At 65.2% G+C, this 57,671-nt stretch carries 47 protein-coding genes (1 of these 47 running past the window's edge); 21 read left to right on the top strand and 26 right to left on the bottom strand.

Annotated features, from left to right (window positions below; translation table 11 throughout):
- Positions 1-211, bottom strand: a 211-nt coding sequence (locus tag XH98_RS21525; protein WP_442868622.1) for a flagellin N-terminal helical domain-containing protein, incomplete at its 3' end; no start/stop codon positions are given.
- 322 nt (positions 212-533) lie between these two features.
- Between XH98_RS21525 and flbT the strand changes: the two genes are divergently transcribed.
- Positions 534-959 (top strand): flagellar biosynthesis repressor FlbT, encoded by a 426-nt coding sequence (flbT, locus tag XH98_RS21530; RefSeq protein ID WP_237864948.1) that lies wholly within the window; start codon positions 534-536, stop codon positions 957-959.
- Positions 960-1,029: 70 nt separating this feature from the next.
- Here flbT and XH98_RS21535 read toward each other — a convergent pair whose 3' ends face one another.
- The 9 genes from XH98_RS21535 to XH98_RS21575 all read right to left on the bottom strand — a co-directional run bounded on the left by XH98_RS21535 (position 1,030) and on the right by XH98_RS21575 (position 15,150).
- Positions 1,030-2,532: a pyridoxal phosphate-dependent decarboxylase family protein gene (locus XH98_RS21535; RefSeq protein ID WP_271619841.1), complete on the bottom strand. Its 1,503-nt coding sequence runs from the start codon at positions 2,530-2,532 to the stop codon at positions 1,030-1,032.
- The gene (locus tag XH98_RS21540) at positions 2,529-3,776 is read right to left on the bottom strand and encodes a hypothetical protein (protein WP_271619842.1); all 1,248 of its coding nucleotides are present in this window, start codon (positions 3,774-3,776) and stop codon (positions 2,529-2,531) included. The genes XH98_RS21535 and XH98_RS21540 overlap by 4 nt, the downstream gene beginning before the upstream one ends.
- 16 nt (positions 3,777-3,792) lie before the next feature.
- Positions 3,793-5,397, bottom strand: coding sequence for a hypothetical protein (locus XH98_RS21545; RefSeq protein WP_271619843.1), 1,605 nt, complete (start codon positions 5,395-5,397; stop codon positions 3,793-3,795).
- 10 nt (positions 5,398-5,407) lie between these two features.
- Positions 5,408-6,187 (bottom strand): hypothetical protein, encoded by a 780-nt coding sequence (locus XH98_RS21550; protein ID WP_271619844.1) that lies wholly within the window; start codon positions 6,185-6,187, stop codon positions 5,408-5,410.
- Between the two features lie 70 nt (positions 6,188-6,257).
- Positions 6,258-8,639: a flagellar hook associated protein gene (locus tag XH98_RS21555; protein ID WP_271619845.1), complete on the bottom strand. Its 2,382-nt coding sequence runs from the start codon at positions 8,637-8,639 to the stop codon at positions 6,258-6,260.
- An 18-nt stretch (positions 8,640-8,657) separates the two neighbouring features.
- Entirely contained in the window at positions 8,658-10,532 is a 1,875-nt protein-coding gene (gene flgK / locus XH98_RS21560) for a flagellar hook-associated protein FlgK (RefSeq protein ID WP_271619846.1), read from the bottom strand.
- A gap of 34 nt (positions 10,533-10,566) precedes the next feature.
- On the bottom strand, positions 10,567-12,819 hold the full coding sequence (locus tag XH98_RS21565; protein WP_271599925.1) for a flagellar hook-basal body complex protein: 2,253 nt from the start codon (positions 12,817-12,819) through the stop codon (positions 10,567-10,569).
- A 268-nt stretch (positions 12,820-13,087) separates the two neighbouring features.
- Complete coding sequence (gene msrB, locus XH98_RS21570) at positions 13,088-13,600, bottom strand: peptide-methionine (R)-S-oxide reductase MsrB (protein ID WP_271619847.1); 513 nt, start codon at positions 13,598-13,600, stop codon at positions 13,088-13,090.
- A gap of 86 nt (positions 13,601-13,686) precedes the next feature.
- Positions 13,687-15,150 (bottom strand): NAD(P)/FAD-dependent oxidoreductase, encoded by a 1,464-nt coding sequence (locus tag XH98_RS21575; protein WP_271619848.1) that lies wholly within the window; start codon positions 15,148-15,150, stop codon positions 13,687-13,689.
- 154 nt (positions 15,151-15,304) lie between these two features.
- On the opposite strand from XH98_RS21575, the gene XH98_RS21580 reads away from it, so the two are divergent.
- The 3 genes from XH98_RS21580 to XH98_RS21590 are packed head-to-tail and all read left to right on the top strand — an operon-like array spanning position 15,305 to position 16,791.
- Entirely contained in the window at positions 15,305-15,841 is a 537-nt protein-coding gene (locus XH98_RS21580; protein ID WP_271599922.1) for a SixA phosphatase family protein, read from the top strand.
- A gap of 50 nt (positions 15,842-15,891) precedes the next feature.
- The gene (locus XH98_RS21585) at positions 15,892-16,317 is read left to right on the top strand and encodes a universal stress protein (RefSeq protein WP_057749171.1); all 426 of its coding nucleotides are present in this window, start codon (positions 15,892-15,894) and stop codon (positions 16,315-16,317) included.
- A 15-nt stretch (positions 16,318-16,332) separates the two neighbouring features.
- Positions 16,333-16,791 (top strand): hypothetical protein, encoded by a 459-nt coding sequence (locus XH98_RS21590; RefSeq protein WP_271599921.1) that lies wholly within the window; start codon positions 16,333-16,335, stop codon positions 16,789-16,791.
- A gap of 211 nt (positions 16,792-17,002) precedes the next feature.
- Here the strand turns inward: XH98_RS21590 and XH98_RS21595 are convergent, their stop codons facing one another.
- Positions 17,003-17,239 (bottom strand): DUF1127 domain-containing protein, encoded by a 237-nt coding sequence (locus XH98_RS21595; protein WP_271599920.1) that lies wholly within the window; start codon positions 17,237-17,239, stop codon positions 17,003-17,005.
- Between the two features lie 186 nt (positions 17,240-17,425).
- Here XH98_RS21595 and XH98_RS21600 point away from each other — a divergent pair, with 186 nt between their 5' ends.
- Complete coding sequence (locus XH98_RS21600; protein WP_271619849.1) at positions 17,426-18,769, top strand: aminotransferase-like domain-containing protein; 1,344 nt, start codon at positions 17,426-17,428, stop codon at positions 18,767-18,769.
- A 10-nt stretch (positions 18,770-18,779) separates the two neighbouring features.
- Here XH98_RS21600 and XH98_RS21605 read toward each other — a convergent pair whose 3' ends face one another.
- Positions 18,780-19,379 carry a YdcF family protein gene (locus XH98_RS21605; RefSeq protein WP_271619850.1) on the bottom strand — a complete coding sequence of 200 codons (600 nt, stop codon included), beginning with the start codon at positions 19,377-19,379 and terminating at the stop codon, positions 18,780-18,782.
- Positions 19,380-19,444: 65 nt separating this feature from the next.
- On the bottom strand, positions 19,445-20,032 hold the full coding sequence (locus tag XH98_RS21610) for a hypothetical protein (RefSeq protein WP_271619929.1): 588 nt from the start codon (positions 20,030-20,032) through the stop codon (positions 19,445-19,447).
- A 60-nt stretch (positions 20,033-20,092) separates the two neighbouring features.
- Here XH98_RS21610 and XH98_RS21615 point away from each other — a divergent pair, with 60 nt between their 5' ends.
- On the top strand, positions 20,093-20,536 hold the full coding sequence (locus XH98_RS21615; RefSeq protein WP_271599916.1) for a hypothetical protein: 444 nt from the start codon (positions 20,093-20,095) through the stop codon (positions 20,534-20,536).
- On the opposite strand, the gene XH98_RS21620 is transcribed toward XH98_RS21615, so the two are convergent.
- On the bottom strand, positions 20,533-22,932 hold the full coding sequence (locus XH98_RS21620) for a bifunctional diguanylate cyclase/phosphodiesterase (protein WP_271619851.1): 2,400 nt from the start codon (positions 22,930-22,932) through the stop codon (positions 20,533-20,535). The two genes, XH98_RS21615 and XH98_RS21620, sit on opposite strands and share 4 nt — an antisense overlap.
- Before the next feature lie 361 nt (positions 22,933-23,293).
- Positions 23,294-23,800 carry a YciE/YciF ferroxidase family protein gene (locus XH98_RS21625; protein WP_057749098.1) on the bottom strand — a complete coding sequence of 169 codons (507 nt, stop codon included), beginning with the start codon at positions 23,798-23,800 and terminating at the stop codon, positions 23,294-23,296.
- A 426-nt stretch (positions 23,801-24,226) separates the two neighbouring features.
- On the opposite strand from XH98_RS21625, the gene XH98_RS21630 reads away from it, so the two are divergent.
- From XH98_RS21630 to garD, 8 genes are all read left to right on the top strand, one after another.
- Positions 24,227-25,309 (top strand): lysylphosphatidylglycerol synthase transmembrane domain-containing protein, encoded by a 1,083-nt coding sequence (locus XH98_RS21630; protein WP_271619852.1) that lies wholly within the window; start codon positions 24,227-24,229, stop codon positions 25,307-25,309.
- A 111-nt stretch (positions 25,310-25,420) separates the two neighbouring features.
- Positions 25,421-27,373 (top strand): hypothetical protein, encoded by a 1,953-nt coding sequence (locus XH98_RS21635; RefSeq protein WP_271599912.1) that lies wholly within the window; start codon positions 25,421-25,423, stop codon positions 27,371-27,373.
- 398 nt (positions 27,374-27,771) lie between these two features.
- A complete protein-coding gene (locus XH98_RS21640) occupies positions 27,772-29,124 on the top strand; it encodes an MFS transporter (protein ID WP_271619853.1) in 1,353 nt (450 codons plus the stop codon).
- Between the two features lie 125 nt (positions 29,125-29,249).
- Positions 29,250-30,155 (top strand): LysR substrate-binding domain-containing protein, encoded by a 906-nt coding sequence (locus XH98_RS21645; RefSeq protein ID WP_271599910.1) that lies wholly within the window; start codon positions 29,250-29,252, stop codon positions 30,153-30,155.
- 136 nt (positions 30,156-30,291) lie between these two features.
- On the top strand, positions 30,292-31,236 hold the full coding sequence (gene kdgD, locus XH98_RS21650) for a 5-dehydro-4-deoxyglucarate dehydratase (protein WP_271619854.1): 945 nt from the start codon (positions 30,292-30,294) through the stop codon (positions 31,234-31,236).
- Between the two features lie 26 nt (positions 31,237-31,262).
- Positions 31,263-32,606 carry a glucarate dehydratase gene (gene gudD, locus XH98_RS21655; RefSeq protein ID WP_271619855.1) on the top strand — a complete coding sequence of 448 codons (1,344 nt, stop codon included), beginning with the start codon at positions 31,263-31,265 and terminating at the stop codon, positions 32,604-32,606.
- A gap of 82 nt (positions 32,607-32,688) precedes the next feature.
- Positions 32,689-34,137 (top strand): aldehyde dehydrogenase family protein, encoded by a 1,449-nt coding sequence (locus XH98_RS21660; protein WP_271619856.1) that lies wholly within the window; start codon positions 32,689-32,691, stop codon positions 34,135-34,137.
- 110 nt (positions 34,138-34,247) lie between these two features.
- A complete protein-coding gene (garD, locus tag XH98_RS21665) occupies positions 34,248-35,789 on the top strand; it encodes a galactarate dehydratase (protein WP_271619857.1) in 1,542 nt (513 codons plus the stop codon).
- 16 nt (positions 35,790-35,805) lie between these two features.
- Here the strand turns inward: garD and XH98_RS21670 are convergent, their stop codons facing one another.
- A complete protein-coding gene (locus tag XH98_RS21670) occupies positions 35,806-36,510 on the bottom strand; it encodes an outer membrane protein (protein WP_271619858.1) in 705 nt (234 codons plus the stop codon).
- 20 nt (positions 36,511-36,530) lie between these two features.
- Positions 36,531-38,225: a hypothetical protein gene (locus tag XH98_RS21675; RefSeq protein ID WP_271619859.1), complete on the bottom strand. Its 1,695-nt coding sequence runs from the start codon at positions 38,223-38,225 to the stop codon at positions 36,531-36,533.
- A gap of 347 nt (positions 38,226-38,572) precedes the next feature.
- Between XH98_RS21675 and XH98_RS21680 the strand changes: the two genes are divergently transcribed.
- Together XH98_RS21680 and XH98_RS21685 are read left to right on the top strand one after the other, a co-directional pair.
- Positions 38,573-39,478: an AraC family transcriptional regulator gene (locus tag XH98_RS21680; RefSeq protein ID WP_271619860.1), complete on the top strand. Its 906-nt coding sequence runs from the start codon at positions 38,573-38,575 to the stop codon at positions 39,476-39,478.
- 215 nt (positions 39,479-39,693) lie between these two features.
- Positions 39,694-39,963 (top strand): hypothetical protein, encoded by a 270-nt coding sequence (locus tag XH98_RS21685; RefSeq protein WP_271619861.1) that lies wholly within the window; start codon positions 39,694-39,696, stop codon positions 39,961-39,963.
- A 51-nt stretch (positions 39,964-40,014) separates the two neighbouring features.
- Here the strand turns inward: XH98_RS21685 and XH98_RS21690 are convergent, their stop codons facing one another.
- The 3 genes from XH98_RS21690 to XH98_RS21700 all read right to left on the bottom strand — a co-directional run bounded on the left by XH98_RS21690 (position 40,015) and on the right by XH98_RS21700 (position 42,373).
- Positions 40,015-40,371, bottom strand: a complete 357-nt coding sequence (locus XH98_RS21690; RefSeq protein WP_271619862.1) for a hypothetical protein — start codon at positions 40,369-40,371, stop codon at positions 40,015-40,017.
- 237 nt (positions 40,372-40,608) lie between these two features.
- Entirely contained in the window at positions 40,609-41,220 is a 612-nt protein-coding gene (locus XH98_RS21695; protein ID WP_220003052.1) for a DUF2147 domain-containing protein, read from the bottom strand.
- A gap of 124 nt (positions 41,221-41,344) precedes the next feature.
- On the bottom strand, positions 41,345-42,373 hold the full coding sequence (locus tag XH98_RS21700; protein ID WP_271619863.1) for an NAD(P)/FAD-dependent oxidoreductase: 1,029 nt from the start codon (positions 42,371-42,373) through the stop codon (positions 41,345-41,347).
- 182 nt (positions 42,374-42,555) lie between these two features.
- Between XH98_RS21700 and XH98_RS21705 the strand changes: the two genes are divergently transcribed.
- Positions 42,556-43,023 (top strand): acyl-CoA thioesterase, encoded by a 468-nt coding sequence (locus tag XH98_RS21705; RefSeq protein WP_271619864.1) that lies wholly within the window; start codon positions 42,556-42,558, stop codon positions 43,021-43,023.
- An 84-nt stretch (positions 43,024-43,107) separates the two neighbouring features.
- Here XH98_RS21705 and XH98_RS21710 read toward each other — a convergent pair whose 3' ends face one another.
- Both XH98_RS21710 and XH98_RS21715 read right to left on the bottom strand, forming a co-directional pair.
- On the bottom strand, positions 43,108-43,428 hold the full coding sequence (locus tag XH98_RS21710; RefSeq protein WP_011088626.1) for a 2Fe-2S iron-sulfur cluster-binding protein: 321 nt from the start codon (positions 43,426-43,428) through the stop codon (positions 43,108-43,110).
- Between the two features lie 177 nt (positions 43,429-43,605).
- Positions 43,606-43,980, bottom strand: coding sequence for an Hpt domain-containing protein (locus tag XH98_RS21715; RefSeq protein ID WP_271619865.1), 375 nt, complete (start codon positions 43,978-43,980; stop codon positions 43,606-43,608).
- 397 nt (positions 43,981-44,377) lie between these two features.
- Between XH98_RS21715 and XH98_RS21720 the strand changes: the two genes are divergently transcribed.
- Positions 44,378-50,092, top strand: coding sequence for a negative regulator of septation ring formation (locus XH98_RS21720; protein ID WP_271619866.1), 5,715 nt, complete (start codon positions 44,378-44,380; stop codon positions 50,090-50,092).
- Positions 50,093-50,255: 163 nt separating this feature from the next.
- Here the strand turns inward: XH98_RS21720 and XH98_RS21725 are convergent, their stop codons facing one another.
- Genes XH98_RS21725 through XH98_RS21735 form a run of 3 tightly spaced genes read right to left on the bottom strand, consistent with a single transcriptional unit; the run spans position 50,256 to position 53,072 of the window.
- The gene (locus XH98_RS21725) at positions 50,256-51,137 is read right to left on the bottom strand and encodes an MlaD family protein (protein ID WP_271619867.1); all 882 of its coding nucleotides are present in this window, start codon (positions 51,135-51,137) and stop codon (positions 50,256-50,258) included.
- A 16-nt stretch (positions 51,138-51,153) separates the two neighbouring features.
- Entirely contained in the window at positions 51,154-51,936 is a 783-nt protein-coding gene (locus XH98_RS21730; protein ID WP_271619868.1) for an ABC transporter ATP-binding protein, read from the bottom strand.
- Between the two features lie 2 nt (positions 51,937-51,938).
- The gene (locus XH98_RS21735) at positions 51,939-53,072 is read right to left on the bottom strand and encodes an MlaE family ABC transporter permease (RefSeq protein ID WP_271619869.1); all 1,134 of its coding nucleotides are present in this window, start codon (positions 53,070-53,072) and stop codon (positions 51,939-51,941) included.
- Between the two features lie 137 nt (positions 53,073-53,209).
- On the opposite strand from XH98_RS21735, the gene dgcA reads away from it, so the two are divergent.
- The gene (dgcA, locus tag XH98_RS21740; RefSeq protein WP_271619870.1) at positions 53,210-54,205 is read left to right on the top strand and encodes an N-acetyl-D-Glu racemase DgcA; all 996 of its coding nucleotides are present in this window, start codon (positions 53,210-53,212) and stop codon (positions 54,203-54,205) included.
- Here the strand turns inward: dgcA and XH98_RS21745 are convergent.
- Complete coding sequence (locus tag XH98_RS21745; protein WP_271619871.1) at positions 54,175-55,371, bottom strand: MFS transporter; 1,197 nt, start codon at positions 55,369-55,371, stop codon at positions 54,175-54,177. The two genes, dgcA and XH98_RS21745, sit on opposite strands and share 31 nt — an antisense overlap.
- A 75-nt stretch (positions 55,372-55,446) precedes the next feature.
- Between XH98_RS21745 and XH98_RS21750 the strand changes: the two genes are divergently transcribed.
- Positions 55,447-56,814 carry a hypothetical protein gene (locus XH98_RS21750; protein WP_271619872.1) on the top strand — a complete coding sequence of 456 codons (1,368 nt, stop codon included), beginning with the start codon at positions 55,447-55,449 and terminating at the stop codon, positions 56,812-56,814.
- A gap of 269 nt (positions 56,815-57,083) precedes the next feature.
- Positions 57,084-57,671, top strand: partial view of a caspase family protein gene (locus tag XH98_RS21755; RefSeq protein WP_271619873.1) — the 5' end (the start) only. It continues 1,155 nt past the right edge of the window; only the first 588 of its 1,743 coding nucleotides appear in the window; the start codon lies at positions 57,084-57,086; its stop codon lies beyond the right edge, outside the window.

The following is a 57,671-nucleotide window of genomic DNA, read 5'->3' on the forward strand; positions in this document are numbered from 1 at the left end:
CGCCGTTGGCGATGCCATCGAGCAAATTGTTGATGTCGCTGGCGCGGTTGTCGAGCGACTGTGCGGTGAAGAAGTTGGTGGGGTTGTCCAGCGCCGAGTTCACCTTCTTGCCGGTCGACAGACGCGACTGGGTGGTGGCGAGGAGATCGGCGGTAGACTGGAGGGAGAGCAGGTTCTGGCGAACCGAAGAGGAGAGGACGATACCGGACATACTGTTACCTTTCTGGTAGCTACGCGTCCTGTTTGACCGACATTGATCAAACGACCGGCGGACGGTGCCTCCGAGCCTCTAACAATCCGTGAAATGAAACCGGTGGTTTCTCCGCGTCGGACGGAAACGCCTCGCTGCAAAGGTTCTGACCGGCGTCGTCGCAGGGGCGCAACGCATTGGCACCGCTTGATTTTTCGGCTGCCGCGAAAATGTTAACGACCCGTTAACCACATTCAGCAAGGATTGGACCCAAATCAGGGCGGGCAGCCGTTATTCGGGAAGGGTGCGCCGCTCGTTACAAAAGCGTTGATGGAGAACAGGCATGGCCCTCAAGGTCGAGCTCAGACCGCACGAACGCATCATCGTCGGGAACTGCGTCATCACCAACACCGACCAGCGGGCCCGCCTTCTGATCGACGGCGACAACGTGCCGATCCTGCGTGAGCGCGACATCCTCACGCCCGAGACCGCCGATACCCCGGCCAAGCTCGTCTATCTGGCGGTCCAGCTCATGTACATCTCGCCGGACCCGCAGACCCAGCACGGCACCTATTTCAACCTGGTGCGCGACATCGTCACCGCCGTACCGAGCTCCTGGCCGATCATCGAGGGCATCAACAACAACATCCTGAACGGCGACCTCTACAGGGCGCTGAAGGACGCTCGCAAGCTGATCGCCTATGAAGAGAAGCTGCGCGACCAATACAACGCTGCGCATCCCGAGGGTCACGTCAGCACGGCGGCCTGATCTCCGCAAGAAGTTCGCGCAAACGACAACGGCCCCGGATCATCTCCGGGGCCGTTGTCGTTTCAGCTGATCACGAACACTGCGCCGCGAGCGGCGGCGCCTCGACCTCGATCAATCCGCCGGTCCGCTGCATACCGAACCTGATCACGGCCGCCACCAGCGCATCGATATCGCTCTCGGCGGTACGATGGTTGACGATCGCGGCGCGGATCGCGAACTTGCCGTCCAAAATCGTGCTCGACGGCGCAGCGATGCCGGATTCCTGGACATCGGCGACGATCTCGCGATTGACCGCGTCTGCGGCGCGGTAGCGGAAGCAGACGATATTGAGATTGACGGGCGCCAGCAGCTCGAGCCGAGGCTCGGCGAGAACACGCGTCTCCAGATATCTTGCGAGCGCACAGCTTCGCGCGATCACCTCGCCAAGTCGGTCAGTGCCGAACGTCTTCAGCGTGAACCACGTCTTCAGCGCACGGAAGCCGCGCGACAGATCGGGGCCGAGATCGCAAGGCCAGACAGTGCCGGCCGCAAGCCCCCTCGCCTCGCGGCTCAGATAGGCCGCCGGCTGCGCAAACGCCTGCTTGTGACGTTCGCCGTCGCGCACCAGCAGGAAGCCGGCGTCGTAAGGCACCTGTCCCCATTTGTGGAAGTCGAGTGCGATCGAATCCGCAAGCGCGATGCCATCGAGCAACGGCGCGAGCTCCGGCGACAGGATCGCGAGCGCACCGAAGGCGCCGTCGACGTGAAACCAGATGCCTTCCTCGCGACACAGCTCCGCGATCGCCCTGAGATCGTCGATCGCACCGATGTCGACAGTGCCTGCCGACGCCGTGACCAGGAACGGCTTGAAACCGACTTCGCGATCCACGGCAATCCTTGCGCGCAGAGCAGCGACATCGATCCGATGATCGGCATCGACTTCGATCTTGCGCAGCGCATCGGTGCCGAAGCCGGCGATGTCCATGGCGCGAGAGATGCAGCCATGCGCGGCCTTCGACGCATAGGCCGTGAGCAGCGCACCGTCGCTGCTGATGCCGTGCTGCCGTGCCAGCGTGCCGAGCGCATTCGTGCGCGCCACCAGCACCGCCATCAGATTGGCCATCGACGTGCCGGTGACGAAGATGCCGCTCGCACCTTGCGGAAAGCCAAACAGGCCGCGCATCCACTCGACGATCTGGCGCTCGATCTCGATCGGCATGTGATCGCGCCCGCCGAGATTGGCGTTGAGGCCAGCTGCAAGCATCTCCGCGACCATGCCGACGGCGGTGCCGCCGCCGTGCACCCAGCCCATGAAGCCGGGATGAACGTTGCCCGTCGCGTAAGGGGCGACGTGCTCGGAGAACTCGCGATAGACGTCAGCGAGATCGGTTGCCTCGCGCGGCACGTCGGTTCGAATAGCCGCACGGACCTCGTTGGGGATCGGCTGCCAGACTGGCCGCGCGCGGACATTGGCAATGCCGTCGATCGCCTCGTCCAGCATCTGATGGGCGAGGTCGCGAAACGCGCTCCAGTCCTGCGGATCGAGCGACCCGTTCGTGGCGCCGGCCTTCGGATTGCGGATGATCTCGTTCATGCTGCGCTTCCCACGCCCGCCGTTGCGGTCCCCGCGGCATGCCGCGACAGCATCGCTGTGAATGCGGCAAAGATCTTGCGCATCTGCGGCGGCTTGTATGGAAACACGACAGGCGAATCCATGTTGTGCACGACGGCGGTGTTGTCGGCTTCGAACACCAACAGCTCGCCTTTCTGGTTCTCGGCGCAATCGACGATGAAGTAATCAAGCCCGACGCGCCGGCTCATTTCGTCAAGCGCGGATCTGTGGCGCGCGGCGAAAGCGCGATCGAAGTCCTGCATGAAGATGGCCTCTTCAGCCCGCTTCTCTTCGCTAAACGCCATGTAGGCGTTGAGATACCAGATGTCCCAGCGATCGGCGATCGCCATGTGGCAGGCATAGGGCTTACCGTCGACCACGGTGAGCCGGATTTTTCGATAGAGCCCGTCGGGGCTCGCGTAGTTGACAAAACGCGCCACGAAGAAGTCCTGCTCCTGTCGCTCGGTGAGATAGGCCGCGAGCGCGGCGGCATCGTCGAGCTTGGCAAGTCCAACGCCGGCATGCGTACCGCGCGGCCGCACAATCATCGGAAAGTGCAACTCGCCCGTGATCTCCGAGCAGGCAATCCGGCCTTCCGCCAGAGCGGTCAATTGTGCACGGGTCGCATGGGCGGTCACGGGAATGTCGAGACCGGGAATACCGGCGAGCAGCCGGAATAATTTGTCGCGATCGAGATTGCCGATCAGCTCGGGGCGATTGAGCAACGGCCGCGGCCAGTTCGGCGCAGCCTTTGCGATCAGCGCAAGCGCTTCGCGGCATTCCTCGGAATCAGATGCGACCACGATGGCAACGTCGTGCTCGGGCAGCGTTTCCGGCAGGCCTTTGTCCTTGGTCACATAAAGCGTCAGGAGCTCGATGTCGGAACCTTCGAGCAGGAATTCGATCGGCGTGTTGCCGCCCATGTCGATGTCCGCTGCCAGAGCCAGCACGCGCAGGCCCGGCTTCGGCGCAGCGGTAGGAGTCCGAAACAGCTGGTGGAACGAGAGCACCTCGGACTGGATGACGAGCCCGGCTTCCTTTTCCCCCATCAGCTGGGCGATCAGGGACAGATCCAGGCCCTCGCCAGCCTGCGCCGTCCCTTCGGCAATTCGCGCCAGCAGATGCTCGCGCAGCGGGTGCAGGTCGACACCCTCGAAGGCCTGGCGCGTCAAATGCGCAAAGCCGATACGGTCGGCATAGTCGGGCGCGGCAAGCGGATGCAACATTTCACACCTATACGGGCTACGCCGGCACAGCGGCGGTACGGTCAAGCAGCAGCTCGATCTTCACCAGGACGTGGGCGATGCGATCGAGAATGTGCTGCACATTACGTTGCGCTTGCGCGCTGTCGGCCGACCAGGCCTCGGTGACGTCTCGCGCGCCGACACAGAGCCGCAACGCAGCCTGCGGCGCACCGTCCGGCTGCTGCAGCCGCACCGGCTGGCCGACGAGGCAGCGTTGCGCCGCGACCTGCCGGTCCGCGGCGCTGCCGCCGATGTCATCGTTCATGGCGCGCGCGAGCGCGCGATGGACGGTGCTGGTATCCGAGATCGACACCGGCCTATTGTGGCGCATCAGGGTGAACGGAAAGATCGATCGCTGCATAAATTCTTCATCATCGGCATCAGCAGTGCCGACGGGTTGCGGGACGGCACGCAGCGACGGCGACAGCGCGATCATGCTGTCGATGCCGGCTGCCAGCTCGGCCATCGCCTTGGTGCGGAAGGCGCCGGGCACAGCATAATAGGTGCCGATCTCGGCCAGGGCCGCTTCCCAGCGCAGCCATTGACCGAAATTCGGACGGCGTTCGAAGCGCGAGCGCAGCGCCGTCCACGCCATCGGCCAGTCACAGCGGCCGGCATAATCGAAGAAATCAGGCGCGATCCGGTCGATCCGGTCGAGCGCCCGCGACAATCCCTTCGGCAGCAGCAGCGCGCCGCTGAAGGCGGGGCCGCCGAAGAACTTGGAGCCTGTTATCAGCACCATGTAGCCGCGATCGAGATAGAGGCGCAGCCGGCGGCGGCCGAGTCGCGCCTGGCAGGCATCGACGACGATCTGAACCTCGCGCGGCCAGCGCCGCGCGATCTCGTTGAGACAGGCGAAACTTGGCGCGCGCCAGCCGAGCTTTGACGAATCCATGATGTGCAACAGAACGCGCCGGCCTTGCGCGAGGCTGGCTTCGATTGCACGGATGACAGCATCATCCGCGTCAGGACGCATGGCGAAGCCGGAAGCGGCGTCAAGCAGCGGCACCGCGATCGTGTCGCCGGCAAGGCCCGAGATCGCTGCGTCCTTGCGCACCGCAACGCCGCTCGCCGTCACCGTGCTGAAATGGTGCCCGCGCGCGGTATGAACAGTGCCGCTGCCGGTCTGGTCGGCACCCACCACGATCGTCACCGGCGGCGTGCCGAGCACCGCGTGGGCAAGGAACAGAGCGTGCAGCTGGGAATCCGTACCCGATGGCGAGAACACGACGTCGACGCTCGGCGCGAGCAGGAAGTGGCCGCGCAGCTCCGCGCGCATGTCCTCGCAGCGCCGGTCGAAGGCGATCTCGACCTCGTCGAACAGCGATTTGTGGACCAGTTCCTCGCGCGCCAGCGCGGCGCGATCATAGGCTCCTTGCGAGATCGTCGATGCGGTCGAAGAGGCGAAATTCCAGATCTCGGGCTCAGGCGAGGATCCGCAGCCATAGGCGTTGACGCACTGTTTCGGATCAAGCGCCAGCCGCCCGTCACCGCCGGAGACGAGCAGCGTATCCAGCGGCGTGAACAGATCGCGCAGACGATAGCGCGAGCCGCCTCCGGATGCGCGCGCGATGTCTGCCGGGCGGGATGCGCCGATGCTCATCCCGACAAGCTCACGCCGCGCCGGCCGCCGCAGGCACGGCAGCGAATTGCGAGGCGATGTCGCCGTGGAACACCGAGGGACCGACATGATCGAGCGGGCTCTGGATGTCGGCCCAGATCTCGCCACCGATATCGGTCCAGCGCTTGCAGAAGGCGAAGTCCTCGGAGAGGTAAGTGCCGGTCGCCGGATCGATCATGCATTCGAACAGCGCGAACCGGTTCCGACTCGCGGCCAGCGTATCGTGCGAATGCTCGCGGAAGAACTGCAGATTGGCGTAATCAGGATGGCGGCACATCGCCTCCAGCGCCTGGCGGCGGATCATGAGGAAGCCGGTGCCCGCATAGCGCACGCGGGTAAAACCGTTGACCACCACGATACGATCGGGGTCCTCGATCTCGAGGACGTAGTCGAGCGAGGCCGCCGGCACATCGATGCGTCCCGACTGGATCGCCCGCGCAGCCTTGCCCCAATTGACGCGCTTGATCGGATAGCAGCCCGCGACGACATCGGCGCCACATTCGATCAGGCGGAACACCTGCTCCGGCCTGAAGCCGATATCGGCATCGATGAACAGGAAATGTGTCGCGTCGGGGTCGTCCAGGAACATCGCGACCAGATTGGCCCGTGCGCGCGTGATCAGCGCATCGCCGTCGCGCAAATGTACCTTGAGGGCGAGGTTCGACATGCCGTGCAAGGCGCGCTGCAGCGCGAAGATGGAGCTCGCATAGATGCTCGAAACCTGCCCGCCGAAGCAGGGCGTCGCCACCACCAATTGCATCTTGTCCGACATTGACGGCTCCGCCCGCTCCAATCCTCTCCAAGAGGTAAACAGGCATGGTTAACGGCGCCTTAATGCGCCGTTACAGGAACTTGACCAGCGAGAGCTCCGCGAGCTTGGCGGTCGTCTGGTAGGACGCCTGTAGCGCGTTCTGGAGCGACAGGATCTCGCTCGCGACCTGGTCGGGCGAAGCCGATTCCGCCTGGTCGACGATGGTCTGGAGTTGCGCCTTGGCCTGGGTCTGGCGCGTGGTCGCGTCCTTCATCGTGTTCTGGGCCATCGCGATGTCGGTCTGGATGTCCTCGATCTTCTGTTGCCCGGCCTGCGGCGTCAGCGCCTGCGTGGTGCGCAAGGCCAACGCGGCCACCTGCCCGCCCGCATACTGCCCGGTCGGCGAGGTCGAGAACGTGCCGAACACGGCGATCGCCTGCAACTGCTTGCGGATCGCGGTCTCGTCGGCCTGCGCGCCATATTGCACGGTGACGGAGTCATCCACCCGCGCCACCGCAGTCGAGCGCGCCGAGCCCGGCCCGTCATTGCCGGTGTACCATTTCACTGTGGTGGCCGAGCCGTTCACCAGCGTCGTCGCCGAGCCTAATGGCGAAGAGCCGACGCGCAGCGGGGCCTTTGCCGCCGTGACCGGGGACGTCGTGAAGCCGAGCGCCCCGAACGCCGCGCTGTTGGAGCTCGTGATGTTGAGGCTGCCGGGATCGTCCGTGTTGATCGTGATCACGCCGCCATGGATGGTCGACGGCTTCGTGGTGCCGGTGAGCTGATCGATCTTGCTGAGGAGAGTTGCGACGTTGTCGGTAATGTTGATCTGGTTTGGCCCGGTGGCGCCCGAGGCGACAAAAGTCAGCGTCTGACCGTTCACCGTGATGGTGTCGGCAGGCGGCCCCGCCTGGAACGCAGATTGGAGGACTTCCGGGCCGCCCGGGGTCGCCGTGCCGCTCAGCACGGTTGAACCCGTGATCGGAGGCGTCGACGGCGTGTTGACGCCTCGCGTCACGCTGCTGAGACCGAGCGCCGTGGCCGCCGGGCCGGCGGTGACCGTCACGTCTGTGGCAGTGCCAGTCGCGATCTGGATATTGCCGCTGGCGCTCAGGGTCACGTTGGCGGCGGGGATGCCGGCAGCCGTCGCGATCGCATTCAAGATGTCGGACACTTTCGCGACGCTGCCCGACGCCAATCCGATCGTGGTATTGCCGCTGGCCGACGTGACCGTGGCGACGTTGGGGTCGAAGGTGATCGTGTGGGCGCCGCTCGCGCCGGTGATGGTCAAAGTAGTACCGGTCGGAGCGTTGGCGAGCGCGCTGAGAACGGCCCCGTTGAGATGGGGTGTCGCCGAAGGATCGAGCGACGTCGTCGTTGTGGCAGCCGCCGATGCGCTGTCCTGCAACGCGACCGACCCCGTCCCGGTCGTCGAGGTATAGGGTGAGACCAGATTGCCGAGGGCCGCACCATTCGCGGTGGCGGATCCCGCCGTATTGAAGAAGTTGTCGCCGGCGGCGACGGCCGATGCGGCCACCAGCGAGGTGCCCGCCAGCTTCTTGATTGCGGTGTTCAGCGCGGTGTTGAGGTTCGCCGAGGTGATGGCCGGGTTGGATGGGACCGCTGGAATGATATTGGGATTGCCGGGATCGATCGCAAAGCTCCCGACCGGCGTCGGCGTCGCAGTGGACGCGGTCAGGTCGATCTGCTCGGTCGAACCATCGGGCAGCGTGAACTGCACGCTGAGCTTGTCGCCATTCTTTGGATTGACGCCATTGAGATTGACCGAGAACGATACCGGCGAGCCGCTCGGGCCGGTGACGGTCGCGCCCGTCAGCGTCGAGGACACCGCCGCGATCTTCAACCCGAACGGCGACGTCGGCGAATCCTCCTGCACCTGGATCGCGCCGGATGGCAACGTCGACTGCACCAGCCGTCCCATGCCGTTGGCGCCGAGATCGGCGGCCTGGCGCTCCGCCATGACGGTCTTCAGGCCCGCTTGCGTCGTGGTGCCATTGATGATGTCGCCGGCATTGGCGACGGATTGCGTGTTGTAGGCGGTCCCGGAGAACAGATAGCGGTTGCCCGACTGCGTGTTGAGGACGCCGACCATCGAGCCGAACTGCGCGGCCGCCGTGTTCTGCGCCACCGTCTGGCCGTTGACGTTGAGATCCTGCGAGGTGCCGGCCGAGCCTGTCTGCACCGTGTTGCGGATCGTCGTCAGCGACTGCAGCGCGGTGTTGGCGAGATTGATGTTGACGTTGACGTTGGTAATCGTGTCGGTATAGGCGGCAATGTTCGAAAGCTGCGCGCGCGAGGCGATCGCAAAGCCTTCGTTGGTGCCCATGCCGGAATAGTTCTGCGACAGCTTGCCGGTCGAGAGCTGCGTCGACAGGTCGGTGAGCTGCTGGTTGATATTGCGGATCTGCGCGCCGAGGACTGACGAGCCGTAATTGATGCTGCTGATCGACATGTTTCAGAGCCCTACTGATTACCCTTGAGCCTGGATCAACGTGTTCATCATGCTCTGCACCACCGACATCACGTGGGCGTTGGCGGCATAGGCATTCTGGAGCTGGATCAGGTTCGACATCTCCGAGTCCAGATTGACGCTGGAGGTCGAGTTGAACTTGGCCTGCAGCGTCGAGACCACGACGCTCTGGCCCTGCTGCAGCTGGGTCGCCTGGGTCGAGGCGTTGGCCTGCACGCTCAGGAACTGCTGGAGGTAGTTCGAAACGCTGCCGGTGAACGGCTGGCTGGCCGAGCCGAGGCCGGTCTGCGGCGAATAGGAGTACACCGCGCTGGTGAGCTGCGAGTACAGATAGTCCGAGCGCGTGGTGTCGCCCGTGGGCGTTACCGGCGACGTATTGTAGATCGACAGCCTGGTCGGATCGGCGGTGAGTTGCGTGTTTACGGCGATGCGGCCGGCAAGGCCGGTCATCTGCAAGCCCGTCCCCGTGATTGCGCCGGTGTAGAGCGCCTGGCCACCGTCGGTGAACAGCGGCAGCTGCGGGCCACCCGAGGTCAGCGAGGAGACCGTCTTGCTGCTCGACGCCGCAGTGACCTTGGCGAGGCCGGAATTGTCGTCGGTGACGCGCAGCACCGTCGCGCTCGCGGGCGACGGGGAAAACGACAAATGGGAGCCCGGCAGCGCGGTGTTGAGCGCGGATGCGATCGCGCCCATGCCGCTGGAAAAATTGACGCCGATCTGCATCGGATTGGCATTGGTGGCGTTCTGGAGCGGCAGCGCGGTCGGATCGGTCACGTTCACCAGCGTGATCTGGCGCTGGGTGTTGGTGGAGTCGATATAGGTGATGTTGACGGTGTTGCCCGGTTGCGCGCCGGCAAGATCGATGTCGAAACCTGCGGGCGGACCGGAAACGGTGGTGCCCGCCGTGGTCTTGTCCGACAACGCGCTCGACATCGTCGCGGCGAGCTGGTCGACCTGGTTCTGCGCCTGCACCAGCGTCTGGTCCCGCAGCTTCAAATCGGCCGCGATCTGCCCGGAGGAGACGACGTTGTTGCCGGCGACGTCGATGGAGGAGCCGTTCGGCAGCTTGATGCTGAGCGCGCCAACGCCTGATTTGGCGGGATCAATATTATAGAGCGACGTAGCACTCAGCGCGCCAACGGACGCGAACGAGAATTGCGAGGCGAGGCCCGCACCGACCAGCTGGATGCCTGTCGTGGTGTAGATGTTGGCCTGGTTCGATCCGTCGGTGGTGACGCGGACGTCGACATATTTCGACAGCGCGTTGATGGCCTGGTCGCGCTGGTCCATCAGGTTTGCTGCGGACGGGTCGGTGGCCGCCAGGCCCTGCAGCTTGGTGTTGATGTCGGCGATCTGGTTCAACGCCGCATTGGCGGCTTGCGACGAGGTGCTGAGATCCTGCTCGACGTTGGAACGCAGCGACTGAATGCCCTTGGTGGTGACGTTGAGCTGCGTCGCCAGCGCCTGTGCGGCGCCGAGCGCGACCCGCTGCGCCGACGACGAGCCTGCGCTGGTGGAGAGCGCCTGCAGCGATGAGGTGAAATTATTCAGCGCGTTTTCGAGCGTGCCGCTGTTGCCGGGCGTGCCATAGACACTCTGAAGCTGCTTCAGAATGTTGGCCATCTGGTCGGCATAGCCGCTGCCGCCGGTCTCGGTGCGCAGCTGGTTCTGCACATAGCTGTCGATGTCGCGGCTGACGCCTGTGGTCTTAGCCGTCGCGCCGAAGTCACCGGTGCTGACTTCGATCTGGTTCGGCGTCTGGGCAACGTAACCCGGCGTCTGCGAGTTTGCGACGTTCGACGAAACGATCGACAGCGCAGCCTGGTTGGCACGCAGACCGCTCATCGCACTGGCAAGGGCTGAACTCAAACCCATCTTACTTGCCGCCTTTGGTTACGTTACGCGCCGATCAGCGCAACACGTTGAGGAGATCCTGGACCATCGAATTCGCCGTCGTGATCACCTTGGTGTTGGCCGAATAGGCCTGCTGGGTCACGATCAGCTTGGTGAACTCGTCGGCGATGTCGGTGTTGGATCCCTCCAGCGACGAGCCGCTGATGGTGCCCGAGGCGCCGTCGATCGCCGGACCCGACTGGTCCGTCGCCGCGTAGGCGCCGCCGTCGAGAGCCTTGAGGTAGTTGGTGCCGTTGAAGTGCGACAACGACACCTGCGCGAGGTCGAGGTTCTGGCCGTTGGAGAAGGTGCCGACCACGAGGCCGTTATTGTTGACGGCGACCGAGCGGAGCTGGCCGGCGGCGTAGCCGTTCTGCGTGATGGTGTTGATAGTCACCGCGCCACTGGTCGAGGCATATTGCGTCAGCCCGCCGGAGGAGATGTTGAAGGCGACCGAGCCGAGCGATTGACCGCCGACGCTGACGTTCGGGATTGTGATGCCGGAGCCGCTTGGCGACGTCAGCGAGCCGTCGGCCGCGAAGGTGAAGGCCTGCCCGGTATTGACCCAGCCGACCGCCGTACCGGTCGCGTTCGGGTCGGTCTGGTAGAACAGGTTCCAGCTGTCGGAATGACCCGGCCCCAGCGAGGCGCTATCGGTTTTGGCCCAGCGCAATTGCAGGTTCACCGGCGTGCCGGCGGCGTTGTAGGCCGTCACCGCACCGCCGCTGATCGATTCCTTGGTGAATGTCGCGATATCGTTGCCGATCACGCCGCCGGTGCCTGCGGTGCCACCTCCGTTGCGATTCTTGGTGATGGTCGAGGTGAAGCCGAGCGCGGCGAAGGCGGCGCTGTTGGAGCTCGACACCGACAGGTTCGAAACGGTGCCGGTGTTCAGCGTGATCACGCCACCGGCGCTGACCGATGATCCCGACGCACCGGAGAGAGCGTCGATCTTGCCGAGCAGGGTCGTAATGTTGTCGGTGACGTTGATCTGGTTCGCGCCGGCCGCGCCCGACGCCATGAAGGTCAGCGTCTGACCGTCGACCGTGATCGTGTCGCCCGCAATAAACCCCGATGTGAGCACCTCGGCGCCGCCGGCGGTCGCGGTGCCGCTCAGCACCGTGGCACCCGTGATCGCTGGAGAGGACAACACGTTGCCGCCGCGCGTCACGCTGCTGAGGCCGAGCGCGGTCGCCGCCGTACCACTGCCGACCGCCACGTCGGTGGTCGTGCCTGTCGAGATCTGAATGTTGCCGCTCGCCGTCAGGGTCGCCGTGACACCGGCGCCGCCTGCGGTTTGAATCGCGGTCAGGATACTCTGAACCGTCGCCGTCGTGCCGGCGCCGAGACCGATCGTGGTGTTGCTGCCCGCCGTGGTGACGGTGGCGCCGCCGTTGAAGGTGATGGTGTTGCCGTTGATGGTCAGCGTCTGGCCGCTCAGCGCGGTGAGGATGCTGGAGGCGAGATGGGTGCCCACCGTGTTGTCGAGCGACGTGGAGGTCGATGCCACCGCGGCCGAATTGTTCTGGAGCGCAACCGTCCCCGTCCCCGTCGTCGACGAGTACGGCGATCGCAAATTGCCGGTTGCGGCTGCGCCGGATACCGTCGCGTTGGTATAGGGCGCGGGCGGAGTGCCGACCGGCAGCGGGTTCGCGGCGAAATCCGAGGGGTTGATACCGCCGGCTGCCAGAAGCGTACCGGTCGCTGCGGTCGAGCTCGCCACCGTGTTCGGCACGCTCGGCAGGTTGGCGGCGTATTGGATTGAGGTGGTTGCCTGCGCCGGGATGAAGTTGTTCTGGAATTTCAGGACGCTCGCAACGTTGCCCTGCGGGTTGCCGGTCTTCGGATCGACCGTGACGCCCATCAGATAGTAGCCGGCGCCGTTGACGAGGTTGCCGTTGGCGTTGAGCTGGAAGTCGCCGCGCCGGGTGTAATAGGTCACGCCGCTGAACTGCGGCAGGTTGTCGACGATGCTGGTGGCTTTCTGGATCGAGAAGAAGCCGTCACCGGTGATCGCCATGTTGGTGGCGACGCTGGAGGACGAGATCGTTCCCTGGGTGGTGATGGTGGCCTTGGCGTTGGCCGTCACCCCGCCCGCGACCTGCTTGCTCGGGACCGAGGCGTCGGGAATGAGATCGACGAAGCTGGTGCCGATGCCCTTGTAACCGGTGGTGGACGAGTTCGCGATGTTGCCCGAGATGTTCTGAAGCGCGTAGGACTGCGCCTGCAGGCCACCCACCGAGGTGTTCATTGCATCGAAGATACCCATAACTTTGTCTCCAAATCCGGTCTCGGCGGCCGGTCGACCATGGCCGCAGTCGGGGAGACAGTCGCAAGGCCTATGCCAAGGCGGGTATCCTCACGAAATCAATGGCTTAAATAGAAATGCCCCAGCCGAAGGACCGGGGCATAATTGCCGGACCGGCAACAATTGCCGGGGCACATTGTCGTACCGGAGCGCTGCGTGAGCAGCGAATCCGGAACCTCGAGATTCCGGGTTCGGTCCTGCGGACCGCCCGGAATGACACCTCAACGCCCTACGTCGCCGACGGCGTCGCGGGGTGGAAGACCAGTCCGAAGCCGTCGATGCAATAGCGCAGCCCGGTCGGCTTCGGACCGTCGTCGAAGACGTGGCCGAGATGGCCGCCGCAGCGCCGGCAGTGCACCTCGGTGCGCACCATGCCGAAGCTGCGGTCCTCCGTCTTGCCGACATTGCCCTCGATCGGCTGGTAGAAGCTCGGCCAACCGGTGCCGCTCTCGAACTTGGTCTCCGAGCTAAACAGCGGCAGGTCGCAGCCGGCGCAGGCGAAGACGCCCTTGCGGTGCTCGTTCAGCAGCGGGCTGGAGCCCGGGCGCTCGGTGCCTTCCTTGCGCAGGATCTCATATTGCTGCGGCGTCAATTGCGCCCGCCACTCGGCGTCGGTCTTCTCGATCTCGAATTTTTGCGCGGCTTTCTCTCCAGCCTGCGCTGGCGTTGCCCTCAGCCAGCGGAAGGCCGAAAGGCCGAACAGGCCGGCGACAGTGGTTAGCAGGATGCGGCGGTCAAACATCTCATTCTCCGTACGGGAGCGTCTACGCCCTGAGATACGGGCTCTGACGGACAATGTTACACGTCCAGTCGGGATTTTTCGCGCCCTTATTGCGAGACGCCCTGCTCCCGCGCGGCCGGTTCCGCCTGCTCCGTCGCTGCCGCCTGCGGTGGCGCCGGCGCCAGTCGCGGCCGAACCCCTGAGGGCTGGTGGCGCGGACCGGTGCCGGCGGCCCGGTTGGCCTCGGCGAGGCGCGCCTCACGCTCCCTGTCCTTCACCCGCGCCCGCTCGCGGTATCGGGCCAGCGTCCCCGCGGCGGACGAACTCGCCCTGCCCCAGAGGCCGACCAATTGGCCCGCGACCCGCCCGGTCGTGCCGCCGGCCCAGACCAGCTCGAACGGCGCGAACAGCTTCCAGCGCTCCTCACCCCACAGAATGCTGCGCGCGATCAATTGCCCGGCCATGGCCGACGTGTTCATGCCCTGGCGGCCGAACCCGCTCGCCACCCACAGGCCTTTGCGCAGCTGCCCGATCTGCGGCATGCCGTGCACGGTCTGGCCGGTGGCGCCGCCGAATGTCTCCGATATCTCGACATTGCCGAGCTCGGGGAAGATCGACCGGATACGGCGCTTGACGCTGCCTGCAAAGCGCTGCGGTCGGGCGGCCCAGGTGGTTTCCGGGCTCTCCCACATCAGGCGGTCGCCATCGACGATGCGGAAATGATCGACGCCGTCGTCATCCATCACCGAGCCCTTGAATCGGATGATGTCATGCACGCGCTCGCCGAGCGGCGCGGTGATGCCGGCATAGCGCGAGACCGGCAGCAGCGTATCCGACAGCCGCCGCAATGGCGCACCGAGATGAATGTTGCCGGCCAGCACGATGTGGGAGGCGCGCAGCCGCGCCGAAGGCGTGACGATGCGCTTGCGGATGCCGGAATGGTCGATGCTGACGACAGGCGTGTCCTCGAAGATGCGCGCACCGGCGCGTCGCGCCAGCGCGGCGAGACCATGGACATATTTGCGGCCGTCGACCTGGAACGCTTTGGGATAATAGACCCCGTGGAAGTAACGATCGGTCTTGAGCGCCGCGCGCACGCGATCGACCTGCCAGCCTTCGACCTCGGTATCGAAATCCTCGTACAGCATCTGGAGCCGGCTGATCAGCCGGTCGCCGGCATCGACGTTGGAGACCTCGAGCACGCCCTTGGTGAGGCCGATATCAGGCATGTTCTCTTCGGTGACGTTGGCCCGGACGAGCTCGGCGCCCTCCTTCGAGAGCCCCCACAGCTCCCTGGCATCCTCGAAGCCGATGCGCTCGATCAGATCGGTGAGCGGCAGCGCGAAGCCCGGCATCACGGTGCCGAGCTGGTTGCCGGAGGCGTTCCAGCCGATGTGACGGCCCTCGAGCACCGCTACGCTGGCCCCGAGCCGTGCCGCCTCGAGTGCCACGGAAAGGCCGGCAAGCCCTGCCCCGATCACGCAAATATCGGCGTCGAGATCGAACGACAGCCGGACACGCTCGCGAAGGCCGGCTTCTTCCTGGGACGCGCTTGTGAAAGTCTCGCTCATGTCGTTTTCTTAGAGCATGATCCGGAAAAGTGCGCAGCGGTTTTCCGACAAGATCATGCTCAAAACAACAACTTGATACCGAGCAGGCGCTTGTCACCTTGTCCTCAACAGGCACCTGTAGATTATCCTGGACGTGGAACGATTCGAGAATGCCATGCGCCGTTTGATGCTGCTGCGTCACGCCAAGACCGAGACCGACGCGCCAAGCGGCCGCGACCAGGACCGCCGTCTCGACCATCGCGGCCAGCGCGACGCCGCCGAGATGGGCGACTGGATGGCCACCCATCCGCCGGTCCCCGAGACCGTGCTGGTATCGCACGCCGTCCGCGCCAGGCAGACCTGGGACCTCGCCTGGGAAGCGATGAAAGACCGCGTCGCAGCGCCGCGGGTTGAGGTTCTGCCGGAACTCTATGGCGCCGATCCCGCGCAGATTCTCGAAACCATTCGCACTGCAACGATCCCGGCCAATCCCAAGCGGCTCCTGCTGGTCGGGCACAATCCCGGCATGCACGAGGCGGCGCTGATGCTGACGGGCAGCGGCGACAAGGCCAGTGCCAAGGCGCTCGCCGACAATCTGCCCACGGCGGGGCTTGCGGTCCTCGACTTTGATGTCAAGGATTGGGGGGACGTGGCCTACCGCCGCGGCAAACTGGTGCTGTTCGTCAGCCCCAAGCTGCTTCGACTGGGATGATCGCGCGACGTGCCGGGAGAACGTGCTGACCGGAAGATTTGGAGGCGCAGATGTTCAAGTCCATTCTCGTGCCCATCGACCTCGCCGACACCGATCTGGCAAAGCCAGCCATCGCGACCGCGACGACGCTGTCGCAGAACTGGAGCGGATCGGTCCGGCTGCTCAACGTGCTGCCGATGACGCCGGTGATGCTGGCCGAATATGTCCCGGCCGACTTCGACGAACAGCAGCGCCAGACCTCCGAAGAGGCGCTCGCCATCGTCGCCCGCGAATCCGGCATCGACCCCGCCCACATCTCCACCGTGGTGCGCCAGGGCGGCATCTATCACGAGATCCTGGAGGAAGCCGCGCAGATGAAGGCCGACCTGATCGTCATGACCTCGCATCGGCCGGCGATGCGCACCTATTTCCTCGGCTCCAATGCCGGGCATGTGGTGCGTTATGCCAAATGCTCCGTGCTGGTGGTGCGGCACTAAAACGGGAGCAATGGCGTGAAGCAATTCTGGCGGAGATGGACCTACGAGATCCCGCTCGCAATCGGCGATGCGCTGTGGGAGGTGCTGGTCGTGCAACTTGCTGCGCTGCTCGACAGGCTGACGGTGCGGAAAGTCATCGCCTTCATTCCCGTCGTCATCCTCATCTGCGCTTACTATCACAACATCCCGATTCCGCCGGAGCTCATGTTGATCGGCGACTTCCTCGCCTATATCGACATCTTCTCGGTGCTGTTCCTGCTCGGCGTGCTGAGTCGCATCACGACGGTCGTGTTCGTCGTCAAACAAGCGGCGGCGCGGATCGCCATGCTGGCGGGCAGCGTCACAGCACGGATGCAGCGGCTGGATGTCCGGCATGGGCGTCAGCGTAGCGCTCCAACGCGGCCGCATCGCAAGCCTGGCGCATCCGAGGACGATCGAATTTATGGTGTGTGGGGCCAGGTTGCACTGGCTTGATCCGGACGGTCTCGTAGGGTGGGTTAGTCGAAGGCGTAACCCACCACTGATGCTTCTGTGGAGGCAGAAGCGGTGGGTTACGCTTCGCTAACCCACCCTACGCAGCAAGAGCCGGGGCCCATGCCTCAGCGCACCGTGCGGCTTCCTGGGTCCCGGCTCTGCGCGGCAGCGCAAGAACACTGCAGCGCGTCCGGGACGCAGGCGAGCAAGATCACAGAAACCGGCTCAGCTCGGCCTTGAACTGCCCGTACACGGCGTCCTCGATCTGGCTGCGGTTGATGCCGATGTCGCGCAGGGCGCGGTCGTCGAGCTCGTTCAGCGTCTTGACGGCGGAGCGGCGCTCCAGGCGGTCGAACAGCGCGTAGGCAGCATTGACGAGCGTGGCAAAAAATCCGCTCGAGGTGGATGGGCGTAAGCTCCGCCCGGCAGTTTGCGAGATCGTGGTCATGTTTCTTCTCCGGCCATTGGTCCTACGCGGCGAAGCGAATGCCGTTGGCGCAAACGCTGGAAGCGCCTGCACCTCATGTGCCGTCGGATTGCTCTCGCTCCCCTCGGCTCCATCGCGGACCTTGATGGAACTTAAATGCTCCAGTACATTTCTCGGAGCAACAAAAACATTGCTCTCGGTGCAATAATGTCCAAGTTCGAATACGTGAAGCTTGCGGATGCCATTGCCGCAGATATCGCTAAAGGGACGTTAAGACCCGGCGACCGGCTGCCGCCGCAGCGCAATTTTGCCTATGATCGCGGCATTGCCGTTTCGACAGCCAGCCGTGTCTATACGGAGCTGCTGCGCCGTGGGCTCGTGGTCGGCGAGGTCGGCCGCGGCACCTTCATCTCCGGCGACATCAGGCGCGAGGTCGAGACCATCGCCGAGCCGGCCGACGCGCGGATCAATTTCGAGGTCAATTATCCGTTATTGCCGCAGCAATGGGCGATGATCGCCAAGAGCCTCGCCGGGCTCGAGCGCGTCGATGCGCTGGAAGCCGTGCTGCGCTCATCGACCAGCACCGGCACCAAGAGCGCGCGCGTTGCGGCCGCCGCCTATCTCGCCCGCAAGGATTTTGCGCCACAGGCCGAGCAGATCCTCTTCACCGCCAACGGCAAGCAATCGCTCGCCGCCGCGCTGGCAGCGCTGGTGCCGACCGGCGGCCGCTGCGGCGTCGAAGCGCTGAGCTACCCCTACGTCAAGAGCATCGCCGCGCGGCTCGGCATCACGCTGGTGCCGATTCCGATGGACGAATTCGGCGCGCGGCCCGATGCGATCCAGAAGGCGCATCGCGAAGCGCATCTGTCGGCGCTGTATCTGCAGCCGATCATCCAGAATCCGCTCGGCGTCACCATGAACGCGACGCGGCGCGCCGACATCATGCGCGTCGCCGAGAAGCTCGATCTCACCATCATCGAGGACACCGTCTACGGCTTTCTTGCCGACGATACGCCGCTTGCAGCGCTCGGGCCGGACCGCTGCATCGTGCTCGACAGCCTCTCCAAGAAGGTTGCACCGGGCCTGGCGCTCGGCATCCTCGTTGCGCCGCCGCACTTGCGCGAAAGCATGATGAGCGCGGTGCGCACCGGCGGCTGGATCGCCTCCGGCCACGCACTCGCCGCCGGACAACGGTTGATGGCCGACGGCACCGTCGCCGAGCTGACGCGGCTGAAGCGCATCGACGCGGCGCGGCGCCAGCAGACCGCGGCACGGCTGCTCGCCGGCTACCAGCTTTCGGCCGATCCGCGCTCATATCATCTGTGGCTGACGCTGCCGCCGCATTGGCGCTCGCAGACCTTCGTCGCCGCGGCGGCACGGCGCGGCATTGCATTGACGCCGTCCTCGACCTTCGCGGTCGCGCACGGCCATGCACCGAATGCGGTGCGACTCGCGCTTGCCCCACCCTCGTTCGAGCAGCTCGATTCCGGCCTGCGTACGATCGTGTCGCTGCTCGGCACCAAGGAGGAGGATTTCGACTCGACGGAGTAGCCCCTCGCCGTCAGCGCTCCGGCCATTCCGCGATAAAGCCCTTCGCCTTGTACGGCTCGATCTTGTCCCATTCGTGCAGGACACGGCGACGAAATTCGGCATCGGTATGCCAGAGCGTGCGCGGCGTCGCAAAGCTGTCGACGGTGAGCAGCAGCTTGCTCACCTCGGGCCAATGCCGGTGCAATGTCATCGGATAGCGCCGCGCCGTCCAGGTGTTGCCGAGACAGATCACGCTGCGGATGTTGCGCAGGCCCAGCGCCGCATCGATAACAGGCAGCGAGAAGATCACGTTTTCGCCGGTGTTCATCGCGGCGTGCTCCTCCAGGATCCGGTCCGCCGGAATGCCCGCTGCGACCATCGCCGCCTTGATGATGGCGCACTCGGATTGCTCCGAGCCCGGGGTGACGCCGCCGCTGACAATCGACCAGCGGTAAAAGCCCTCGCGCCACAGCCGCGCGGCGGTTTCGACACGCAGCGCAACATCCTCGCGGGTGCCGAACAGAAACAAGAGATCGGCCGGCACAAGCGGCGTGTCGATCAGATGGATGCGATTGATCTCGGCGATCTCGTCCGCCGTCGGCAGGCGCGTGCTGCGATTCATTGACCTCATCGCGGCACGATGCGGGAAGCGCGCGCGGCGGCGAAGTCAATTTTGATTGCGGCGCATTGCAGACGTTAGGGCAGCAAGGAGCGAGGCAGTTGATCAAAACTGTAGCTGCGCGGCTGGTTGCGCCGGACGAAGCCGCCGACCTGCCAGACGAACAGCGCCGCAAAGCCGAGGATGAACAGCACGCCGGCAAACTCGCCGATCAGCAGCGCGCGGATCAACAGCCCGGCCATAGCCAGGGCCAGCAGCGCCAGGAAGGCGAGCACGGCGGCATAGGTCTTGCGGCCAAGGCCGGCGGTCAGCTCGGCCCGGCTGCCGGCCTTCGCCATCCGCGCGTGCAGCGCGACGATGAAGTCGCGAAAGCCATTGTCCTGCGGCGCCATCAGCGCCGCGGTCTGCCAGCTCGTCGACAGGATCGCGATGCGACCGCCCTTGGCATGGCTGAGATCGGCGCGAAAGCGGTGCTGCTGCATCGAGACCGGGCGGAACGACAGCCTGATGGCACTGATCTCGTCATAGCGCCAGAGGCCGAAGCGGCCGGCGATGTGCCAGGACAATCCTTCGTCCGTCAGCTCGAAGCGATGCGCCGAACCGATCAGCGACGCCTTGTAGGCGTAGCTCGTGACCGATCCGCCCTGCCCGTCCGACATCTGCATCACCCGATCCCGCTTGCGATCCGCTTGCACGATCGCCCTTTCCCATCCTACAAGCGAGGCATGGCTGAGACGATCTATTTTCCGCGCCGCCTGATTCTCGGGGCTGCTGCGATCGCGGGCGTACTGCTTGCGCTCGCGGTCCACATGCTGGGTGCGCGCTACGGGCTCGACCTCGGCGGCCTCTGGCGCTCCGACCCGCACGAGTTCATGCCGACCGGCGCTGCGATCGCCTGGTGGCTGATCGCGACGGTCGGATTTTCCGGCGGCTATTTCACGGCGACGTTGATGCAGAGCGCCGTCTCCGGCCAGATCCCGCAGCGGATGCGCCAGTTCCTGATCGTGGTCGGCGTGCTGCTGCTCGCCGGCGCCGGGCAAGCGGCCTCGGCGCCGAGCCCGCTTCCGACCGTCTCCGGCGTGCTCGCGGGCCTCGCGGCGCTGTGTCTCGGTGCCGTGATGGCCTTCTGCGGCGCGCATTTCGCGCTGCGCGGCGGCAAGCCCAACTAAGCCGAAGCGCGCAGCCGCGGCCGATCCAGCATCATCCCGACTTCGCAGGCGGGCCGCGGCTGGCTGAACAGATAGCCCTGCGCCTGGGTGCAGCCCTCGCGCCGGAGCAGCTCGAGCTGCGCGTCGTTTTCGACCCCCTCCGCCGTGGTGACGATGCCGAGGCTGCGGCCAAGGCCGGTGACGGCGCGGATGATCGCGACGGAATCCTCGCGCGTGGCAAGCTCGGACACGAAGGAGCGGTCGATCTTGATCTTGTCGAAGGGAAAGCTGCGCAAATAGCTCAGCGAGGAATAGCCGGTGCCGAAATCGTCGAGCGAGATCCGCACGCCCATGGCGCGCAGATCGTGCAGCGTGGTCAGCGTCGCCTCGCTGTTCTGGAGCAGTACGGATTCGGTGATCTCGAGCTCGAGGCGACGCGCTGCGAGCCCCGAATTCCTCAGCGCCTCCGTCACCGATGCAATCAGGTTCGGACTCTTGAACTGGACCGGCGACAAATTGACGGCGACGCCGATATCATCCGGCCAGGTCGCGGCATCCGCACAGGCGCGGTGCAGCACGAGCTCGCCGAGCTGGACGATGAGGCCGGTCTCCTCCGCGAGCGGAATGAAGTTGATGGGCGAGATCAGGCCGCGCTCCGGATGATTCCAACGCAACAGCGCTTCGAAGGCGACAACGCGATCGCTGACGACGTCGCGGATCGGCTGATAATACGGCTGGAACTCATCGCGCTGCAGCGCCGCGCGCATATCCATGTCCAGCAGGCGCCGGGCCTGCGCGCGCGCATCCATACCGGTTTCGAAGAAGCGATAGGTGCCGCGGCCGTCGGCCTTGGCGCGATATAGCGCCAGGTCGGCGTTTTTCAGCAGCTCATCCGGATTGCTGCCGTCCTGCGGCGACAATGAGATGCCGATCGAGACGCCGATCACGATCTGATGGTCCGCGATCTCGTAGGGCGCGGAGATCACCTCGACGATTCGTCTTGCGAGCGCCCGCGCTGCAGCCTCCTCCGATCGGCCGATCTGGACCACGGCGAACTCGTCGCCACCGAGACGGGCCACGGTGTCGTGCTCGCCGACCGTCGCCTTCAGCCTTTGGCCGACTTGCTTCAGCAGCGCATCGCCAATGGGATGGCCGAGCGAATCATTGATGTCCTTGAAGTGATCGAGGTCGAGACAGAACACCGCGAGCTGGTCGTTCGCGGCCGCCCGACGCAGTCCCTGGTCGAGCTGCTCGTGGAACAGCACGCGGTTCGGTAGATTGGTCAGCGCGTCGTGACGCGCCATGTGCGAGATCTTGGCCTGCGCGTCCAACCATTCGGTGATGTCCTCGAAGGTTGCGACCCAACCGCCGCCCCGCATCGGCTGGTTGACGACGCGGATCGAGCGCTCGAACCGGCGAACGACGTCCGTCGTTGTCCGTCCCTCCCGGGCATCCTCGACGAGGCGCGCGAAGAATTGTTCGGCATCACCGTTCCACTGGCCCTTGGCCGCCTCCTCGCGGAGAATATCGAGCAGGAGGCGGCCGGTCAGCTGCATGTCGGAGCGGCGGAGCATCGCCGCGTAACGCTCGTTGAACAGGATGATCTTGCCTTCGGCATCGAACATGCACAGTCCCTGCGACATGTTCTCGAGGGCCGTGTCGAGCACGATCTGCTGGCGCCCGATCTCGCCCTTGGCGCGACGGTCGAGCACGGCGGCCGTGAGCGCGATAGCGATGATGGCAACGGCCGCGCTGGCGGTCATGATGGACAACGACGCCGGCGGGATCGCAAGGCCGCTGATTGCAAGCGTCGGATCGGGCGTCAACTGCAGTGCGCCCATCGCGGTGAAATGGTGTGAGACGATGGCAGCGGTGAGCAGGATCGTGGCGCCCAACGCGTTGGACAGGCTGTCGCTCCGCCCCGCGACGAACAGGGCGGACGATCCAAGGACAATGCCCAGCAGAATCGATACCGCGACGGTGCCGGCGGTCCAACCGACATGGGCAGGAATCTCGAACGCCATCATGCCGGTGTAATGCATGGCTGCCACGCCGCCACCCACGACAGCGCCGCCAAGCGCGACCAGAGCTCCGCGCGTCGTCGAAACCGAAATACTGAGACCGATGAAGGTGACCGCAATCGCAAAGATCAGCGAAAGGATCGTCACGGGGATGTTGTAGGCGCCACCGGCGCCGGGCCCGTAGGCCTGCATCGCGATGAAATGGGTTGCCCAGATGCCGCAACCCGTCACGACAGCATCGAGCGTGATCCACACGAGGCGGGCACCGCCATTTGCCGCTCGCGCCCGATGAAACAGACTGATTGCCGCCGCGCTCGCCAGCAGGCACACGGCGCCGCCGAGTGCGACCAGCCGCCAATCATGCTGGTCCGTGAGACAAAACAGAACTTGATACATCGCCGGCCCCTGTTCCATCAGGCACTAGAGCCGGCAGAGATGGACAGTCGGTAACCGGCGCGGCGCCGGTTACCGGATTGGTGAACAGAGAATGTGTGTGGCCGCTCACATTTCTCGCCCCTGCGCGATGACGCCAAGGCCGATCACGCAGGCGGCCAGCAGCAGCACCGCAGCCGATATGATTAGCGATTGGTGAAGCGCGCCTTCTCGACGCTACCGAGCAAGACGCCTCGGTTGCAGCCCCATGCCAACTCTACGCCGCGCTCCCGTTGTCATGTTTCGACAACGACCGAATGATGTATACCCGAAACGCAAGCGCCGCGCGGGAAAACCGCGCGGCGCTCTTGAGGGCTACTCCGGCTTAGCTCGCCGCCCGCAAGTTCACCTTGCTCTCGGCCAGCGTGGTCAACTTTTTGTCGGTTGCCTTCTCTTCCTCGAGCGTCTTGGCAAGCACGGCGGCGCAGTCACTGCGGCCGAGCTGCTTGGCCCAGGCGATCAAACTGCCGTAGCGGACGATCTCGTAATGCTCGGCGGCTTGTGCCGCGTTGATCAGGGCCGCATCGAGCACCGCCTTGTCGGCGACCTCGCCCGCGGTTTCCTCCGCCTCTTCGATGATGCCGTCGATGGCCGGGCAATCGACCGCCTTCACCGAAACGCCGTGCATCTTGAACACTTCCTCGAGCCGTGTGACGTGCTGCCTGGTTTCTTCAAGGTGCGTCAAAAAGCCCTGCTTCAGCTGCGGATCTGTGGCCTTATCTGCCATTTTCGGCAGCGCTTTGGTGAGTTGCTGCTCGGCGTAATAGATGTCCTGCAGCTGATGCACGAACAGGTCGTTCATGGTCTTGATGTCTTTGGTGAACAGTCCCATCGTTCCAATCCTCGAGAAGTCTTGGGGAACACGACAGCGTCGGCTTGAACAAAAGCCGCGATTTCGCCGTGTTCGATTGCTGATGGAGCCTAACCGGTGCGCAGCGCCGTCGTTCCAAAAAAGTCTGCGTCGTTTGCGCCGGAACAATGCTTGCGAGCGCAGGATTTGAGACCATTTGCAAAAACGGGGGCGCAGTCGAGGCGTGGCCCTCGACTCATATGCCTAACGCGCCGGCCATGTGAACCACGTATGACAAAACGGCGGGTCCGGCCCAGAACCTGTTGTTGTCAAGGGCTGCACAAGTCGGTGTTTTTGCCTTAAATGGGCTACATCATGCCTAGTGATCCACGCCCGCCTCGGGCAAGTGATCGCAACCGACCGGCCAATGTCTGGCCCGGCCGGCCTTGCCCCCCGCCGGGAGGATGAATGCACGGACTGCTGCCCGCGCTGAAACGCGGCTTCAAGAGATGGATCGGCTGGCGACGGCTGGGGGTTGCCGCGAGCGTGATGATCATCGCCTTCGCGGTTACGACGCTCGTGCGGACCCTCAAAGGCATCGATACCGGCGTCATCCTGACCGCATTGGCCGATATTCCCCGCGGACATATCGGGCTCGCCGCGATCTGCGTTTTCTTCGCGTTCTGTACGCTGACCTTCTACGACTTTTTTGCACTGCGAACGATTGGCAAGAAACACGTGCCGTATCGCATCGCAGCGCTGTCGAGCTTTACGTCCTATTCGATCGGCCACAACATTGGTGCCACGGTATTTACGGGCGGTGCGATCCGCTTCCGAATTTATTCGGATTACGGGCTGAACGCGATCGACGTCGCCAAGATCTGCTTCCTCTCCGGCCTGACCTTCTGGCTCGGTAACATTTTTGTGCTGTCGATCGGCATGGCCATCCATCCGGATGCGGCGTCCTACATGGACCAGCTGCCATCGTCGATCAACCGGCTGATCGCGTGCGGCGGCCTCGCCTCGATCGCCGCCTATCTGATCTGGCTCAGCATGGGCGAGAAACGCCGCGAACTCGGCCAGAAGGGCTGGAAGGTGGTGCTGCCGTCGGCGCCGCTGACGCTGGTCCAGATCCTGATCGGCGTGGTCGATCTCGGCTTCTGTGCCTTCGCGATGTACCTGCTGATTCCGGCTGATCCGCCGATCGACTTCCTGTCGCTCGCGGTGGTGTTCATCCTGGCGACGCTGCTGGGCTTCGCCAGCCACGCACCCGGCTCGATCGGCGTGTTCGACGCCGCCATGCTGGTGGCGCTGCCCGAATTCGGCCGCGAGCAACTGCTCGCGACCCTGCTGGTCTTCCGTATCCTTTATTTCGTGATCCCGTTCGGTCTCGCCATTTCCATTATGGGCACAAGAGAGCTCTGGATGAACGTGGTGCGGCCCTGGCAGGAACGGCGACGACTGGCGGAAGCTTGCGCTCAGGCCAACCTGCCCAAGGAGGTGACGCCGATGGAGCGCGAACGGTTGGTGCGCCAGGCCAGCAAACGGTAAAGTCGGCCAGCGGCCGCGCCGGAAGCCCGCAAAGGCCACAGCGAGAGGATTGCCGGCCAGGGGCTATGCTCTCTTATTTCCGCCTCAACTTTGCCGTTGAAGACGCGGGCCATGACCCCAGTTTCCCCTCGCCGTTTCCTTGCGGGTGCCCTGCTTTTGGCCGGGCTCCTCACCGTTCTGCCGCTTCAGCGCGTCCTCGCGCAGGATGCCGGCGCCATGCAGATCAATTGGGAGGTCCGCAACCGCTTCCGACTGTTCCGCGAGGAACGCGACTTCCTGCTGCATGTCGAAAATGCCCGTAACCGCAGCATTCTCGCCGCCGAGCAGTCGCTGGAGCTGCAAAGCGAAGGCCGTGGCTGGGCCCGCAACATGGTCAATCGGCTCTGCATCGATCTGCAGGGCCGGGTCAACCAGCCCTGCACCCGTGACAACGTCAAAGAAAACTACCTCACCCCGGTCGACCACCCCATCGCCGTGCGCCTGGCCGGCGCGGTGCCGGTCGGCGCCACCTGCGCCTGGTCGTTCGACGACGGTGACGGGCCGCAATCCTCCACCTTCGACTGCGCCGAACCGGTCAATCTGCGGGTCCGCTACGGCAAGCAGACGGTCGCAACCGTCGACGTCTCTTCCGGCTCCGATCCGACCCGGCGCCTTCAGACCGAGATCCAGGTCCGCGACATCTTCATTGCCGGCCTTGGCGACAGCATCGCCTCCGGCGAGGGCAATCCGGACCGGGCGCTGGCGCTGTCGGACGAGGGCTTCTGCTTCCGCTCCTATCTCGGCACCGGCGGCGGACAGTATTACCGGCCGAGCCGCGCCGGCTTCAAGGGCGGACGCGCCTGCGAGGCGCCGGATACGCTCGCCAACTGGCAGCGCTATGGCGCGCTCTGGTTCAACTCGCCGTGCCACCGCTCGCTCTACAGCTACCAGGCCCGCACCGCGCTCGCGCTGGCGGTGCGCTACACCCATATCGCCGTCACCTATCTGCCGCTCGCCTGCACCGGCGCCAGCATCAGCGACGGGCTGCTCGGCTCCCAGCGCGCCCGCGAGTGCCCGCCCGGCAAGTCGGGCGTCTGCAACACCAGCGTCAATGCGCAGGTCGCCGAATTGCGCGAGGCACTGACCGCCGCGAAGAAGCGTCAGCCGGATCGCAATCTCGATCTGGTGCTGCTCTCGATCGGCGCCAACGACGTCTACTTCTCCGGCCTGGTCGCCGACGTCATCGTCGACACCGCGACCGAACGCGCACTGTTCCGCCGCTCCGGGGTGATGGCGAGCGTCGACGATTCCCGTGACGCGCTCCAGCGCGAGCTGCCGCAGAATTTCGTCCGCTTGCGCGAGGCGCTGAAGCCGCTGCTCGGCGGCGATCTCTCGCACGTGGTCTATGTCTCCTACGCCAATCCGGCGCTCGCCGACGGCGGCGTGCCCTGTCGCGGCGGCCGCAGCGGCTTCGACATCCACCCCGCTTTCAGCGCCGATCCGCAGCGCCTCGCCCGCGTCTCGACCTTCGTCGACACCGAGTTCCTGCCGCAGTTGAAGGGGCTGGCCACCTGCACGCAGGGTGCGCTGTGCCGCGATCCCGAGGCCGACCGGATGACCTTTGTCGATTCCCACCAGGCCGCGTTTGCCGATCACGGCTTCTGCGCGCATGCCGGAGGCGATCCCGAATTCGACCGCACCTGCTTTGCCGAGAACGGACAGAGCTTCAATCCGGACATCGTGTCGGCGGCGAGCCAGCCGATGCTGTGCGGCCGCGGCGCCTCGGAGTATCGCACCTATCTACCGCGCGCCCGCTGGATCCGCGATGCCAATGACAGCTATTTCGCAGCGATGACCTATCCGCAGGGATTGCCGGCGGCGAGCCAGCCGAATGACATCCACGACGCGACCTGGGGCGTGCTCTCGGCGGTTTACGGCGGCGCCGTGCATCCGAGCGCCGAAGGCCACGCGGCGATGGCGGATGCCACGCTGCCCGCCGCAAGCGCCGTGCTTGGCCTGGACGCGGTGCCGCCGGGTGTCACGCGCGGATTGCTGCCGCCGCTGCTGGGCGGTACGCAGCAGTAGAAGCAAAGCAATCTCCCACCGCGCCGTGTTGCGAACTCGCACTCTCCACATACGCGGTGTCATCGCCCGCAGGCGGGCGATCCAGTACTCCACGGCAGGCTGATTGAATCGAGAAGCTGCGGGATTCCCCGCCTGCCGCCTACGCTAAAGCTTCGGCGCCCCTGGACCTCAACGCCGGCGTAGCCGGGTCGCGGGGAACGACAGTGGTGTGCCTGGCGCAAGCTCGTCACCCTCAACATCGCGCCTGCATTTTCGCAATTTCACGCTCGTTTCCACACCCCGTCGTTCCATCAATTCAAAACCGGCATCAATCGATACCCCCTTCAACTTGGACACTTTCCCGCGCGCGCCTCTAGGAGTCGGAGCGAGGAAACAATTCGAGTTCGAGGAGGCGCCTGATGAGCGCAGTGGTGTCCGCAACGGACGTGAAGAGGTCTCGCGTCAGGCTATTCATCGTGACCATGCTGTTCCTGGTCACCACGGTCAATTACGCCGACCGCGCCACGCTCTCGATCGCAGGTCCCGCCCTCTCCAAGGAACTTCATCTCGATCCGGTCGCCATGGGCTGGATCTTCTCGGCCTTCGGCTGGTCCTATGTCGTCGCCCAGGTGCCGGGTGGCTGGCTGCTTGACCGCTACGGCTCGCGCCTCGTCTACGCCTTCAGCATCATCGTCTGGTCGCTGTTCACGATGATGCAGGGCTGGGTCGGATTCCTCAGCGCCGGCGCTGCCGTCGCCGTGCTGTTCGCGCTTCGCCTCCTGGTCGGCGTCGCGGAGGCGCCGTCCTTCCCCGCCAATGCCCGCATCGTCGCGGCCTGGTTTCCCGGCAACGAGCGCGGCACCGCGTCGGCGTTCTTCAACTCAGGGCAATATTTCGCGACAGTGATCTTCGCGCCGCTCATGGGTTGGATCGCCCATGATTACGGCTGGCGCTACGTATTCTTCGTGATGGGCGGTCTCGGCGTGATCATGGGGCTGGTCTGGGTCAAGACCGTGTACGGACCGAAGGAGCACCCCGGCATCAACGAGGCCGAGTTCGACTACATCAGGGATGGCGGCGCGCTGGTCGATCTCGATGCGCCCAAGGACGATCTGAAGCGGGCACGCGCGCCCGAGGCCGGCTCCGGCTGGGACCACATCCGCCAGCTGCTCACCAACCGCATGATGCTCGGCGTCTATCTCGGCCAGTACTGCATCAACACGTTGACCTATTTCTTCCTGACCTGGTTCCCGGTCTATCTCGTCAAGGAGCGCGGCCTGTCGATCCTGCAAGCCGGCTTCGTCGCGACGCTGCCGGCGCTGTGCGGCTTCATCGGCGGCGTCCTCGGCGGCATCATCTCCGATGCGATCCTGCGCCGGACCGGCTCGCTGACCATGGCGCGCAAGATTCCGATCGTCGGCGGCATGCTGCTGTCGATGTCGATCATCGCCTGCAACTATGTCGACGGCCAGGCGCTGGTGGTCGGTTTCATGGCGCTCGCGTTCTTCGGCAAGGGCATCGGCGCGCTCGGCTGGGCTGTCGTCTCCGACACCTCGCCGAAGGAAGCCGGCGGCGTCTCCGGCGGCCTGTTCAACACTTTCGGCAATCTCTCCTCGATCACCACGCCGATCGTGATCGGCTACATCCTCGCCGCGACCGGCTCCTTCAACGGCGCGCTGGTGTTCGTCGGCGCCAACGCGCTGGTGGCGGCGTTCGCCTATCTCGTCATCGTCGGCAAGATCGAGCGGGTGACGCTCAAACGTTCCTCCTGAGGGCTCCCATGGGAGCTTGACCAGGCAACTCAACGGCGGCCCTCAAAAGCCGCCGTCTTTGTTTTTGGAGGTGATCGATGCTAGAAGTGCCGGGGAAACGCCTTATTCATCTAAGGCATGTATCGATGTTCGACCTCAACCAGCTCCGCTGTTTCGTCACGGTGGCGGAGGAACTGCATTTCGGCCGCGCCGCCGCGCGACTGAACATGACCCAGCCGCCGCTGTCCCGGCAGATCCAGGTGCTGGAGCACATCATCGATGCGCCGCTCCTGGAGCGCACCAGCCGGTCGGTGCGCCTGACCCCGGCGGGCCGCAGCTTCCTGCCCGAGGCACGCCGTATCCTGAAGCTTGCCGAAAGCGCCTCGCAAGTGGCTCGCCGCATCGCGCTCGGCAAGACCGGCTCGCTCAAGATCGGCTTCACCGCCGCCGCCGCCTACGGCTTCCTGCCTGAGCTGATCGCGGCCTGCCGGGCCAAGCTGCCGGAGGTCGACTTCTCGCTGAAGGAGATGGTTTCCGGTGACCAGTTCGAGGCCCTCACCTCGGGCCAGATCGATGCCGGCCTGCTGCGCCCGCCGATCGCGCGGCCCGAGCTTGCCAGCCGCCGCGTCGTCGCCGAGCCCCTGCTCGCCGCCATTCCGAAGAAGCATCCGCTGGCCAATGCCGAGAACATCACCATCAAGGACTTCGACGACCAGCCCTTCGTGATGTATTCGCCCTATGAAAGCCGCTACTTCCACGACCTCTTGGTTGCGCTGTTCACCCGCGCCGACATTCTGCCGCGCTATGTCCAGCACCTCAGCCAGATCCATTCGATCCTGGCGATGGTGCGCGCCGGCCTTGGCCTTGCCATCGTGCCGGCCGCGGCCGCCGGCCTCAAGATCTCCGACGTGCGGCTGCGGCCGCTGAAGCTGCGCAACCGCGTCCCGGTCGAGCTCTTCATGGTCTGGCGCCGCGACGACGAGAACCCGCTGCTGTCGGCGCTGGTCAAAATCGCCAGCGAATTATCGTCCGCGGAGATCGTGGAGGATTGATGCTCAATCCGCATCGGTCGATATAGGCTTTGGCTTGGACGCGCATCGAACGGTCTCCTAAACAGCGGCCATGGACGCGTGCCTCAGTGCCTCAGTGAGCGTCCCCGACACACACGAGAGCAGGGAGCAGCGCCCCGTGAGCAAGATGACCCCGCAGGAAATGGCCCAGAAGATCGGATCGGGCCTCCTGTCCTTCCCCGTCACGCCGTTCAAGGCGGACTACTCCTTCGACGAAGCGACCTACCGCGCCAACATGGACTGGTTGTGCGGCTACGAGGTCGCAGGCCTGTTCGCCGCCGGCGGCACCGGCGAGTTCTTCTCGCTGACCCCGACCGAGGTTCCTGAGGTGGTCAAGGTCGCCGTCGACGAGACCAAGGGCCGCGTGCCCGTGCTCGCCGGCACGGGTTATGGCACTGCCATCGCCCGCGAGATCGCTGTTGGCGCGGAAAAGGCCGGCGCGGATGGCCTCTTGCTGCTGCCGCCCTACCTCACCCATTCCGAGCAGGACGGCCTTGCCGCCCATGTCGAGGCTGTCTCCGCCGCCGTGAAGATCGGCGTCATCGTCTACAACAGAGACAACGCCATCCTGCAGCCCGACACGCTCGCTCGCCTCGCCGAGCGTTGCCCTAACCTCGTCGGCTACAAGGACGGCATCGGCGACATCGAGCTGATGACCCGCGTCTACACCAAGCTCGGCGATCGCCTGACCTATGTCGGCGGCCTGCCGACCGCTGAAACCTTCGCACTGCCCTATCTCGACATGGGCGTGACGACCTATTCTTCGGCCGTGTTCAATTTCGTGCCGGAGTTCGCCACCAATTTCTACGCCGCCGTGCGCAAGCGCGATCATGCGACCATCCACGCCGGGCTGAAGGATTTCATCCTGCCGCTAATCGCGATCCGCAACCGCAAGAAGGGCTATGCGGTCTCGATCATCAAGGCCGGCATGAAGGTGATCGGCCGCGATTCCGGCCCGGTCCGTCCGCCGCTGACCGACCTGACCGAGCAGGAGATGGCGGAACTGACCGCGCTGGTGAAGAATCTGCCCGCCATCCCATCGTCACAACAGGCTGCAGAATAACAGGCAACAACAGGGAGAAGCGCGCGATGGCCCAAACGGATATATCTGGCGCACCGATTGTCACGGCGATGCAGGTGATTCCGGTCGCCGGCCGCGACAGCATGCTTCTCAATCTGAGCGGCGCGCATGCACCGTTCTTCACCCGCAACATCGTCATCCTCACCGACAATGCCGGCCATACCGGCGTCGGCGAGGTGCCGGGCGGGCAAAAGATCTGGCAGACACTGCAGGACGCCCGCGAACTCGTGATCGGCAAGACCGTCGGCGCAATGAACAACATCCTCGCCGATATCAGAACCACCTTCGCCGACCGCGACGCCGGCGGCCGCGGCAAGCAGACGTTTGACCTGCGCGTGATGATCCACGCCGTCACCGCGATTGAATCCGCCCTGCTCGATTTGCTCGGCCAGCACCTCAATCTGCCGGTCGCAGCCCTGCTCGGCGAAGGCCAGCAGCGGAGCAGCGTCGAGACGCTGGGCTATCTCTTCTTCGTCGGCGATATCAGCAAATCCAAGCTCGACTACGTCAAGGGCGAGACCGGCAAGGCGGAATGGTTCAACCTCCGCCATCAGGAGGCGATGACGCCTGAGACGGTCGTCCGGCTCGCGGAGGCCACGCAGGACCATTACGGCTTCGCCGACTTCAAGCTGAAGGGCGGCGTGCTGCGCGGCGAGCAGGAGATCGAGGCGGTCACCGCCATCGCCAAGCGCTTCCCCAACGCCCGCGTCACGCTCGACCCGAACGGCGCCTGGTCGCTCGATGAGGCCATCAGCCTCTGCAAGAACATGCACGGCATCCTCGCCTATGCCGAGGACCCCTGCGGGGCCGAGGCCGGCTTCTCCGGCCGCGAGATCATGGCCGAGTTCCGCCGCGCAACCAGCCTGCCGACCGCGACCAACATGATCGCGACCGACTGGCGCCAGCTCAGCCATGCGCTACGCCTCGGAGCGGTGGACATTCCGCTCGCCGATCCCCATTTCTGGACCATGCAAGGCTCCGTGCGCGTCGCCCAGACCTGCCGTGACAACGGTCTGACCTGGGGCTCGCACTCCAACAACCACTTTGACATTTCGCTCGCCATGTTCACCCATGTCGGCGCCGCCGCCCCCGGCAAGGTCACCGCGATCGACACCCACTGGATCTGGCAGGATGGCCAGGCGCTGACCAAGGAGCCGCTACAGATCCGCGGCGGCAAGATCGCGGTTCCGGATCGCCCGGGCCTCGGCATCGAGATCGACCGGGCGGCCATCGAGGCCGCGCACGAGCTCTACAAGAAGCATGGACTCGGTGCCCGCGATGACGCTATTGCCATGCAGGGTTTGATCCCGGGCTGGACCTTTGACGACAAGCGTCCCTGCCTCGTTCGCTAAGAAACTGAGGCATGGTCCCGGAAAAGTGGGTTACCGGTTTTCCGACTTGGATCATGCCCCCTTAAATGACTTGGAGGACTGTATGACTGCGATCCTGAAAAACTTCATCGGCGGCGAGTGGGTCGATGGCTCCGGCGTCACCAGGAATATCAACCCCTCCAACACCAATGATCTCGTCGGTGAATATGCCAAGGCCGACAAGGCGCAGACCGAGAAGGCGATCGCCGCCGCGAAGGCCGCCTTTCCCGCCTGGGCGCAGTCGACGCCGCAGGTGCGCTACGACGCGCTGAACAAGATTTCCACCGAGATCCTCGCTCGCAAGGAAGAGCTTGGCCGCCTGCTCGCCCGCGAGGAAGGCAAGACGCTCCCCGAGGGCATCGGCGAGGTCGCCCGCGCCGGCCAGATTTTTGCGTTCTTCGCGGGCGAGGCCCTGCGGCTGATCGGCGAGAAGGGTGCCTCGGTGCGTCCCGGTCTCGATGTCGAGATCACCCGCGAGCCGGTCGGCGTCGTCGGCATGATCACGCCCTGGAATTTCCCGATCGCCATCCCCGCCTGGAAGATCGCGCCCGCGCTCTGCTATGGCAACACGGTCGTGTTCAAGCCGGCCGAGCTGGTGCCCGGCTCGGGCCACGCGCTCGCCGAGATCATCACCCGCTCCGGCATCCCCGCCGGCGTGTTCAACCTCGTGGTCGGCTCCGGCTCGGTGGTCGGCCAGACCCTGCTTGAGCATCCCGATGTCGCGGCGATCTCCTTCACCGGATCGGTGCAGACAGGCCGCAAGATCGCGCAGGCCTGCGTGCTCTCGAACCCGATGAAGAAATTCCAGCTCGAGATGGGCGGCAAGAATCCGCTGGTCGTGCTTGACGACGCCGATCTGAAGACCGCCGTCGAGGTCGCCGTCAATGGCGCCTATTTCTCGACCGGCCAGCGCTGCACCGCTTCATCGCGCCTGATCGTGACCGAAGGCATTCATGATCGCTTCGTCGCCGCGGTGGCCGAACGTCTGAACAGCCTGTCGGTCGACGATGCGCTCAAGGCCGGCGTGCATATCGGCCCGGTGGTCGACCAGAGCCAGCTCGACCAGGACCTGCGCTACATCAAGATCGGCCAGGACGAAGGTGCCAAGCTCGCCTTCGGCGGCGAGCTGCTCAAGCGCGAGAACCCCGGCCATTACCTGCAGCCGGCGCTGTTCACCGAAGCCAGCAACAACATGCGCATCGCGCGTGAGGAGATCTTCGGACCGGTCGCCGCCGTCATCCGCGCCAAGAACTACGAGGAGGCGCTCGCGATCTCCAACGACACCGAGTTCGGCCTCGCTTCCGGCATCTGCACCACCAGCTTGAAATACGCCTCGCACTACAAGCGCAACAGCGAGTCCGGCATGGTGATGGTCAATCTGCCGACCGCTGGCGTCGACTATCACGTGCCGTTCGGCGGCCGGAAGGGCTCGAGCTACGGCCCCCGCGAGCAGGGCTCCTATGCGCGCGAATTCTACACGACGGTGAAGACGGCCTATACGTTCCCGGGTTGAGATATCGTAGGGTGGGCAAAGCGAAGCGTGCCCACCACCTGCGCATGACGTGAAGAGTGGTGGGCACGGCGCGTTGCGCCTTTGCCCACCCTACAAATCCGGAGTCCACGATGGACCAGCACGTCGCAGCGAAAGAGCAGCCCCGCTACATCAAGCTCAACGCGCGCGACAACGTCGCGATCGTGGTCAATGATTTCGGGCTTCCTGCCGGCTCTCGCTTTGCCTGCGGACTGACGCTGCGCGCCTTTGTGCCGCAAGGGCACAAGACTGCCCTGGTCGACATCGCCCAAGATGAGCCGATCATCCGCTATGGTGAGGTGATCGGCTACGTGCTGTCACCGATCCTGGCCGGCGAATGGGTCGATGAAGCCCGCATCCGCATGCCGGAGGCCCCTGCCCTCGACAAGCTCGAGATTTCGACCGCCGTCCCCGCGCCGCTGCCGCCGCTCGAAGGCTTCACCTTCGAGGGCTATCGCAATCCGGACGGATCGGTCGGCACCAAGAACATCCTCGGCATTTCCTCGTCCGTGCAATGTGTCAAGGGCACGATGGAATACGCGGTGAAGCGCATCCGCGCCGAGCTGCTGCCGAAGTACCCGAACGTCGATGACGTCGTGCCGCTGACCCACGCCTATGGCTGCGGCGTCGCCATCACCGCGCCGGATGCGGTCGTGCCGATCCGCACGCTGCAGAACCTCGCGCTGAACCCGAATTTCGGCGGCGAGATCCTGGTCGTCGGCCTCGGCTGCGAAAAGCTTGCACCCGAACGGCTGGTGCCGGAGGGCGTGAACGATGCCATCGTCCGCATGCAGGATGAGGCCTTCGACGGTTTTGGCGCCATCGTCGACGCGATCGTGACCCAGGCCGAGGCGCGGCTGAAGGTGCTCAACTCCCGCAAGCGCGAGACCTGTCCCGCTTCCGACCTCGTCATCGGCCTGCAATGCGGCGGCAGCGATGCCTTCTCCGGCGTCACCGCCAATCCTGCCGTCGGCTTCGCCGCCGACCTCTTGGTGCGCGCCGGTGCCACCGTGATGTTCTCCGAGGTCACCGAGGTGCGCGACGCGATCCAGCTGCTCACCCGCCGCGCCATCAACGAGGATGTCGGCCGCGCGCTGGTGCGCGAGATGGCCTGGTACGATTCTTATCTCGCCCGTGGCGGCGCCGATCGCAGCGCCAACACCACGCCCGGCAACAAGAAGGGCGGCCTCGCCAACATCGTCGAAAAGTCGCTGGGCTCGATCGTCAAGTCCGGTTCGTCAGCCATCACCGGCGTGCTCTCGCCCGGCCAGAAGGCGACGCAGAAAGGCATGCTGTTCGCGGCAACGCCGGCGTCCGACTTCATCTGCGGCACGCTCCAGCTTGCCTCGGGCATGACGCTGCAGGTGTTCACCACCGGCCGCGGCACGCCTTACGGCCTGGCCGCCGCGCCCGTGATCAAGGTCGCGACCCGCACTGAGCTTGCGCGCCGCTGGAAGGACCTGATCGATTTCGACGCCGGCGGCATCGCCACCGGCGCCAAGACCATCGAGGAAACCGGTTGGGACCTGTTCCGCCTGATCCTCGATGTCGCCTCCGGCCGCACCAAACCGTGGTCGGATCGCTGGGGCATCCACAACGATCTGACGCTGTTCAATCCAGCGCCGGTGACGTGAACCGCGACGGCGGCGCTCAATACCGCGCCCTCAGCGGTGCGTCGCCGAGGTGATAGTTCACGCCGAACCGCACCAGGCTGACATTGCGTTCGTTCACCTTGGCGTCCGGCAGGTCGGTCGAGGTGGCCGTCGTGAACGAAGGCACGAACAGATATTCGGCCTTGGCCGACCAATTCGGCAGGAACGACCATTCCACGCCGCCGCCAACGACGCCGCCCCAAATGGCGTTCGGCTCGGAATTGGTCGGGTTGAACTTGTTCCAGGACTTCAATCCAGCGACGGCGACGCCGCCGGTGACGTATGGCATGACGTCTCCGAGCGCCACGCCGACGCGGGCGCGGCCGGTGTGCAGCCACGTGATTTTCGTCCGACACGGAGTGCCGGCGCAGAAGCCGTTCGATGTGTTGCCATCAATGTTCGCAGCGGAAAGGTCACCTTCGACGCCGACGACGAACGTGCCGAACTGCCAGTCGTATCCGGCCGTGGCTCCCCCGCTCCAGCCGGTCTGCCCGAAGTCGCCGGACGTGCCGATGAGCGGGAGATTAGGATAATCGTGGTTTGCCGTTCCACGCCCCCCGCCGGCGACGACACCGACGTGAAAGCCGGTCCACGGCGCCGCCGCGGTCGCAGCCGCGTAGGGCACCGCTGCGAGATCCGCGGCCGCAGCCTGGCCGGCGAGAGCGCTCATCAGCGAAACGAGGCCAATTGCGTGCTTGATCATTGTTCGTATCCTCGTTTCGCTCAGGTGCCGGGAAGCTGGTAGCGCAGCTCGGTGAAGAACAGATGGGTGTGGGCCTCGCCGGGCGCGCCGATAGCCACGAACCAGGGCTCACGCCGCAGATAGGAGTATTGGGCGAGGCCGGAGATGGCGCCGTATTGCGGATCGGCCCAGAAGGTGTGCTTGAGATCGACCGTCCACTGCTCGATCTGCTTGTTGGCGGTGTTCGGCGAGTTCGGACCGCCGAAGCCGGCGTATGCCGGGAATGCCGACGGGTTGGTCGTGTCGAGGGTGTAGTTGCGATCGAAATGGGCCTGGCCGTAATACGCCGACAGGATCGTCGGATCGAGAACGCGCCACTCGGCGCCGGCGAGGAAGCCGTGCGAACTGACCGTCGAGAGCGTGATATCGTGCGCACCGCCGGCAGCCCCGGTCGGCAACGCTACGACATCAGGACCGAGTGCGCCGAGATAGCGGCTGCCGCCATTGCCCCAGAACGCATTGCCGACAAGCGTGAAGGTCCTGAAGAATTCGAGGTTCGCCCCCACCGTCGCCGCCCATCCGTTCGTATCATGCCAGCTCCAGCTCGATCCGATGAGCGAGGGGATATTCGTGGAGCGGAAATGCCGCCACATGCCGGCCGCCTCGACATGCAGCCGCGTGCCCGACCAGACGTCGCTATCGTAGGCGGCCTTCGCGACCACATCGGGCGTCCGGTTCGGCGTGCCGGGGACGGCGCCGGTATCGAACTGCGACTGGAGCTGCGCATTGAACGCGAACGGATAGGTCACCTCACCCGCACCGACATATTGCTGCGGATTTTCGACGCCGGCACCGATGGTGAAGTTCGGCGTGGCGTGCCAGGCGAAATGCGCCGCCGCCTGGCGTGCCCAGGGCAGGCCGACCTGGAAACTCTGGTCGATATTGTTGGTCAGGAAAACGTCCGACGGATCGGGGCCCATGCCGTAGCGGTTCGGCGTCAACCAGCTGTAGGTCTGGCCAAAGCTCGTCTCGAACTGGCCGGTCTTCACGTCGGCATAGGCAAGCCGCATCCGGAAGGTATGGCTGTTCGAATTGACGAAGACATTGGCAGGATCGTTGCCGTTGAAATCGCCCTCGAAATAACCGGTGAGATCGACGCCCCTGACGTTGCCGTGCGCGCGCAGGCCGAACACCGAGTTTTGCGCCGACATGCGCGTCTCGGTCATGTTACCGCCGATTGTATTGTCGAACGGGATCGCGCCGAAATTGGTCGTGGTCGCGTTGCCCGTGTTGGTGTTGCGGCTGACGCCAGTGAGCGCAATGTAGCCGACCGGCGCGATCTCGAAGCCGCCGACCTCGAGCACAGCCGCCTTGCGCGGCATCGTCGCGGGACCGGCAGGCGCCGCGGCCGGAGGCGGCACGGTGGACGCCGGGGCTGGTCGGGCATCCGTGCTGGCCACGCTCTCCGGCCGCGACTTCGATTTGAGCGCCTGGATGTCGCCGTCGGCGAGCACGCCCTTCTTGCGCAGGATCGCCACCAGACGGTCGTTCTGCTGTGCAGGCGGGGCCGAGCTGACGGCGCGGACTTCGCCTGGCGAGATCACGCCCTTGCTGGCCAGCAGCGACAGAAGCGCCTCGTTGTCGCCGGCCATGGCCGACGTGACGCCGCACACCGCTGATGCCGCGACGGATGTCGTCGTGAGCAACACGTTGCGAAATCCGAGACCAATTCTCATTCCCACTCCTCCAGAAATCGTCTCCGCCGCACGCGTCGGGACTCAACGCCGACGCGGCTGCTTCGGCTCGTGCGAACACCTAAACGGCGGCTGCCGCGGCAGGCTCGGACTGGGATGAACTGGATTGGACCGGTGTGAACTCATCGGCATTTTGCCGACATTCGATGCATCGCGGCCACAGTCGGACCCTCGCGGTTGAAATGGTGCGAGAATCCGCTAACAAGGCGCCAGAGCCATCGAACTGCCGAACGATGGATCGCGACCCAAGCAGCATGACGTCTCCGACCCCGCCCTTCGTTCCCATCCGCACTTCGACTGACGCGTTCCCAGCTCACCGGCGCCTTGCCATGTGGCGCGAGGTCTACGGCCGCAACATCGCCAATGTGGACATCGAGACGATCGACGACACGCCCTTTCATGCCAGCGTGACCTTCCAGGGATTGCCCGGCGTCGGGGTGGTCGCCGGCTCGCGCTCTCCGGCGCACTACCATGTCACCCGTCAGCATCTCGCCAGTGCGCGGGACGGCTTCGGATTATCGGTCTTGATGAGCGGAGCCGGAACGACCAAGCAGCTCGGCCGCGAGATCGTCGGCCGGCCCGGCTCCGCCTCGATCATCTCCGGGACCGATCCTTCGGTGAACACGATGCACAGCTTCGGCAGCTTCATCACCATCGTGCTGCCCCGGCCGGCCGTTTCGGCTCTGGTGCACGACCTCGACTCGACCTATGCGAGCCAGCTTCCCGCCGAGAACCGCGCGCTGCGGCTGCTGGTCCGCTACGTGCAGACCCTGCACGAGGACGGCCCGCTCGAGGCGTCGCTGGCCAAGGCTGCCGCGAGCCACATCGTCGATCTCGCCGCGCTCGCGATCGGCGCCAATGCCGATGCGGCGCATGAGGCAAAGCAGCGTGGGGTGGCCGCCGCGCGATTGCAGTCGATCAAGGCGGAGATCCGCCAGCGACTCGGCTCAGGCGACCTCTCGGCCGCGACGATCGCCCTGCGACACGCGGTGACGCCGCGCTACGTGCACAAGCTGTTCGAACGCGACGGCACGACGTTCTCGGAATATTTGCTTGCGCGCCGGCTCGAGCGCGCATCGCAGATGCTGCGCGATCCTGCCTTTGCAGCCCACACGATCAGCGCAATCGCCTTCGAGTGCGGCTTCTCGGACATCTCCTATTTCAACCGGACCTTCCGCCGGGCCTATGGCGCGACGCCGTCCGACATCCGCGCGGCCACATTCCGGATTCGCTGAGAGCGCACTCCCTCGCATCGCTTGGCCGCACGCGACAGTTTCCGGCGAAACGGTGCTGAAACCTATGAGCTGCGCGTTTCCGGAGCGTTTCGTCCCGTCGGCGCGCGCAATCAAATATCTCATCGATCCGCATCGAATGCTGGTTCCGAAGCGAACCTGGCGCGGTCGTGCCGCGACCAAATCTGCGATTGTCATTTTCTCACGGAGATTTTGAAATGCGTATTCTCTCGATGATTGCCGTGACCGGCGCGATGATTGCGAGCACGGCCAGCGCATTTGCCGGCGAACTCCCCTCCTACGAAGTAAAGTCGTTTCCGATCTCGGCGGTGCAAGTGCAGGTGCTCGGCGGCGCCGGTGTCGAGGAACAGTCGACCGCGCCCATGATGATCGTCGCCGGAATGCCCGCCTCGCCCGTACAGATGTCGGTGCTCACGCCACGCGTGAAGCGGCTCGCCAGCACGACCTCCGACAGCGAAGCGCGCTAGATCATCCGCAATTCGCAGCGCTCGCATCCCGTGCGGGCGCTGCAAGCATTTTCACGTCATGCTGCCCGGCATGAAACACCGCACACGCGGGTGGCCGTCGAGATAATGCTTCCACACCATGGTGCGGCCGATCTTGTTCGGCTCGGTGATCACGGCGCCATCGGGAACGATGACCCACTCGTCGTCGAGATGGACACGGTAGTGTCCCTTGTCGGACTCCCAGTCCACATCGGCGACCACATAGCCGTCGGCGTCCGAGCAGCACAACCCATACTCGCTGCGCAGGCTCTCGAACCACGGTTTGAGCGGTGAGTTGGCATAGCGGCCGTCATCGCGCGCGAGCGCCGATGTTGCCAGCAGCAGGAGCAGTCCCGGCACCATCGCCGGACACGATCTTGCAAGTCTCATATCGACTTCTCGCGGATCGAATTGCGCCACGAGGCACAGACGAGGCCGCTCACGCCTTTTGAACAGGCGCGAAACGACGACTCGTTCCCCCAGCGGCTTTGCGACAGCTATGCAAATCCGGCGCCAGGGCGCATTCCGGGGAACTACTGGCGCAGTCGTAGGCGGCATTGGCCTTTCGACGAATGCGCTCGCCTGCAGAAATGGCCGTGCTGTGTGAGGCAGCGGCCGCGCGGCAGCCTACTTCTTCGCCGCCGGCGCCATCATCATCGCACCGCCCTTCTTGGTCGCGGACGGCGGTGTCTTTGCGGCGGCGGCTTGCGCGGGAAGATATTTGGCGATGATCGCGGGATCGACCTCGGCCAGATTGGCATCAGGCAGGCGCTGCCAGGTCTCGTCCTTGCCGAACAGCGAAATGCCGAGGAAGCCACGCATGGTCAGCGTTTGCCCGTCCGGGCTGACAGTCATCTTGGCTTTCCAGATGTTGCCGTCACGCGGATTGACGACGTTGCCGCCCTCATATTTCAGCCCATCGCGCTTCATGTCGCGGATGAAGGAGAGCCCGAGCACCGGCTGATTCTTGCGATCGTCAGTGCATTTCGCGCAGACCTCGTTCGGATCGTCGCCGGGACGGGGAAAGGTCTTGGCGATGACGCCTTCGAAGATGCCGTTGTGATCGATGAAGAGAAACCAGCCCACCGGCCTGCCGTCTTCGACCTTCTGCCAGAGCCCCGCTGCGGTCGGCTGCTGAGCCGGCACTTGCGCCGCAGCCGGCTTCGCCGCGCCTATCGACAGGGCGAGGGCGAGCGTCAGAAGCGAGAGCAGCCGAAAGCTCGAAAAAGGATTCCGCATCATCATCACCTTGCTAAGCCAAACACCTTGCTCGTCAAGACCGGATTGGCCGCAGACTACGGCGATTTCGCGAACGATTCCAGCACCAGAACCATGGGACGCTACGCGCCCGACACCGGCGCCACTAATTGACACCAAGCTTCTTTTGCAGGCTGGAGGAGGAGGTCGTGTACTGGAACACGAGCCGCTTCTCCGGATAGACATAACGGTGGGCTTTTTGCGACATCAGTGCGCCTTCATGGAAACCGCACAGGATCAGCTTGATCTTGCCGGGATAGGTGTTGATGTCGCCGATCGCGAAGATGCCTGACACGTTGGTCTCGAACGCACTGGTCTCGACCGGCACCAGATTATTCTCCAGCGCGATGCCCCAGTTCGCAACCGGACCGAGCTTCATGGTCAGTCCGAAGAACGGCAGCATGGTGTCGCAGGCGATCTCGCTGACATTGTTGTCGTTGCCCTTGACCGTGGCGCCGGTCAGCTGGCCGTCAGCACCTGACAGCGCGGTGACCTGGCCGAGCCGCAAATCCATCTTGCCGGCGGCAACCAGCGCGCGCATCTGCTCGACGCTGTGGGGCGCGGCGCGAAAATCGTCGCGACGATGCAGCAGCGTGATGCGCTTCGCGACCGGATGCAGATTGAGCGTCCAGTCGAGCGCGGAATCGCCGCCGCCGACGATCAGCACGTTCTTGTCGCGGAAGGTTTCCATCTTGCGCACGGCGTAGTGCACCGAGGTGCCTTCATAGGCTTCGATCCCCGGCACCGGCGGACGCTTGGGCTGGAACGAGCCGCCGCCGGCTGCGATCACCACCACCTTGCATTCGAACACCTTGCCGGCGTCGGTGGTGCAGCGAAACAAGGGGTCGCCGATCTTCTCGACCGTCTCGACCATCTCGCCGAGATGGAAGGTCGGGTGGAACGGCTTGATCTGCTCCATCAGCGCTTCGGTGAGCCCCTGCCCCGAAACCTGCGGAATGCCGGGAATGTCGTAGATCGGTTTTTCCGGATAGAGCTCCGCGCACTGGCCGCCGACCTTGTCGAGGATGTCGACGAAATGCGCCTTCATGTCGAGAAGGCCAAGCTCGAAGGCGGCGAACAGACCGCAGGGGCCTGCGCCAATAATCAGCACATCGGTTTTGATCACGTCGCTCATGTCGTCTCTTTATCGGTCGTTATCGGTTGGACGGCGCCCGGCGGGCAGAGGTGACCCTGCCTGTCTAGCCAACGGGGATGGATCAGGGAAGGCATAAAAGCGGGAGCGCCCCGCAGGCACACCCACTTGCCGGGCCAAGATAACTGGGCTGTAACGAGGCTGGATTTGACGGAGATCAATCGGTGAACGCACCAAGCCGCCTCGATACAACGCCGCGCCTGGAAGACTTCCCTTTTCGCCTCAGCGACAATGTCCGCTTCGGCGATCTCGACCCGAACCAGCACGTCAACAACGCGGTCTATGCCACCTATTTCGAGACCGGCCGCGTCACCTTGATGAAGCTTCCCGAATACGGGCTGACCCCGCCGGGCTTCGCCTGGATCATGGTGCGGCTCGACATGCATTTTCGCGCCGAGCTGCACTGGCCCGGCACGATCGAGCTCGGCCTCGGCGTGGTCAAGCTGGGACGCACGTCAGTGACCTTCGAGCAGGTCGTGTTCTCGAATGGAACGTGCATCGCATCGGCGACGTCGGTCGGCGTCCTGCTCGACGAGGCGACGCGGCGGCCGGCGCCGCTGACTGCGGAGGTGGTCGAGAAATTCAAGCCCTGGCACAAGCGCGGCATCGAAGTCGCGCCGCCGGCCGCTTAGCGCATGATCCGGACCCGCAGGGCCGCGTTAGCGCAAAGTGCGTAGCGGTTTTCCGGAAAGATCATGCGCTCTTAAAGAGGAAGATCAGGCCTGACGTTCCGGCGTCGACACCACGAGCCCGTCGAGTTCGTCGGAGACCTTGATCTGGCACGACAGGCGCGAGTTCGGGCGCACGTCGAAGCCGAAGTCGAGCATGTCCTCTTCCATCGGCGTCGGGCTGCCGACCTTCTCGCGCCAGGCTTCATCGACATAGACATGGCAGGTCGCGCAGGCGCACGCGCCGCCGCACTCGGCTTCGATGCCGGGAATGCTGTTGCGGATGGCGGCTTCCATCACGGTCGCGCCGTTCTCAATTTCCACCGTGCGGGTTTCGCCCTTGTGGTCGACAAAGTGAATTTTGGCCATGTGTTCTCGTGCTGCCGCGATCTGGGGGAAAAAGGAGGTCTGGGCTGTCCTATAACGGGTCGCTTAGGGCCGCGCCATAGCGTTTTCAAGCGAAGTGGGGACCTGCTCGCCGGAGAGAAAGCGCGCCGAAACAAAACACTGCAGTGCGCAGACCACGGCCCTTTGGAGACCCCGGCTTTAGTGCTTGAGGATCGTCGCGATCGCGGCACGAACCTCGGCCACCGCCTCTTTCAGGGCAGCAAGGGCCCTCGGCGGGTTGTCGCCGGTCCTGATCGCAGTCTCGAGGCCGGCCGCCGCATCGGCGACCGCGAACGCGCCGATCCCGCGTGCCGAGCCTTTGAGCTTGTGTGCCAGCGCGCCGGTCTCGGCCGGCAGCGCGGCCATGGCCGCGATCAGGCGGACCGCTTGCTCGGCAAACATCGCCAGCACCTCTTGCTCAAGCTCGGCATCGCCCAGCGTCATGCGCGAGAGGTGGTCGAGGTCGAGCGGGCTGTCGATGGGCGCAAGCGGGGGCGAAGGCATCCAGTCCATCCGTTGCAGTTCAGGCGTCATGGCGCAGGGCCCCGGCATCGCGCGATGGTCCGCCGGTCCGGCGGTTCCTCGCAACCGAAGCACGGAAATGGTTAATGAAGTGTTTCGGTCGTTTTACGCAAATCCGCCCGTTTCTTGACGAAAAGTTGCCGCAATCGGCCGAGTCCAGTGGAGAATTTCATTTAGGCCTAAGGTGTTACGGCCCATTCCTGTTAACGATGATTAAGAATGTCTTAATCGCGGGCATTTCATTCGCGACGCTCTGCCAATAGGATGTTGCGGAAATTGGCGGACAAGCCGTCCGGGTGGGGACGGCTTGGAGATCCGCGCAAGCGGCATGATCCGGTCTGTGGGCTTGCGCCGCGCGCAGGGCTCGCGGGGGACGCGTACAAGTAAGTAACGAGGGCTCGGACTGAACATGGCCAATACTCCCAAAAAGGTCAAAGACCCCACAGAAGTTGCGCTTTCTGCGATCCAGGAAGCCCTCAACATCAGCGACACGGCTGCCGACACCAGCCGGAACGCATCGATGCGCAACGAAACGGTGCCGCCGGTCGCACCGCCCGCGCCGCCCGTGTTCGACGATCCGGCCTTCGAGCCGCGGCCTGCCGCCAACGAGCGCGCCGTGTTCGATTCCATCGAGGAACCGCGGACCTCGCGCCGCGCCGCCAATGATGACCGCGAGACCATCGGCCAGTTGCTCCAGTCGCTGCAGACGGGCCGCCCTGCCCGCAACATCTACACCGGCGCCACCATCTTCACCGTGGTCTGGCTTGCGGCCTGCGCCGCGCTGACGGTCGGCTTCCTGCCCTCGATTCGGGCCGCCATGGGCGAGAGCGGCGGCGTGCTGGCGATCGCCGGCCTCGCCACCATGTTCTTCGCGCCGATCATGCTGTTCTATTTCCTCGCGAGCCTGGTCTGGCGCGGCCAGCAGATGAGCCAGGTCGCGCAAGCGATGGCGCAGGTCGCGATCCGCTTCTCCGAGCCGGAAGGCTCGGCGTCCGATTCCATGGTCACCGTCGGTCAGGCCATCCGCCGCGAGGTCGCGGCGATGGGCGACGGCATCGAGCGCGCCATCGCGCGTGCCGGCGAACTCGAGACCCTGGTCGCCAACGAGGTCGCCGCACTTGAGCGCGCCTATTCCGACAACGAGGTGCGCATCCGCGCCCTGCTGCAGGACATCGCCCACCAGCGTGACAACCTGGTCGGCCAGGCCGAGCAGGTCCGCAGCGCCATTTCCGGCGTGCAGATCGACCTCCGCCACGACATCGCGCTGATCTCGGATGCAATCGCCTCGCGCGTCGACGAGGTCGCCAAATCCATCACCGGCGCGCTGGAAGAGCGCGGCGCCCACATCACCGGCGCGCTGAGCCATGCCGGCGACAACATGATCCTGGCGCTCGGCGAGCGCGGCGGCGACCTGCTCGACCGCCTCGAGGAGGCCAGTGCCGAGACCACGCGCGCTGTGCTCGACGCCAGCGAGCGGCTGACCACCAGCCTCAACTTCAAGACCGGCCACGTCCACGACGAGTTCGTCGACCTCGCCGACCGCGTCCATGAGATGCTGAACGAGCGCATCGACCGCATCACCGGCGAGTTCGAGCAGCGTTCCGCCGCGATCGTCGACGGCATCTCCGAGCGCACCGAGCAGGTGCACGACAGCCTCAAGAACTCGTCGGACTCGCTGCTGCTCGAACTCGAGCTGCGCTCCAACGATCTTTCCGCCAAGATCGACGACGCCGGCAACCGCCTCGCCGGCCAGATCATGACCTCCGGCGACAAGGCGAGCGAAGCGCTCGAGGCCACGGTCAACACTCTCGTCGCCAAGGTCGTCAGCCAGACCGAGACCGCGCACGATTCGCTGTCGCTGCAGATGAGCGCGTTCGACGAGCTGGTGAAGAACCAGGGTACCGAGTTGGTCGAGAAGTTCGCCCGCGATTCCGGCACGCTGGGCGCCCTGATCACCCGCCACATCTCCGAGTTCGACCGCACCGTAAAGACCTTCGGCGGCGAGATCGTCGAGCGTATGGGCCAGCGCACGCAGGACATTCATGACTCGCTGAAGACCTATGTCGAGAATTTCGACAGCCGCTTCGCCGCCAACGGCGGCGAGATCACGGCCATTCTCGACCAGCGCCTGGTGCAGTTCGAGACCACGATCGGCCAGCGCGTGTCCAATCTCGACGCCTCGCTGAACGGCAAGATCACCAGCCTCGACGGCACGATCGAAGGCCACATCAAGACCTTCGACGAACAGCTCGGCGGCCGCGTCGGCGCGCTCGAGCAGTCGTTCGATGCCCGTGCGAAGTCCGTCACCGAGACCATCGACGGCCGTCTCAACGCGCTGTCCACGACGCTGACCGACGGTGCGACGCAGGCGATCCAGTCGATCGATGCGCGATTGACCAACCTCACGACGACGCTCACCGGCGGCGCGGCGCAGGCGCTCGAATCCATCGACTCGCGCCTGATCAACCTCACGACGACGCTGACCGACGGCGCATCGCAAACCATCCAGACAATCGACAGCCGCCTGACCCATCTCACCACGACGCTCACCGGCGGCGCGTCGCAGGCCCTCGAGACCATCGACACCCGCCTCACCTATCTGAACACCGCCCTGACAAACGGCGCCTCGCAGGCCCTGCAGTCCATCGATGTGCGCCTCGGCCTCCTGACATCCACGCTCACCGACGGCACCGCACAGGCGATCGAGGCGGTCGATCGCCGCATCACCAGCGTTGCCGACCTCATCGACGGCCGCAGCATGCATCTGACCGATACGGTCACGGCGCGCTTCCAGGACATCCAGCAGGCGATCGAGACCAAGGTCGGTTCGGTCGCGAGCGACATCGACGTCCGCGTAGCGCAGTTCGAGGATCTGCTCGGCTCGCGTGTCGAGGCCGTCGCCGGCCGCATCGAGAGCAGCGGCCGCCAGGCCAGCGAGGACATGATGTCCCGCGCCGAGATGATCTCGACCGCGATCCGCTCGCATGTCGAGGATGCCGAGCGCTCGCTCACCAACCTCGTGGTCAACACCAGCGAGACGATCCAGACCGGTGCGCGCACCGCGCAGCAGTCGCTGATGACGGTCTCCTCCGACGTCAACGCCCAGCTCAAGATGACCTCGGCCGAGGTCGAGCGCGCGCTGACTGCGGTCGGCACCGGTGCTGCGAACTCGATCCTGACCAGCGCCCGCGAAGCGCAGTCGTCGCTGGTTGCAGCCTCGGGCGATGCCTCCAACCAGATCAAGGGCCTCGCGGCCGACGTCGAGCGCACGCTGTCGGCAGCCGGCTCGGCGACCGCGGCCTCGATCCTGGCCGGCGCCCGGGAGGTGCAGACCACGCTCGTCACCGCCTCCTCGGATGCAGCCAACCACGTCAAGACGCTCACCGCCGAGGTACAGCGCTCGCTTTCGATGGCCGGCACCTCGACGGCGGAATCGATCACCGCGGGTGCCCGCGATGCGCAGAGCACGCTGATCGCGGCCTCGACCGAGACCGCCAACCAGATCAAGGCACTGTCCTCCGACGTGCAGCGTTCGCTCTCGATGGCGGGGACCGCGACGGCCGAGAGCATCGTGAGCGGCGCGCGCGAGGCGCAGAGCACCCTGGTCAACGCGTCGTCGGATGCGGCGAGCCAGGTCAAGTCGCTCGCGGCCGAAGTGCATCGTTCGCTGTCGCAGGTCGGCCAGACCACCGCCGAAACGATCACGGCCAGCGCCCGCGACGCCCAGAGCACCCTGCTCTCCGTTTCGGCCGAACAGACCAGCCAGGTCCGCTCGCTCGCCGCCGAGATGCAGCGCGCGCTGGCAACCGCGGGCGGCGCCACCATCGAGGCGCTCACCAGCGGCGTGCGCGAGGCCCAGGGCACGCTGATCTCGGCCTCGACCGACGCCGCGACCCAGATCAAGTCGCTGACGACGGATATCGAGCGCACGCTGACCGCGGTCGGCGCCGACACCGCCTCGACCATCCTGAGCAGCGCGCGTGAGGCCCAGATCTCGCTGACCTCGACTTCGGCGGACGCCGCAAGTCAGATCCGCACGATCTCGACCGAGATCGAGCGCGCGCTCAGCACGGCCACGACGAACGCGACCAACGACATCCAGACCAGCGCGCTCAATGCCCAGAACGCGCTGATCTCCGCCTCCAATGAGGCGAGCTCGCGGGTCAAGTCGAGCTCGGCCGACGTCGAGCGTTCGGTGCTCGCCGCCAGCTCGAGCTTCGGCCAGGCCATGACCGGCAAGACCGACGAGATCGTCACCTATGTGCAGCAGCAGGCCGACCGCCTCTCCAACATGATCGACGGCAAGCGCGGCTCGCTCGTGGACGCGATCAGCTCGAAGACCAGCCAGCTCACGCTCGACATCGACCGCGTCACCTCCGACGCGCTGAAGTCGATCGAGACGCGCGGCCAGGCCTTCTCGCAGAGCATGATGGGCAACGGCAACGAAGTCGCCCGCACCATCAACGCGGCGAGCGAGATCGCGACCAGCGCCGTCGGCAAGTCGCTCAAGGACCTCGAAACGGCCTCGCGCGCGGCGATCGACCAGTCGCGCCAGGTCTCCATCGCTGCGGTCACCGAGATGCAGGAGACCAGCAAGATCCTGCGCACCGACACGGTCGCCCTGTTCGAGCGCCTGCGCGAAGGCAACATCCTGCTCCAGGAGGTGCTGACCGGTGCGCACGACAACCTCAACTCGCTGGAGCGGGCGCTGGTGACGCGCGTCGCCGACTTCGTCTCGGCGATGAACGACGTCACCTCGCGCAACGGCGCGGCGACGCAGAACCTGGAAGACCAGCTCAACGTCTTCAACACGAAGACCACCCGGGCGCTGCAGGATCTCGGCGAGCTGTCGACCCAGTTCGACAAGCACGGCCAGGCGCTGGTCGAGGCCGCACAGGTCGTCGAGCAGAGCAACAAGAACACCACCGCCTCGCTTGCCGAACGCAAGGCGGCGCTGGAATCGCTGGTCACCACCATCGACCTGCGCACCGCCGATCTCGACCAGCGCCTGTCGCGCTTCACCGGGCTGCTCGATGAGTCGCTCGCTGCGGCCGAAGAGCGCGCCCGCGACATCGCGCGCGTGGTCGCCGAGACCGCCGGCGCAGGCTCGGCCGCGATCACCCGCCAGTTCGAGGCGGTGCGCGCGGCGTCCGAAGAGGAGCATCGCCAGACCATCGAGGCCATGCACGACATCTACCGCCAGACCACCGACGAGGCGGATGCGATGTTCAAGCAGTCGAGCGAGAAGTTCGGCAACCTGGTCGCCAGCATGAAGCAGATGGCGTTCGAGATGCACAACGAGCTCGAAGCCACCCGCAACGAGCTGCGCCGCGGCGTGCTCGAGATGCCGCAGGAGGCCGCCGAGAGCACCGCGCAGATGCGCAAGGTGATCGTCGACCAGATCGAGGCGCTCGCCGAGCTCAACCGCATCGTGGCCCAGCACGGCCGCGGCCTCGACGTCACCACGGCGGGCCGCGCCTCCGTCGCCGTGCAGCGCCAGGAAGAGCCGGTGATGGCAAGCGTGGGCGGTCGTGGCACCGAGACCCGCATGCGCGACACCGGCAGCGCCTCGACGCTGCCGCCGCCGGACCTCGGCATGCCCGCCGCCTCGCGTCGCACCGAGGCTCCGCCGGTCGCCCCTGGTGGCAACGACCAGGGCCGCGACGGCTGGCTGTCGGATCTCTTGAACCGTACGGACGCGGGCCAGCCGGCTCCGACCGGCCGTGAGGCACCGCGCGGCCGCCAGGCTGCCCCCGCTCCGCAGCCGCAGACCCCGCAGGCGAGCAGCAATCCGCTGGAATCGCTGTCGCTCGACATCGGCCGGCTGATGGACCGCAACCTCGCCGCCGAGATGTGGGACCGCTACCAGCGCGGCGAGAACAAGGCCTTCACCAAGCGCCTGTACACGCCCGCCGGCCAGAAGGCCTTCGACGAGGTCGCCCGCAAATATCGCGCCGACCGCAACTTCAAGGGCACGGTCGACCGCTACATCGGCGAGTTCGAACGCCTGCTCGACGAAGTCGCCCGCGACGGCCGCGGCCCGCAGGAGCTGCGCAGCCACCTGACCTCGGAGACGGGCCTGGTCTACACCCTGCTCGCACATGCGGCGGGGCGGTTGGGATAAAGCGGCTCGCAACAGCAGCCACGAATGAAAACGGAGGCCTCGCGGCCTCCGTTTTGTTTTGAATTCGTCATTGCGAGGAGCTCTTGCGACGAAGCAATCCAGACTGCCTCCTCGGAAACAGTCTGGATTGCTTCGCTTCGCTCGCAATGACGGGGAGAGACGCCTACTGCCGCTTGCGCTCGTTCGCCGGCGCCGGCTTCGCCGGCTCGGCCGGCGGGGGCGCCGCGGCTGGTGCGCTGTTGCTGGCACCGAACAGCACGCGGGTCGGGTTGCGATCGAAATTATTCACGGCGCGACTGATGTCGCCGAGCGTGCGGCGACCATCGGTCATCAGCGCACCGGAGCGCTTGTCGAAATCCTCGGCCAGTTCGCGGATCGATTTCACCGTCAGGAACAGCTCGCCGCCATCCTTACCACCGGCAAGTGTGTTGAGGCCGAGCATGAGGTTGTCGGCCTTCAGCATGACGCCGTCGACCTTGGCCATCACGCCATCGATCTTCTCGGAATTGCGCGCGAGCGAATTGGTGAAGGTCTCGAGATTCTTCAGCGAGTTCTTCACCGACTCCTGATTGTCGGCGACGATCTTGTTGATGTTCTGCAGCGTGCCGCGGATCGCCTCGGTGACGTCCTGGAGCTTGTTCGGATCCGCCGTCAGCGTCGGGATGCCGTCCTCGTCGAGCGGCGGCGGCGGCGCGGCCTCCTCGCCGCCCTTGAGCGAGATCGCGGCGACGCCGGTCAGGCCCTGGAATTCGAGGCCGACCAGGGTGTCCTTGCGCAGCGGCGTGTTGTTCTCGATCATGGCGAGTGCGACAACCCGCCGCGGATTGTCGAGCTTCACCGAGACCACCTCGCCGACCCGGATACCGTTGAAATTGACGCTGCCGCCGTTGCGCAGGCCCGCCGCGGGGCCCTCGAACACGACGCGAAAGGGGCTGCGCTGCTTGGTGGTGTGCAGGGACTGGAACCAGAGCACGAAGCCGATCGCAGCCGCGATCACCGCCAGCGTGAAGGATCCGATCAATACGTAATTCGCCCGCGTTTCCATCAGGTGCTCCGGCTACTCAACTCATCACCGCGCGGGCGCGCTTGCCATGGAAATACTGCCTCAGCCAGGGATGCTGCGAGGCCTGCATGTCGGCAATCGACCCTGCCGCAATGATCTTACCGTTCCCTAAAACGGCGATGCGGTCGCAAGCTGTGTAGAGGCTGTCGAGATCGTGGGTTACCATGAAAACGGTCAGCCCCAAAGTCCGCTGCAGCGTCCTGACCAGCTCGTCGAAGTCGCCGGCGCCGATCGGATCGAGGCCCGAGGTCGGCTCGTCGAGGAAGACGAGATCAGGGTCGAGCGACAATGCGCGGGCGAGCGCGACGCGCTTGATCATGCCTCCGGACAGTTCCGAGGGGAAACGCTCGGCCACCTCGGGCTTGAGGCCGACCATGGCGAGCTTGGCCATGGTGATCTCGTCCATCAGCCGCTGCGAGACGCGCAAATATTCGCGCATCGGAAACTGGATGTTCTGCCTGACGGTGAGCGAGGAGAACAGCGCGCCCTGCTGGAACAGCACGCCCCAGCGCCGCTCGACATTGCGGCGCTGCGTGGTGTTGGAGGAATCGAGGTCGACGCCGAACACTTCGATGGAGCCCGCGATCTTCGGCACGAGGCCAATGATGGTGCGGGTCAGCACCGACTTGCCCGCGCCCGAAGGACCGACAAAGCCGAGAATCTCGCCGCGCTTGACGTCGAGGTTGAGCCCGTCGAGCACCCGTGTGCTGCCGAACTGCACGGTGATGTCGCGGACGCGGATGATGGGGTTTTGAATCGCGCTTTGCGTGTCTTGCGCCATCGTCACATCCCGATCGAGGCGAAGAAGATGGCGAACACGCCGTCCATCACGATGACGAAGAAGATGCCCTTAACCACCGAGGCCGTGGTGTGCTGTCCGAGCGATTCCGCGCTGCCCTGCACCGCGAGGCCCTCGACGCAGGCGACGATGCCGATCACCGCGGCCATCACGGGCGCCTTGACGATGCCGACGATGAAATGATCGATCGAGATGGCATCGCGCAGGCGCAGCAGAAACGCTTCGGGATCGACGCCGCCATAGAGCCAGGCGACGAGGCCGCCGCCGTAGAGGGCAGCCATGGCGCCGAGGAAGGCGAGGATCGGCAGCGCCAGCACCAAGGCCAGCATGCGTGGCAGCACCAGCACCTCGATCGGGTCGAAGCCCATGGTGCGCAGCGCGTCGATCTCCTCGCGCATCTTCATCGAGCCGAGCTCGGCGGTGTAGGCGCTGCCCGAGCGGCCCGCGACCATGATCGCGACCAGCAGCACGCCGATCTCGCGCAGCACCAGGACGCCGAGCATGTCGACGACAAAGATGTCGGCGCCGAAGCGGCGGAAATGGAAGATGCCTTGCTGGGCGATGATGCAGCCGATCAGGAAGGTGATCAGCACGATGATCGGCACTGCGCGCCAGCAGACCTGCTCCATGTGGTGCACGGTCGAGGTCAGGCGGAACGAGCGGGGATGGATCAGCACATGCACGCCCGCCGCAAGCACGGCGCCCAGCATGTCGATCAGGCCGGCAAAGGTGCCGCCGACGCCGGCCACGGCGCGGCCGATCTGCTCCAGCATGCCGGTAATGGTGATCGCCGACGTCTCGACCACAGGGGTCGCGCGGACCCGGCGCACCTCGTCGACCAGGCTCGAATAATTGGCGGAGAGCCCCGCGATCTGCGCCTCGACGGCGCCTTTCGTCAGGCTGCGGCGGAGCCGCTCGATCAGCCAGGCCCCGAAGGTGTCGAGCTTGGCGACCTCGGAGACGTCGATGAAGATGTTTTGCGGGCTGCCGGCGAGCTTCTCGGCATCGGCGACCATCCGCTCCAGGGCCGGCGCAAAGCTCGCGGTCCAGGTCCCGGTGGCGCAGAGGGCCAGCGCATTGCCTTTGGCAATCCGTTCCAGCTTCGGATCGCCGCTCAAGGTATCCGCTCCCATACGACCAGGGCGGAGGAAATCAGATTGTTGCGCACGCGCCCGTACCCGGAAAAGGTATCCCCATTTGGTTAATATTAGTTGCTAGAGGTAACCAGCCGGTTCAGATTTCGCCAGAGTTCAAAATGACTTCCAGCAAAGTTCCTGCCCTTGCCGCGCGAATCGAGCGGTTTCCGATCGCCGGCAGTTTCACCATCAGCCGGGGCGCCAAGACGGAAGCGGTGACCGTGGTGGCCGAAGTGAGCCGGAACGGCCTCGTCGGCCGCGGCGAATGCGTGCCCTATCCGCGCTATGGCGAGACCCCGGAGGCAGCCCTTGCGGCCATCGAGGCCATGCGGGCAGCCGTGGCTGATGGCCTGACGCGGCAGGCCCTCCAGGCCGCCATGCCGCCGGGAGCCGCCCGCAATGCGCTGGATTGCGCCCTGATCGACTTGGAGGCCAAGGCGACCGGCCAGCGGGCCTGGAACCTGCTGGACCGCCCGGTGCCGGGAATGCGCACCACCGCCTATACGATCTCGCTGGGCACGCCCGAGGCCATGGCGGCGGCGACCGCCAAGGCGGCGAACCGGCCGCTATTGAAGATCAAGCTCGGCGGCGACGGCGATGGGATGCGGATCGCGGCGGTGCGCAAGGCCGCTCCCGAATCCGAGCTGATCGTCGATGCCAACGAGTCCTGGACCGAGGCCAATCTGGAGGCCAACCTCGCCGCCTGCGCCGCCGTCGGCGTCACCCTGGTGGAGCAGCCGCTGCCGGCGGGCAAGGACGAGGCGCTGGCGCGGATCAAGCGGCCGCTCGCGGTCTGCGCCGACGAGAGCGTGCATGACCGCAGCTCGCTGGCACCGCTCCGCGCGCGTTACGATGCTGTCAACATCAAGCTCGACAAGACCGGCGGCCTCACCGAAGCGCTCGCCATGGCCGATGCGGCGCAGGCACTCGGCTTCGAGATCATGATCGGCTGCATGGTCGCGACCTCGCTCTCGATGGCGCCCGCCATGCTGGTGACGCCGCAGGCGCGCTTCGTCGATCTCGATGGTCCCTTGCTGCTCGCCCGCGACCGCGATCATGGGCTTCGTTACGACGAGAGCCTGGTCTATCCGCCTGACGCCGCATTGTGGGGCTGAGCCTTCAGCCGATGCCGCGCCGACCAGATCAGAAGCGCACCGGCCGCGGCCATCCCCGCCATGACGTAGTACAGCCCCCCGCCATAGCGTGCGTAGATCGCGCCTGAGATGATCGACGTCGCCGAGCTCAACAACCCGGTGGTCGCCGCGTAGTATCCCTGCGCTCGCGCCATTTGACGGGGCGGCACGTGATGCACCAGGAGAGTCATCACGCCAACCTGGGTCAGGCCGAAGCTCAGGCCATGTCCGAGCTGCGCGATCGCGAGCAGGCCGATCGGCGGCTCATGCGCGGTGATCGACCAGCGCATCACCGCACTCAAGCCTCCGATCACCACCAGCAGCGCGGGATGCAACGAAAAGCGCGGCGACACCGCGAAGACGACAATCTCGGCGCAAACGCCGAGCGCCCACAGCCCCGCGATGGTCAATCCGCCAAGACCATGGCTCTGCCAGTTGATCGAGGCGAAGGTGTAGTAGGCGACGTGGCTGGACTGGATCAGCGCGGACGAGACGATGATGGCGAGGAAGCCTGCGTCGCGCAGCAGAGGCCTGCCGCCCTCCGCCACCCCGGATGTTCGCGGCACCTCATCCAGCGGCTGCAGCGAAAGCCCTGTCACGGCCGAGATCGTCGCCATCGCGACAATGATCCAGATCAGCTGGCGCGCCGCGATCAATTCGATCAACAGTCCGCAAGCGAGCGCGCCGAGGATGAACGCGACCGATCCCCAGAGGCGCACGGGTCCGTAGTCGAATTTGTAGCGGGCGACGCCGCGCAAGGCGTAGGCATCGGTGAGCGGCGTCAGCGGAGTCCAGCAGCAACAGGTCACGATGTAGAGCACGAGCAGCGGCAAGGGCTGCTGCTGGGTGCCGACCAGCATAAAGAGAAGCGCGGTGGCCGACGCCGTCAGGATCATCGCGCCGCGCAATGCGCGGCGCCGTTCGGCAAGGCCGGTCACGACAGGCAGCGTCGTGAAGCGCGTGACGGCGGGGACGGCACTGATGATTCCGATCCAGCCCGGCTCGATCCCGATGGCCTTCAACCACACCGTGAAGAACGGCAGATGGGTGCCCAGGACACCGTAGGACGTGCCGTAGAACAGCGCGAGACTCACGGCGAATCGCCGCTTGACCGCCGCTGGCGTGGGGATTTGTGATTCGCTCTGCATCAAACCAATTGCGATTCGGTCGATATCGTGGTGATCGTTACAGTAACGCGCACTGATTTGCGCGACGAGATTGTCATGGCCAACGAAGCATTCGCCCTCTCGCCCATGTCTGCCCGCGCGGCCGAGCCGAACGAGCAGGATTACGACGCGATCCGCGAAGCCTTCATGGAGACGGCGCGCGGTCGCTGGTTCCTCGGCGAATACGCCAAGCGCAACCGCAACGCCGACACAAGCATGGTGCTCGATGCGGTCGCGAAAATCGAAGAAGCCCTTGCGGCACAGCGACAACCCGTCGTCGAGGATCGCCTGCCGGAAGCGCTGGTCGCGATCCGCCGCGCGGTCGAGGACACAGAAAGCACAGTCGCCAGGGCGTTCGATCCCGCCGCGATCGAAGCGAGCCTTGCGCCCGTGACGCGCGGCGTGCGCATCATCAAGGAGATCTCCTGGCGCTGGCGCGAGATCGGCGCCGACGGGCGAATCTGCGATCTGATTGATTCGCAGCTCGCCTCGATCGAAGCGGCCTGCGCCCAGGTGTCGGGGATCGATCCGCGCGGCGACCTCAAGGCCGCCTTTGATCTACTCAAGGACCGGATCGAGCAGACGGACGCTGGGGACGCTGCTGCACCGCAGGCGACGGCGCGACCTGCGCCCGAGCAGCCGGCGCCACCGGCCGCTGGGGCACCTGTTGCCGAAGCGCCATCGGCGATGGCGAGCGAACCACCCGTGGCTTTTACGGAGACGCCGCAGGAGATCGCGCCCGAGCCCGAGGCAATCGCCGACATCAGCGGCATCGCCGAGGACGCGATGGTGGACGTCGCGGTCGCGCCCGAGATCGTCGAAAGCCACGCTCCCGCCGTCGAGGAGAACTTTGCCGCGGTCGAGGACAACCTCGCCGGACTCGCAGACGTTGCCGAGATCACCGACGAATTCTCCCTTCACGCGGCCGCTGAGGCCGAGGACGACGCCATCCTCGATGCCATCGCGCTGGAGATGGCCGCGCCCGATCCGGAGTTCGACGCGATCGTCGAGCCCATGGAGATGGGTGCAGCAGTTCCCGAGCCGATGCCGGAGCAGATGCCCGCGGAGATCGCGGAACCGGTCGCCGAGCAGCCGCCGATCGCGCCCCATATTGAGGAGCCCGAGGTCGAGGAGCCCGTCGTCGAGGCGCCGATCGCGATGGAATCGCTCGCGCGCTTGACCGATGCCATCGCGGAAGCCGCCGCCGAAGTGATGGAGCAGCCGGCCCCCGCCATGGCGGCCGCAGCATTCTCTGGCGGAGCCCCCAGCGCAACACTGCCGTTGCCGTCGCCCCTGCCCGAGCCCTCGCTCGGCGCCACCATCCTCGCCAGCGGCATCGTGCAGAAGCCCCGCCCCGCCGCCAACGACGCGCTCGCCCCGATCCGCCGCATGACCCAGGCCGAGAAGATCGCGTTCTTCTCGTAGCGGCGTTTGACGCACCCCTGCACCACTGCCGTAGGGTGGGCAAAGCGAAGCGTGCCCACCCATTGTCCGTGATCGAAAGAGATGGTGGGCACGGCGCTTCGCGCCTTTGCCCACCCTACAATTTCCAAGCACTTGGCGAGTAGCTGAGACCAGCGTGATCTAGATCACGCCCCGTCCAGGGTGATCGCGATCACGGACCACGCCTTCGAACGCGACCTAGTCTCCTCGCAACCAATCTCGCATCGAGATGAGTGCCAAAGGAGCACGCCATGTTCCGCCTGAAATCCGCCGTGATGACTGTTGGCCTGCTGGGAAGCCTGTTCGGCTTCGCCTGCGGGCCTGTTTCTGCGCAAGTTGCCCCCGTCACGCCCGCCCCGACCACGCTGCAAGGCCCGGAGCAGCGGGTGGCGCTGGTGATCGGCAATTCGAACTACCAGAACGCGCCGCAGCTTGCGAACCCCGACAATGACGCCCAGTCGATGGCGCAATTCCTCAACTCCGCGGGCTTCGAGGTGATCTCCGCCACCGACCTCGGCCAGAACGACATGCTGCGCGTGGTGCAGGATTTCTCCGCGAAAGTGTCCGCGCGCGGACCGAACACGGTGGCAATGGTCTATTACGCCGGTCACGGCGTGCAGCTTGCCGGCGAGAACTACCTCGTGCCCGTCGATGCCAAAGTCTCGAACCAGACTGACCTCGTCAACGACTCGGTTCGCCTGGTCGACGTGATGTCGACGCTGGAGACGATCCCAAGCCGGATGCGCATCGTCGTTCTCGACGCCTGCCGCAACAACCCGTTCCCCAACGTGAACGACGCCGGCCGGGGCCTTGCCATCGTCGACGCGCCGAACGGCTCG

This window comes from Bradyrhizobium sp. CCBAU 51745, assembly GCF_028128715.1.
GTDB lineage: Bacteria > Pseudomonadota > Alphaproteobacteria > Rhizobiales > Xanthobacteraceae > Bradyrhizobium > Bradyrhizobium manausense.

Excerpts from the sequence above, each read along its gene's own strand:
- flbT (WP_237864948.1), top strand. The coding sequence starts at position 534 with ATGGCCCTCAAGGTCGAGCTCAGACCGCACGAACGCATCATCGTCGGG.
- XH98_RS21535 (WP_271619841.1), bottom strand. The coding sequence starts at position 2,532 with ATGAACGAGATCATCCGCAATCCGAAGGCCGGCGCCACGAACGGGTCG.
- XH98_RS21540 (WP_271619842.1), bottom strand. The coding sequence starts at position 3,776 with ATGTTGCATCCGCTTGCCGCGCCCGACTATGCCGACCGTATCGGCTTT.
- XH98_RS21545 (WP_271619843.1), bottom strand. The coding sequence starts at position 5,397 with ATGAGCATCGGCGCATCCCGCCCGGCAGACATCGCGCGCGCATCCGGA.
- XH98_RS21550 (WP_271619844.1), bottom strand. The coding sequence starts at position 6,187 with ATGTCGGACAAGATGCAATTGGTGGTGGCGACGCCCTGCTTCGGCGGG.
- XH98_RS21555 (WP_271619845.1), bottom strand. The coding sequence starts at position 8,639 with ATGTCGATCAGCAGCATCAATTACGGCTCGTCAGTCCTCGGCGCGCAG.
- flgK (WP_271619846.1), bottom strand. The coding sequence starts at position 10,532 with ATGGGTTTGAGTTCAGCCCTTGCCAGTGCGATGAGCGGTCTGCGTGCC.
- XH98_RS21565 (WP_271599925.1), bottom strand. The coding sequence starts at position 12,819 with ATGGGTATCTTCGATGCAATGAACACCTCGGTGGGTGGCCTGCAGGCG.
- msrB (WP_271619847.1), bottom strand. The coding sequence starts at position 13,600 with ATGTTTGACCGCCGCATCCTGCTAACCACTGTCGCCGGCCTGTTCGGC.
- XH98_RS21575 (WP_271619848.1), bottom strand. The coding sequence starts at position 15,150 with ATGAGCGAGACTTTCACAAGCGCGTCCCAGGAAGAAGCCGGCCTTCGC.
- XH98_RS21580 (WP_271599922.1), top strand. The coding sequence starts at position 15,305 with ATGCGCCGTTTGATGCTGCTGCGTCACGCCAAGACCGAGACCGACGCG.
- XH98_RS21585 (WP_057749171.1), top strand. The coding sequence starts at position 15,892 with ATGTTCAAGTCCATTCTCGTGCCCATCGACCTCGCCGACACCGATCTG.
- XH98_RS21595 (WP_271599920.1), bottom strand. The coding sequence starts at position 17,239 with ATGACCACGATCTCGCAAACTGCCGGGCGGAGCTTACGCCCATCCACC.
- XH98_RS21600 (WP_271619849.1), top strand. The coding sequence starts at position 17,426 with ATGTCCAAGTTCGAATACGTGAAGCTTGCGGATGCCATTGCCGCAGAT.
- XH98_RS21605 (WP_271619850.1), bottom strand. The coding sequence starts at position 19,379 with ATGAGGTCAATGAATCGCAGCACGCGCCTGCCGACGGCGGACGAGATC.
- XH98_RS21610 (WP_271619929.1), bottom strand. The coding sequence starts at position 20,032 with ATGCAGATGTCGGACGGGCAGGGCGGATCGGTCACGAGCTACGCCTAC.
- XH98_RS21615 (WP_271599916.1), top strand. The coding sequence starts at position 20,093 with ATGGCTGAGACGATCTATTTTCCGCGCCGCCTGATTCTCGGGGCTGCT.
- XH98_RS21620 (WP_271619851.1), bottom strand. The coding sequence starts at position 22,932 with ATGTATCAAGTTCTGTTTTGTCTCACGGACCAGCATGATTGGCGGCTG.
- XH98_RS21625 (WP_057749098.1), bottom strand. The coding sequence starts at position 23,800 with ATGGGACTGTTCACCAAAGACATCAAGACCATGAACGACCTGTTCGTG.
- XH98_RS21630 (WP_271619852.1), top strand. The coding sequence starts at position 24,227 with ATGCACGGACTGCTGCCCGCGCTGAAACGCGGCTTCAAGAGATGGATC.
- XH98_RS21635 (WP_271599912.1), top strand. The coding sequence starts at position 25,421 with ATGACCCCAGTTTCCCCTCGCCGTTTCCTTGCGGGTGCCCTGCTTTTG.
- XH98_RS21640 (WP_271619853.1), top strand. The coding sequence starts at position 27,772 with ATGAGCGCAGTGGTGTCCGCAACGGACGTGAAGAGGTCTCGCGTCAGG.
- XH98_RS21645 (WP_271599910.1), top strand. The coding sequence starts at position 29,250 with ATGTTCGACCTCAACCAGCTCCGCTGTTTCGTCACGGTGGCGGAGGAA.
- gudD (WP_271619855.1), top strand. The coding sequence starts at position 31,263 with ATGGCCCAAACGGATATATCTGGCGCACCGATTGTCACGGCGATGCAG.
- XH98_RS21660 (WP_271619856.1), top strand. The coding sequence starts at position 32,689 with ATGACTGCGATCCTGAAAAACTTCATCGGCGGCGAGTGGGTCGATGGC.
- garD (WP_271619857.1), top strand. The coding sequence starts at position 34,248 with ATGGACCAGCACGTCGCAGCGAAAGAGCAGCCCCGCTACATCAAGCTC.
- XH98_RS21670 (WP_271619858.1), bottom strand. The coding sequence starts at position 36,510 with ATGATCAAGCACGCAATTGGCCTCGTTTCGCTGATGAGCGCTCTCGCC.
- XH98_RS21675 (WP_271619859.1), bottom strand. The coding sequence starts at position 38,225 with ATGAGAATTGGTCTCGGATTTCGCAACGTGTTGCTCACGACGACATCC.
- XH98_RS21680 (WP_271619860.1), top strand. The coding sequence starts at position 38,573 with ATGTGGCGCGAGGTCTACGGCCGCAACATCGCCAATGTGGACATCGAG.
- XH98_RS21685 (WP_271619861.1), top strand. The coding sequence starts at position 39,694 with ATGCGTATTCTCTCGATGATTGCCGTGACCGGCGCGATGATTGCGAGC.
- XH98_RS21690 (WP_271619862.1), bottom strand. The coding sequence starts at position 40,371 with ATGAGACTTGCAAGATCGTGTCCGGCGATGGTGCCGGGACTGCTCCTG.
- XH98_RS21695 (WP_220003052.1), bottom strand. The coding sequence starts at position 41,220 with ATGCGGAATCCTTTTTCGAGCTTTCGGCTGCTCTCGCTTCTGACGCTC.
- XH98_RS21700 (WP_271619863.1), bottom strand. The coding sequence starts at position 42,373 with ATGAGCGACGTGATCAAAACCGATGTGCTGATTATTGGCGCAGGCCCC.
- XH98_RS21710 (WP_011088626.1), bottom strand. The coding sequence starts at position 43,428 with ATGGCCAAAATTCACTTTGTCGACCACAAGGGCGAAACCCGCACGGTG.
- XH98_RS21715 (WP_271619865.1), bottom strand. The coding sequence starts at position 43,980 with ATGACGCCTGAACTGCAACGGATGGACTGGATGCCTTCGCCCCCGCTT.
- XH98_RS21720 (WP_271619866.1), top strand. The coding sequence starts at position 44,378 with ATGGCCAATACTCCCAAAAAGGTCAAAGACCCCACAGAAGTTGCGCTT.
- XH98_RS21725 (WP_271619867.1), bottom strand. The coding sequence starts at position 51,137 with ATGGAAACGCGGGCGAATTACGTATTGATCGGATCCTTCACGCTGGCG.
- XH98_RS21730 (WP_271619868.1), bottom strand. The coding sequence starts at position 51,936 with ATGGCGCAAGACACGCAAAGCGCGATTCAAAACCCCATCATCCGCGTC.
- dgcA (WP_271619870.1), top strand. The coding sequence starts at position 53,210 with ATGACTTCCAGCAAAGTTCCTGCCCTTGCCGCGCGAATCGAGCGGTTT.
- XH98_RS21745 (WP_271619871.1), bottom strand. The coding sequence starts at position 55,371 with ATGCAGAGCGAATCACAAATCCCCACGCCAGCGGCGGTCAAGCGGCGA.
- XH98_RS21750 (WP_271619872.1), top strand. The coding sequence starts at position 55,447 with ATGGCCAACGAAGCATTCGCCCTCTCGCCCATGTCTGCCCGCGCGGCC.